The 57,671-nt window shown below is 44.7% G+C and carries 56 protein-coding genes and 1 riboswitch; of the genes, 19 read left to right on the top strand and 37 right to left on the bottom strand.

Annotated features, from left to right (window positions below; translation table 11 throughout):
- Positions 1-204: 204 nt before the first annotated feature.
- Positions 205-894: a DNA-3-methyladenine glycosylase I gene (locus AB4135_RS14975; RefSeq protein ID WP_371994117.1), complete on the bottom strand. Its 690-nt coding sequence runs from the start codon at positions 892-894 to the stop codon at positions 205-207.
- Positions 895-1,214: 320 nt separating this feature from the next.
- Between AB4135_RS14975 and AB4135_RS14980 the strand changes: the two genes are divergently transcribed.
- Positions 1,215-1,853: a glutathione S-transferase family protein gene (locus AB4135_RS14980; RefSeq protein WP_371994118.1), complete on the top strand. Its 639-nt coding sequence runs from the start codon at positions 1,215-1,217 to the stop codon at positions 1,851-1,853.
- On the opposite strand, the gene AB4135_RS14985 is transcribed toward AB4135_RS14980, so the two are convergent.
- Positions 1,850-2,380 (bottom strand): thioesterase family protein, encoded by a 531-nt coding sequence (locus tag AB4135_RS14985; RefSeq protein WP_371994119.1) that lies wholly within the window; start codon positions 2,378-2,380, stop codon positions 1,850-1,852. The two genes, AB4135_RS14980 and AB4135_RS14985, sit on opposite strands and share 4 nt — an antisense overlap.
- Before the next feature lie 195 nt (positions 2,381-2,575).
- Positions 2,576-4,615 (bottom strand): oligopeptidase A, encoded by a 2,040-nt coding sequence (prlC, locus tag AB4135_RS14990; RefSeq protein ID WP_371994120.1) that lies wholly within the window; start codon positions 4,613-4,615, stop codon positions 2,576-2,578.
- 274 nt (positions 4,616-4,889) lie between these two features.
- Between prlC and AB4135_RS14995 the strand changes: the two genes are divergently transcribed.
- The 3 genes from AB4135_RS14995 to gorA all read left to right on the top strand — a co-directional run bounded on the left by AB4135_RS14995 (position 4,890) and on the right by gorA (position 7,965).
- Positions 4,890-5,675 carry a hypothetical protein gene (locus tag AB4135_RS14995; protein ID WP_371994121.1) on the top strand — a complete coding sequence of 262 codons (786 nt, stop codon included), beginning with the start codon at positions 4,890-4,892 and terminating at the stop codon, positions 5,673-5,675.
- Between the two features lie 129 nt (positions 5,676-5,804).
- Positions 5,805-6,269: a hypothetical protein gene (locus tag AB4135_RS15000; protein WP_371994122.1), complete on the top strand. Its 465-nt coding sequence runs from the start codon at positions 5,805-5,807 to the stop codon at positions 6,267-6,269.
- A gap of 340 nt (positions 6,270-6,609) precedes the next feature.
- Positions 6,610-7,965, top strand: coding sequence for a glutathione-disulfide reductase (gene gorA / locus AB4135_RS15005; RefSeq protein WP_371994123.1), 1,356 nt, complete (start codon positions 6,610-6,612; stop codon positions 7,963-7,965).
- Between the two features lie 78 nt (positions 7,966-8,043).
- Here gorA and AB4135_RS15010 read toward each other — a convergent pair whose 3' ends face one another.
- Positions 8,044-8,352 (bottom strand): hypothetical protein, encoded by a 309-nt coding sequence (locus AB4135_RS15010; protein WP_371994124.1) that lies wholly within the window; start codon positions 8,350-8,352, stop codon positions 8,044-8,046.
- Positions 8,353-8,746: 394 nt separating this feature from the next.
- Here AB4135_RS15010 and AB4135_RS15015 point away from each other — a divergent pair, with 394 nt between their 5' ends.
- Complete coding sequence (locus AB4135_RS15015; RefSeq protein ID WP_371994125.1) at positions 8,747-9,670, top strand: YeiH family protein; 924 nt, start codon at positions 8,747-8,749, stop codon at positions 9,668-9,670.
- A 14-nt stretch (positions 9,671-9,684) separates the two neighbouring features.
- Here the strand turns inward: AB4135_RS15015 and AB4135_RS15020 are convergent, their stop codons facing one another.
- The 8 genes from AB4135_RS15020 to AB4135_RS15055 all read right to left on the bottom strand — a co-directional run bounded on the left by AB4135_RS15020 (position 9,685) and on the right by AB4135_RS15055 (position 18,049).
- Positions 9,685-9,834 (bottom strand): hypothetical protein, encoded by a 150-nt coding sequence (locus tag AB4135_RS15020; RefSeq protein ID WP_371994126.1) that lies wholly within the window; start codon positions 9,832-9,834, stop codon positions 9,685-9,687.
- Positions 9,835-9,950: 116 nt separating this feature from the next.
- The gene (locus AB4135_RS15025) at positions 9,951-10,658 is read right to left on the bottom strand and encodes a DJ-1/PfpI family protein (RefSeq protein WP_371994127.1); all 708 of its coding nucleotides are present in this window, start codon (positions 10,656-10,658) and stop codon (positions 9,951-9,953) included.
- Between the two features lie 175 nt (positions 10,659-10,833).
- Positions 10,834-12,018, bottom strand: a complete 1,185-nt coding sequence (locus AB4135_RS15030) for an HD-GYP domain-containing protein (protein ID WP_371994128.1) — start codon at positions 12,016-12,018, stop codon at positions 10,834-10,836.
- A gap of 493 nt (positions 12,019-12,511) precedes the next feature.
- Entirely contained in the window at positions 12,512-13,267 is a 756-nt protein-coding gene (locus AB4135_RS15035) for a DNA-binding protein (protein ID WP_371994129.1), read from the bottom strand.
- Between the two features lie 31 nt (positions 13,268-13,298).
- Positions 13,299-13,844 (bottom strand): core component of ECF transporter, encoded by a 546-nt coding sequence (locus AB4135_RS15040; protein ID WP_371994130.1) that lies wholly within the window; start codon positions 13,842-13,844, stop codon positions 13,299-13,301.
- Positions 13,841-14,479 (bottom strand): energy-coupling factor transporter transmembrane component T, encoded by a 639-nt coding sequence (locus tag AB4135_RS15045; protein WP_371994131.1) that lies wholly within the window; start codon positions 14,477-14,479, stop codon positions 13,841-13,843. Before AB4135_RS15045 ends, AB4135_RS15040 begins: the two co-directional genes overlap by 4 nt.
- Positions 14,480-14,525: 46 nt before the next feature.
- Positions 14,526-15,890, bottom strand: a complete 1,365-nt coding sequence (locus AB4135_RS15050) for an ATP-binding cassette domain-containing protein (protein ID WP_371994132.1) — start codon at positions 15,888-15,890, stop codon at positions 14,526-14,528.
- 17 nt (positions 15,891-15,907) lie between these two features.
- Entirely contained in the window at positions 15,908-18,049 is a 2,142-nt protein-coding gene (locus AB4135_RS15055; protein WP_371994133.1) for a TonB-dependent receptor plug domain-containing protein, read from the bottom strand.
- A gap of 407 nt (positions 18,050-18,456) precedes the next feature.
- Here AB4135_RS15055 and AB4135_RS15060 point away from each other — a divergent pair, with 407 nt between their 5' ends.
- The 3 genes from AB4135_RS15060 to AB4135_RS15070 all read left to right on the top strand — a co-directional run bounded on the left by AB4135_RS15060 (position 18,457) and on the right by AB4135_RS15070 (position 21,269).
- Positions 18,457-19,815 carry an isochorismate synthase MenF gene (locus AB4135_RS15060; RefSeq protein WP_371994134.1) on the top strand — a complete coding sequence of 453 codons (1,359 nt, stop codon included), beginning with the start codon at positions 18,457-18,459 and terminating at the stop codon, positions 19,813-19,815.
- A 214-nt stretch (positions 19,816-20,029) separates the two neighbouring features.
- The gene (locus AB4135_RS15065; RefSeq protein ID WP_371994135.1) at positions 20,030-20,689 is read left to right on the top strand and encodes a 7-cyano-7-deazaguanine/7-aminomethyl-7-deazaguanine transporter; all 660 of its coding nucleotides are present in this window, start codon (positions 20,030-20,032) and stop codon (positions 20,687-20,689) included.
- Positions 20,690-20,810: 121 nt separating this feature from the next.
- Positions 20,811-21,269, top strand: coding sequence for a GNAT family N-acetyltransferase (locus tag AB4135_RS15070; RefSeq protein WP_371994136.1), 459 nt, complete (start codon positions 20,811-20,813; stop codon positions 21,267-21,269).
- A gap of 636 nt (positions 21,270-21,905) precedes the next feature.
- Here the strand turns inward: AB4135_RS15070 and AB4135_RS15075 are convergent.
- The gene (locus tag AB4135_RS15075) at positions 21,906-24,041 is read right to left on the bottom strand and encodes a cache domain-containing protein (protein ID WP_371994137.1); all 2,136 of its coding nucleotides are present in this window, start codon (positions 24,039-24,041) and stop codon (positions 21,906-21,908) included.
- A gap of 22 nt (positions 24,042-24,063) precedes the next feature.
- On the bottom strand, positions 24,064-25,446 hold the full coding sequence (locus AB4135_RS15080) for a sigma-54 dependent transcriptional regulator (protein WP_220737140.1): 1,383 nt from the start codon (positions 25,444-25,446) through the stop codon (positions 24,064-24,066).
- Positions 25,447-25,725: 279 nt separating this feature from the next.
- Here AB4135_RS15080 and AB4135_RS15085 point away from each other — a divergent pair, with 279 nt between their 5' ends.
- From AB4135_RS15085 to mutM, 8 genes are all read left to right on the top strand, one after another.
- Positions 25,726-26,538, top strand: coding sequence for a substrate-binding domain-containing protein (locus AB4135_RS15085; protein WP_371994138.1), 813 nt, complete (start codon positions 25,726-25,728; stop codon positions 26,536-26,538).
- Positions 26,535-27,242, top strand: a complete 708-nt coding sequence (locus AB4135_RS15090; RefSeq protein WP_371994139.1) for an ABC transporter permease — start codon at positions 26,535-26,537, stop codon at positions 27,240-27,242. The genes AB4135_RS15085 and AB4135_RS15090 overlap by 4 nt, the downstream gene beginning before the upstream one ends.
- Positions 27,242-27,967, top strand: a complete 726-nt coding sequence (locus AB4135_RS15095; protein ID WP_371994299.1) for an ATP-binding cassette domain-containing protein — start codon at positions 27,242-27,244, stop codon at positions 27,965-27,967. The genes AB4135_RS15090 and AB4135_RS15095 overlap by 1 nt, the downstream gene beginning before the upstream one ends.
- A 97-nt stretch (positions 27,968-28,064) precedes the next feature.
- On the top strand, positions 28,065-28,679 hold the full coding sequence (mobA, locus tag AB4135_RS15100; protein ID WP_371994140.1) for a molybdenum cofactor guanylyltransferase MobA: 615 nt from the start codon (positions 28,065-28,067) through the stop codon (positions 28,677-28,679).
- Positions 28,676-30,472, top strand: a complete 1,797-nt coding sequence (locus AB4135_RS15105) for a bifunctional molybdopterin-guanine dinucleotide biosynthesis adaptor protein MobB/molybdopterin molybdotransferase MoeA (protein WP_371994141.1) — start codon at positions 28,676-28,678, stop codon at positions 30,470-30,472. Before mobA ends, AB4135_RS15105 begins: the two co-directional genes overlap by 4 nt.
- A 20-nt stretch (positions 30,473-30,492) precedes the next feature.
- Positions 30,493-31,479, top strand: coding sequence for a GTP 3',8-cyclase MoaA (gene moaA, locus AB4135_RS15110; RefSeq protein WP_371994142.1), 987 nt, complete (start codon positions 30,493-30,495; stop codon positions 31,477-31,479).
- Between the two features lie 869 nt (positions 31,480-32,348).
- The gene (locus AB4135_RS15115) at positions 32,349-32,747 is read left to right on the top strand and encodes a hypothetical protein (protein ID WP_371994144.1); all 399 of its coding nucleotides are present in this window, start codon (positions 32,349-32,351) and stop codon (positions 32,745-32,747) included.
- A 43-nt stretch (positions 32,748-32,790) separates the two neighbouring features.
- Entirely contained in the window at positions 32,791-33,606 is an 816-nt protein-coding gene (mutM, locus tag AB4135_RS15120; RefSeq protein ID WP_220737150.1) for a bifunctional DNA-formamidopyrimidine glycosylase/DNA-(apurinic or apyrimidinic site) lyase, read from the top strand.
- Here the strand turns inward: mutM and AB4135_RS15125 are convergent.
- The 16 genes from AB4135_RS15125 to moaA (AB4135_RS15200) all read right to left on the bottom strand — a co-directional run bounded on the left by AB4135_RS15125 (position 33,603) and on the right by moaA (AB4135_RS15200) (position 45,696).
- Positions 33,603-34,268, bottom strand: a complete 666-nt coding sequence (locus AB4135_RS15125; protein WP_371994146.1) for a TVP38/TMEM64 family protein — start codon at positions 34,266-34,268, stop codon at positions 33,603-33,605. The two genes, mutM and AB4135_RS15125, sit on opposite strands and share 4 nt — an antisense overlap.
- Before the next feature lie 31 nt (positions 34,269-34,299).
- Entirely contained in the window at positions 34,300-35,796 is a 1,497-nt protein-coding gene (locus AB4135_RS15130; protein WP_371994148.1) for a capsule assembly Wzi family protein, read from the bottom strand.
- Between the two features lie 10 nt (positions 35,797-35,806).
- Complete coding sequence (coaD, locus tag AB4135_RS15135; RefSeq protein ID WP_371994150.1) at positions 35,807-36,289, bottom strand: pantetheine-phosphate adenylyltransferase; 483 nt, start codon at positions 36,287-36,289, stop codon at positions 35,807-35,809.
- 159 nt (positions 36,290-36,448) lie between these two features.
- Entirely contained in the window at positions 36,449-37,123 is a 675-nt protein-coding gene (locus AB4135_RS15140) for a TIGR01621 family pseudouridine synthase (RefSeq protein WP_371994151.1), read from the bottom strand.
- 51 nt (positions 37,124-37,174) lie between these two features.
- A complete protein-coding gene (locus tag AB4135_RS15145; protein ID WP_371994301.1) occupies positions 37,175-38,431 on the bottom strand; it encodes a sensor histidine kinase in 1,257 nt (418 codons plus the stop codon).
- A 49-nt stretch (positions 38,432-38,480) separates the two neighbouring features.
- Positions 38,481-39,158, bottom strand: coding sequence for a response regulator transcription factor (locus tag AB4135_RS15150; RefSeq protein ID WP_371994153.1), 678 nt, complete (start codon positions 39,156-39,158; stop codon positions 38,481-38,483).
- Between the two features lie 3 nt (positions 39,159-39,161).
- Positions 39,162-39,683: a hypothetical protein gene (locus AB4135_RS15155; RefSeq protein ID WP_371994155.1), complete on the bottom strand. Its 522-nt coding sequence runs from the start codon at positions 39,681-39,683 to the stop codon at positions 39,162-39,164.
- A gap of 44 nt (positions 39,684-39,727) precedes the next feature.
- Positions 39,728-40,078 carry a YgiW/YdeI family stress tolerance OB fold protein gene (locus tag AB4135_RS15160; protein WP_371994157.1) on the bottom strand — a complete coding sequence of 117 codons (351 nt, stop codon included), beginning with the start codon at positions 40,076-40,078 and terminating at the stop codon, positions 39,728-39,730.
- A gap of 100 nt (positions 40,079-40,178) precedes the next feature.
- Positions 40,179-41,303: an ABC transporter ATP-binding protein gene (locus AB4135_RS15165; protein WP_371994159.1), complete on the bottom strand. Its 1,125-nt coding sequence runs from the start codon at positions 41,301-41,303 to the stop codon at positions 40,179-40,181.
- On the bottom strand, positions 41,284-41,964 hold the full coding sequence (modB, locus tag AB4135_RS15170) for a molybdate ABC transporter permease subunit (RefSeq protein ID WP_371994161.1): 681 nt from the start codon (positions 41,962-41,964) through the stop codon (positions 41,284-41,286). The genes AB4135_RS15165 and modB overlap by 20 nt, the downstream gene beginning before the upstream one ends.
- On the bottom strand, positions 41,964-42,740 hold the full coding sequence (modA, locus tag AB4135_RS15175) for a molybdate ABC transporter substrate-binding protein (RefSeq protein ID WP_371994163.1): 777 nt from the start codon (positions 42,738-42,740) through the stop codon (positions 41,964-41,966). The genes modB and modA overlap by 1 nt, the downstream gene beginning before the upstream one ends.
- Positions 42,741-42,824: 84 nt before the next feature.
- Positions 42,825-43,274 carry a molybdopterin synthase catalytic subunit MoaE gene (gene moaE, locus AB4135_RS15180; RefSeq protein ID WP_371994165.1) on the bottom strand — a complete coding sequence of 150 codons (450 nt, stop codon included), beginning with the start codon at positions 43,272-43,274 and terminating at the stop codon, positions 42,825-42,827.
- A 1-nt stretch (position 43,275) separates the two neighbouring features.
- Positions 43,276-43,527, bottom strand: coding sequence for a molybdopterin synthase sulfur carrier subunit (gene moaD, locus AB4135_RS15185; RefSeq protein ID WP_020914949.1), 252 nt, complete (start codon positions 43,525-43,527; stop codon positions 43,276-43,278).
- Between the two features lie 4 nt (positions 43,528-43,531).
- Positions 43,532-44,008, bottom strand: a complete 477-nt coding sequence (moaC, locus tag AB4135_RS15190; protein WP_202287363.1) for a cyclic pyranopterin monophosphate synthase MoaC — start codon at positions 44,006-44,008, stop codon at positions 43,532-43,534.
- 99 nt (positions 44,009-44,107) lie between these two features.
- Complete coding sequence (gene moaB / locus AB4135_RS15195) at positions 44,108-44,632, bottom strand: molybdenum cofactor biosynthesis protein B (RefSeq protein ID WP_371994167.1); 525 nt, start codon at positions 44,630-44,632, stop codon at positions 44,108-44,110.
- Between the two features lie 83 nt (positions 44,633-44,715).
- Complete coding sequence (gene moaA, locus AB4135_RS15200) at positions 44,716-45,696, bottom strand: GTP 3',8-cyclase MoaA (RefSeq protein ID WP_220737163.1); 981 nt, start codon at positions 45,694-45,696, stop codon at positions 44,716-44,718.
- Positions 45,684-45,820, bottom strand: a riboswitch (molybdenum cofactor riboswitch). (Overlaps the previous gene by 13 nt.)
- 252 nt (positions 45,821-46,072) lie before the next feature.
- Here moaA (AB4135_RS15200) and AB4135_RS15205 point away from each other — a divergent pair.
- Positions 46,073-47,722, top strand: coding sequence for an electron transfer flavoprotein-ubiquinone oxidoreductase (locus tag AB4135_RS15205; protein WP_371994169.1), 1,650 nt, complete (start codon positions 46,073-46,075; stop codon positions 47,720-47,722).
- 323 nt (positions 47,723-48,045) lie between these two features.
- Positions 48,046-49,962: a methyl-accepting chemotaxis protein gene (locus AB4135_RS15210; RefSeq protein WP_371994171.1), complete on the top strand. Its 1,917-nt coding sequence runs from the start codon at positions 48,046-48,048 to the stop codon at positions 49,960-49,962.
- Positions 49,963-50,011: 49 nt separating this feature from the next.
- On the opposite strand, the gene AB4135_RS15215 is transcribed toward AB4135_RS15210, so the two are convergent.
- The 5 genes from AB4135_RS15215 to AB4135_RS15235 all read right to left on the bottom strand — a co-directional run bounded on the left by AB4135_RS15215 (position 50,012) and on the right by AB4135_RS15235 (position 54,445).
- Positions 50,012-50,314 (bottom strand): DUF4870 domain-containing protein, encoded by a 303-nt coding sequence (locus AB4135_RS15215; protein WP_371994173.1) that lies wholly within the window; start codon positions 50,312-50,314, stop codon positions 50,012-50,014.
- Between the two features lie 340 nt (positions 50,315-50,654).
- The gene (locus tag AB4135_RS15220; protein WP_371994175.1) at positions 50,655-51,353 is read right to left on the bottom strand and encodes an MOSC domain-containing protein; all 699 of its coding nucleotides are present in this window, start codon (positions 51,351-51,353) and stop codon (positions 50,655-50,657) included.
- A gap of 21 nt (positions 51,354-51,374) precedes the next feature.
- On the bottom strand, positions 51,375-51,935 hold the full coding sequence (locus AB4135_RS15225) for a GNAT family N-acetyltransferase (protein WP_371994177.1): 561 nt from the start codon (positions 51,933-51,935) through the stop codon (positions 51,375-51,377).
- Entirely contained in the window at positions 51,910-53,367 is a 1,458-nt protein-coding gene (locus tag AB4135_RS15230) for a diguanylate cyclase domain-containing protein (protein ID WP_371994179.1), read from the bottom strand. The genes AB4135_RS15225 and AB4135_RS15230 overlap by 26 nt, the downstream gene beginning before the upstream one ends.
- A 238-nt stretch (positions 53,368-53,605) precedes the next feature.
- A complete protein-coding gene (locus AB4135_RS15235; RefSeq protein WP_371994181.1) occupies positions 53,606-54,445 on the bottom strand; it encodes a PfkB family carbohydrate kinase in 840 nt (279 codons plus the stop codon).
- 350 nt (positions 54,446-54,795) lie between these two features.
- On the opposite strand from AB4135_RS15235, the gene AB4135_RS15240 reads away from it, so the two are divergent.
- The gene (locus AB4135_RS15240) at positions 54,796-54,975 is read left to right on the top strand and encodes a hypothetical protein (protein ID WP_371994183.1); all 180 of its coding nucleotides are present in this window, start codon (positions 54,796-54,798) and stop codon (positions 54,973-54,975) included.
- A gap of 89 nt (positions 54,976-55,064) precedes the next feature.
- On the opposite strand, the gene AB4135_RS15245 is transcribed toward AB4135_RS15240, so the two are convergent.
- On the bottom strand, positions 55,065-56,393 hold the full coding sequence (locus tag AB4135_RS15245) for a coproporphyrinogen III oxidase family protein (RefSeq protein WP_371994184.1): 1,329 nt from the start codon (positions 56,391-56,393) through the stop codon (positions 55,065-55,067).
- Positions 56,394-56,671: 278 nt separating this feature from the next.
- Complete coding sequence (locus AB4135_RS15250; protein WP_248975615.1) at positions 56,672-57,655, bottom strand: formate dehydrogenase subunit gamma; 984 nt, start codon at positions 57,653-57,655, stop codon at positions 56,672-56,674.
- Positions 57,656-57,671 lie beyond the last annotated feature (16 nt).

Genomic DNA, 57,671 nt, shown 5'->3' on the forward strand with positions numbered 1-57,671 from the left:
AATAAAAGAATTGAAACGAACCCAAAGGGCCGCGTTTCTTGGCTATTTTTACTGTGTTGTAGACTATTTGTGGAGAATAACTAAACGGCATAGCCTCCGCCTTGTCAAAATAGCCAATAAACTGCGGCAAAAACAACCGTGAAAGATCAACAGCCCCTAGTCAGCAAAAAGAAAACATCCCATGATTTGTTAGATTTAGAGAAGTTAAATACGGTTATCACCAACACTACAAGCCAGGATTCGGCTAATATCTGCCAAGCTACGACCCGATTCTTGCTGCCATTGATTAAACACGGTTTGCACCTGCTTTAGTCCCGCTTTTGAGCTAAAACCATAATCGACTAAATGATGCGCTTTGAGGTATCCCTGCACATCACTCGTCAGTAAAAATGTGTCTTTACCGATTGCACGTAAAAAGTAGGGGCCAGTGTTACCACCAAGGCGGTTGCCTTTACGCTTAAGCTCAGCCCATAACCCGGTAATATTTTCACTTGGCCAGCTAGCTAAATACTCGGCAAAACTACCATGTTCACGAGCAATATCGTTCACCATATGGGCATTGTCGTAAATCGCCATGGTTTTCTTCAGATGTCTGATAAGTGTAGCGTCACTCGCTCTATCTTGCAGTTGCTCAGGAGATAGCATCAGCACTTTAAAAGGCTCAAAGTCAAAAAAAGCTTTTTCATAAGCTGGCCACTTCGCCTCGACTATTCGCCAGACAAAGCCACTTTGAAATACCTTTTTACTCATCTCAGACAACAACTGAGCATCCTTGTATTGGCCGATCTCATCCTCTTCAAGGCTAGTTGACATCAACTGCTCAAGCCCTGTTTGACCACCTTTTCGCTCTGCTGCTCGCTCATAGATCGATGCAAATGTCTCAATACGACTCATTACAACTCCTTTAATTATTACTAACCCGCTGAACGGCATTGCTTTATCAAGATAACGCTAGTGTATGGCACTTATATCAATCGTAGTAAGTAATTGCTCATCCTAGCTCGTTAAAACACCCTATAACGTCGTTAACAATTATAATTGTAGAATAACTACTTATCGAAAATTCCCGCTTTGTTCTCAAGTGTTTTCCCTACGCTAATTCTGAACACTTACTTACTGTGACTGGTAATAGACGATAAAGACATCACATTGTAGGTAACCCCTTTAGCAACTAGAGTTAAGCTTATTACCATTGATTGGAGCCAGTAACTCGTATGGATCTTTATTACCATCCATTGTCACGGCAATCACAAAAAGTACTCATCGCCCTTTATGAAAAACAGGCACATTTCTATCCGCATATTATTGACCTCTCTGATCCCTATGCGAGGCGTGAATTCCAGCGAATAGATTTGACTGGCTACCTACCAACATTAAGGGTAGAGACAGGGGAAATAATTCCTGATGCGAGCGTTATCATAGAGTACCTTGATGCTACTCTCGCTCAGGGCACGCGGCTAATCCCACAACCCTTAGAGGATGCTCTGCAAGTCCGTCTCTATGACCGACTCAGTGATGCTCGGCTAGACAAAGTGATCGACAATTGGCAAATAGCACAGAATCCAAACTTGCATAACCAATTAAAAATAAAACAGTTAGAGAATGAATTACTGACCACTTTAGATTCCTTTGATCGGCGCCTTGCCAATAACCACTGGCTATGCGGCGACAGCTTTAGTCTTGCCGATTGCGCCACAATCCCTTGCTTACTATCACTAGACACAACATTTAACCTACTGGACTATGAACACTTAGGACGCTATTGGATGCAAGCCACACTGCGAGGTGCGGTTAACCAAGTACAAGAGGAGGTTGCACTGACGCTTGCACGTCAGGCGTCAACACCAAGCTAGATATTTTGTTGTTTTTTCAATTGTAAAAAGCTTTTCCACTTTTGCACTTCTGCGGGTAGTTCTGGCTGAGCACCATCAAACTTTATCTCTTCCAACATGGCTGAGATAGGGACTTGCTTGCGCTTGCAAACAAATACGCCGCGAACATGGGCAATACAGTGTAAGCCCCGCTCACTGACAAAGCGCTGCTCTACATAGAAGTATTTTTCATCCCAACCGACCATCTTGCTTTCAATATCAAACTTAGCAAAAGGTTTAATGTCACGAATATAGGTAAATTCTGCCGCATTAATAATCGGCATCCACCCAAGCTTTAAGAAGCGTTTTAGCAGCCCCATTTCAGACAGCATGTAAGTTCGAGCCAGATCCATAAATGCTGGATAACGCGAATTTGTCAGGTGAAAGTTAATGTCGCAGTCGCTTGGAAGCGCACGGTAACTCAGGGTACTTTTACCTAAAAAATCGATTTTGTTGCAATGACGTACGCGCCAAGCAAATAACCAAAAAAGCCTAAAATAGAGATTCATTTACAGCTAAACCTACGTCCTTGATAAATAACAGCGGGCAGGCTACCAAAGGTCATACCAGATCACAAGCCGCTGAGCCATATAAGATCTCCGCCCTATTCCCCTTAAGAACAGGGCTTATATAGCTATTCCTATGGGATTGGTAAAATTAAAAAAAGGCGCTCAAAGCGCCTTTTTACTCAATGATTATGTGGCTTAGCCATTAATACCACTATGCCTTAGTAAGGCATCCGTTTTCGGCTCACGCCCGCGGAAGCGTTTAAATAGCTCCATCGGCTCTTCACTGCCACCCATTTCCAGAATGTTCTCAAGAAAACGTTTGCCTGTTGCAGCATTAAAGATCCCTTGCTCTTCAAATAGCGAGAAAGCATCAGCAGATAGCACCTCTGCCCACTTATAGCTGTAATAGCCTGCTGCGTAACCACCTGCAAAAATATGCGCAAAGCCATGTTGGAAACGATTAAACTCAGGCGCTTTCACTACCGCAACCAAATCTCTAATTTCATTAAGCTTGTCTTGAATATGCGCACCTGCAGCTGGGTCAAATTCTAAATGCATCTTAAAATCAAACAACGAGAACTCAAGCTGGCGCAGCATCATCATGCCCGACTGGAAGTTTTTCGCTGCCAGCATTTTGTCTAGCATCTCTTTGGGTAATGGCTCACCCGTTTCGAAATGGCCAGAGATCTCAGCCAACGCTTCTTCCTCATAACACCAGTTTTCCATAAACTGACTCGGTAATTCAACGGCATCCCAAGGCACACCGCTAATACCCGATACCCCACCGACATCAATTTTGGTCAACATATGGTGAATGCCATGGCCAAACTCGTGGAACAAGGTAGTCACTTCATCATGAGTAAACAATGCAGGTTTATCCGCAACTGGTGCGTTAAAATTACACGTTAGATAAGCCACTGGGTCTTGAAGCCCAGTAGATGTGGCACGACGCGCACGACAGTCATCCATCCATGCACCGCCACGTTTGCCTTCACGGGCATAAAGGTCTAAATAAAAGCTACCTCGATGCTCGCCATTACTATCACTAATATGGAAGAAACGCACATCGTCATGCCAGCTATCGAACTGCTTTTGCTCTTCGACTTTAAGACCGAATAGGCGCGAAACGGTATAGAAAAGTCCAGACAGCACTTTGTCTTCTGGGAAATATGGGCGGAGTAATTCTTGAGAGATCTCATAGCGATGTTGTTTTAGCTTTTCAGCGTAAAAACTCAAGTCCCAAGCAGCTAGATCTGTCGCGCCATATTCACTCGCTGCAAACTGTTTTAGCTCTTTAAGTTCGGTCTCACCTTGGGTCTTTGAGCGAGCAGCAAGCTCAGTCAGAAATGCCAAGACTTGCGCAGGCGTTTCTGCCATTTTAGTGGCAAGAGACTTATCGGCAAAACTGTCGAATCCTAACAGGTTGGCAAGTTCATGGCGTAACGCCAAGATCTCATCCATCAATGGACCATTGTCAAACTCACCCGCATTAGGGCCTTGGTCTGATGCACGAGTCACAAATGCGCGGTAGCACTCTTCACGTAGCTCACGGTTTTCACTGTAGGTCATTACTGGTAGGTAAGATGGGAAGTCCAGAGTAAATAGCCAGCCTTGTTGCTCTTTAGCTTCAGCCATCGCAGCCGCTGCAGCTATGGCTGATTCAGGTAAACCTTTAAGCTCGGTCTCATCGGTGATCAACTTGCTCCACGCTTGGGTTGCATCGAGTAGTTGATTGGAGAAACCACTAGTGAGTTCCGACATCCGCTTAACGAGCTCGCCATAACGCAATTTGTCGCTATCACTTAGTCCAATACCTGATAACTCAAAATCACGCAGACTGTTTTCAATCATCTTCTTTTGCGCTTGTGAGTAGCTCGTAAACTCAGCTGATGCGGCAAGCGACTTATAAGCTTGATACAGCCCTTGATGCTGGCCAACAAAAGTACCGTACTCCGATAACAATGGTAGGCATGCATCGTGCGCCGCACGCCATTCATCATTACTAACCACTGAATTCATATGTGAAATCGGCGACCAAATCTTGCCAAGTTCATCATCAACATCGTCAAGTGGAGCGACTAAGTTGTCCCAAGTGAAACCTGCTGTATTTTGCAGAACTTCATCAATCTTGGCTCGGCAATTGGCAATCCCCTGCTCAACAGCAGGCTGAATATGTTCAGGCTTGATACTAGAAAAAGGAGGAAGCTTAGCGCTTTTTAACAAGGGGTTGCTCATGGTTGAGTCCTTAACATTCTATGTTGATAGATAAAGAGATGAGGGTAAGTAACCCAATATTCAATCGTATAAGTAAGAATAGTTACGTTTTGCTTGTCACCTATCAGCTAAAAATCGGTTTTACATTGATTAAAGTCAAATTTTTCAGCACCGATAATACCCAGTATTAGTATTGCAAAGCGCTTCGCAAATACAAGCTATTATCATTTACATTCATCAACCAAAAATTATGATGTACGGGATGCTAACTTTCGCCTAAATACTGAGCTCTTCCATGAAAAATGCTAACAAAATTGCTATCGCTGTTCCGCTATTAATGAGTGCTTCATTAGCGTTTGCTGACCAATCAGTAAATATTGATGACTCCCATAGCACCAAGATAATGGAAAAGCTGCCGCTAGATAATAGCGGTGAGATTCAAACACTGTTTGACTTAGGCTGGGACTCCAACTACATATCTGAAGGCCGTAACAACCTTGATAAAGGCGGCATTTACTGGGCGACGGCATCAGTTCAGAAAAATAACCTAAACGCTTATGTCACAGTTGGTCGTGGGGACAGCCAGCACTATATAGAGTACAACTTCGGCCTAGAATATGGTTTCGAATTATCAGAAAATATAAGCGGTAGCGTCGGCTACCAACGTCTTGAATTCTATGGTGATGAACGTGCCCATGACAACGAATTTTTCAGTTCACTTGAGTACAGTAAGTACGACTGGTTAGTACCTTCTGTTAGCTATACCTATTCAACTGAAGCTGCGGGTTACTTTGTAGAGGTCAGCTTACACAGCAATTGGGCACTGACTGAAAATTTGAGTGTGACCCCTTATGTGACTCAAGGCTTCGACTTTCAATACGTGACAGAGCAACACGACGGCGCTAACCACTTCCAGTTGGGTGTAGAGGCAGAGTACCAGCTGCCTAACCAATGGGTATTGTCAGGTCATATTAGTCACAGCATTGCCCAAGAAGATATTAAGCTTGAAGCGAGAGAAAACGGCAACACCAGTGGTTTAGACGAAACCTACGCGGGTGTTCACTTGAGCTGGAGCTTTTAAATAATCTCCCGCTCCGAATAGTTAGGCTATAGTTGAGCTATCGTTGTTTTGCAGCGTTAATACGCTAAAAAACAGCTACGCCGTCATTTGCAAAGGATTGCAAATGCAATACCACTCAGAGGACAAGGAATGTTACCTACCTTTTATCGCTCCATCATTTGTTTGCTGTTATTTTGCCCTAACTCCATAGCCAGTGACTCCCCGGTACTCCCCTTAGGTGTGGTGCTGGACGATCAAGGCCAACCGCTTACAATACCGACCCAAGACAAAACGGCATTGAGTTACTCATCTATCCCGCCTGCCAGTAACAGCAAAAGCAAAAAAAAGCCGCCAGCTAAACTTAAAGCCAGAAACAAAAGCAACAGTCGAAAGCAGCAATTATCTAGCCGAAAAAGCATCGCTAATGACGCTGGGTGTCGTTGGCTAAATGGCCGAATGAAGCAGTTAGAGAAACAGCTCACTGCGGGTGTAAACCACCGCAATCGACACCAGCAGCAAGAACTTAGCGTGAGGCAAGATGAGTGGGAGTGTTTAAAATGTGGTGTCGAAGGCCCTAACCCGAGTGATCACCATAGCTGCCAATATCGACGCTAATCTGGAAAAAGGGATCTGAAAGTTCTCAGACGAGTATCAGGTCTAAACTAATACTCGTCTGAGTTAAGGTTGCTAGTCGAAGATTGAAATAGACAATATTCACCCCAATATCAGTTAGCACGCTCACAGTCTATCGCTGAAATATTTGCGCTGGTTCAAATAAATATTTCACTCTACAATGGCTGCATATCGATTCGACGAGCCATAAAAATGTGCCACGATGTGAATCTTTTCGATTCTAAATTCGTCATATATTTATTGGCATCAGTCGTACACAGGAACAAAAGCCTCAGTCTTATTCGCTTTTGCTCCTCAATAAGTTACTTTTTTGGAGATACAAATGGCTCAACATTTTGATTATATCTGTCTTGGCGCGGGTAGCGGCGGTATCGCTTCAGGTAATCGTGCAGCAATGCGCGGCGCAAAAGTATTGGTAATTGAAGCAAAACACGTTGGCGGCACTTGCGTAAATGTGGGCTGTGTACCTAAAAAAGTGATGTGGTATGGCGCGCATGTCGCCGAATCTATGCATTTATTCGCGAAAGATTATGGTTTTGACGTAACAGTTAATAATTTTAACTGGAACACATTAGTGGATAACCGTGAAGCCTATATCAGCCGCATCCACGACGCATACGGCCGTGGCTTTGCCAGCAATAACGTTACCTTGCTAAATGGTTACGGTAAGTTCGTCAATAGCAATACTATTGAAGTCGATGGCGAGCATTACACTGCCGATCATATCCTTATCGCGACAGGCGGGGCACCAACGATCCCTAATATTCCAGGCGCTGAGTACGGTATCGATTCTGACGGTTTCTTCGCCCTACGTGAACAGCCGAAACGTGTTGCCGTTGTAGGCGCAGGTTATATTGCGGTTGAACTTGCCGGCGTATTACATGCATTAGGTAGCGAAACTCACCTATTAGTGCGCAAGCATGCTCCTCTGCGTAACTTCGACCCAATTTTAACTGACACCTTAGTTGAAGCCATGGAGATCAATGGCCCGACATTGCATACCCACAGCATTCCAAAAGCGGTAGTTAAAAATGCCGATAACAGCCTGACGTTAGCGCTTGAAAATGGCGAAAGCATTACCGTAGACAGCTTGATTTGGGCCATTGGCCGTTCACCTTCTACCGGCAACATTGGTCTTGAAAACACCGATGTGAAGCTTAATGCAAAAGGTTATGTGGTCACCGACGAGCAGCAAAATACCACCGCAAAAGGTATTTACTGTGTTGGCGACATTATGGAAGGTGGCGTAGAGCTAACTCCTGTTGCAGTGAAAGCAGGCCGCCTGTTATCAGAGCGCCTATTTGGCAACATGCCAAATGCCAAGATGGACTACAGCGTTATTCCAACCGTGGTATTCAGCCACCCGCCTATTGGCACCATGGGACTAACTGAGCCAGAAGCTGAAGAGCAATATGGCAAAGATAACATTAAGGTTTACACCTCTGGCTTTACCTCAATGTACACCGCCATTACTGCACATCGCGAAGCCTGCAAAATGAAGTTAATATGCGCCGGCGAAGATGAAGTGGTTGTGGGTATTCACGGCATCGGTTTTGGTATGGATGAGATCCTGCAAGGCTTTGGCGTAGCAATGAAGATGGGCGCCACTAAAGCAGACTTTGATGCCGTTGTAGCGATACACCCGACTGGCGCTGAAGAATTCGTTACCATGCGCTAGATAGTTATTTTAAATACTTTATGAAAACCCTAAGTTGTTATTAAATTAGGGTTTTTTATTGGCAAAAATCGACGGTAACTAAAACTTACATTTATAAATTACAGCAACCACTTTTGCAACTTCGCCTTGAACGATATGGAGCCAGACAATGTGGGTTCCATGCAGCTTTTCGGCGTACTTCATCGCTTGGTTTTTAGCTTCTTGCAGCGCAAACTCTCCTCGGCCTTTACCACGTGCCATTGCAAAACTGTCGCAATGGGTCACCTCAAAGTCATAAGCTTCATTAATGCGATGATATAACTGCTGCTCATTCACATCTTGTGCGCCCCACCAAGACGAGCAACCGCTGAAAAAACAGCAAACAAAAATAACAATGAATTTCAGCACTGAATAAACCCTATTGAACACTGGGAGACTCTGATGGACTGAGTGAAGCTATAGGCAGCAGGAGCGATATCTACATCGAAATGTATCATTTACCTACCATTACAAGTCGCTATAGTTTCACTTTAGTTAGTGAGGTTTATTTTCTGTGAAAAATAAGCAACATACAGTCAAGCTATGTAAATAAGTGAAAGTTATCTGCGACATAGAGTAAATATGAGATCTGACTTGCGTTTAAAAGCTTAATAACCGCTCAAGCTGTAATTTGATTGCGAACACCAAGATTAAATTTTTCTGAATTTATAAGTAAGTAGTATTTAATTTATCAGAATCAAACTACGCGCTATACTCTGCTGCTCGATAGCAGCCGGTAATCCAACTCCTCTTAATGCACACATTGAATCAACCAAGAGCACAACTCGCCCTTTTTATCATCATTGCTCTGTTGTGCTTGTTACCAGTGGTTTCATCACCTATTGCACTCATTCTAGGCTTTACTCTTGCCAGTATTGGCTGGGCACCGGATCAATTGATGCTGGCGAAACTAACCAAAAAGCTACTGGCGTTTTCCATTGTCGGTTTGGGCTTTGGCATTCAGCTCGATAATGCGATTACCGTGAGCTTAGAAAACCTGCCGCTGATTATCGGCTCAATTATTTTCACTTTAATCTTGGGTGTCGCGCTGACCCGTCTACTCAAGTTTGATCGCAAAACGGGTTACCTGATTGCCTCGGGTACCGCTATTTGCGGTGGTAGCGCGATTGCGGCTGTATCGCCGGCAATCAAGGCAAACAGCGAGCAAGCTGCTGTCGCTTTAGCGACAGTATTTATACTTAACTCCATTGCACTCTTTCTATTCCCAGCCATTGGTCATGCACTATCGATGACGCAACATGAATTTGGCGTATGGAGCGCTATTGCAATACACGATACATCATCGGTTGTTGGAGCGGCTTCCGCTTATGGTAATGAAGCACTCACAACAGCAACCACGATTAAACTGGCACGCGCCTTATGGATTATTCCCATTGCTTTAATTAGTGCGATGCTCTTTAGTGGTGATAAGAAGAAAATTACTATCCCCTACTTTATTGGCTTTTACTGCTTAACTATCGCAATTGCTTATTGGTTCCCCCAAGGAGCGCCATTTTATGAGGTCGCATTTAGTGTATCTAAACGCTTATTAGTGGTGTGTTTATTCTTAATTGGTGCAGGTATAACGCTAAAAAAGATGAAAGCGACAGGTGCTAAACCCTTGGTACTTGGACTGCTATTGTGGCTAGCAATAGGAATGAGTTCGCTAGCTTATATTCTTTACTAAGCTTCACTGTATCGTTAATCTTCAGCACGATTTTGCTGACGTAGTACAATCCAAAGCAACGCACTAAAAGCGGCGAGATCGATGAGCGCTCGTGTCAAACCGGTCGTCATCAGCGAGGCGCTAATAAAGACAATACAGCAGAGTATAATTAACCATTTGTGCATGCGCTCCTCCCAATTAGCGATTTATATGAAACGCAATTATTGAGGAGCTTTGATATTCCCGCCAATATCCTTTATTACTAATTAATAGCAATTTCAGCTAAGGCTATACTTTTTGTTTATAAAGAGACGGCATAAGGGTCGTTACTGCTGTCATCCAGCCAGTGGTACTCGGTAAGCGTTTCAATACGCCTCGCCTCTGCTTCACCATGCAACTGCTTTATCCAATACAATGCAGCGTCAGTACCTGCAGAGACACCAGAAGAGGTTAAGAACTTGCCGTCATCAACCCAACGTGCTTTAGGCTGCCAATTAACGTTTTCTGCCAGCGACGTCACCCAGTGATAAGCCATTTTATTGGTGGTTGCTTTCACGCCGTCTAACTTGGCTGTTTTGGCTAGTAACGCTGAGCCGGTACAGATAGAGAATACCTTTTCGCTGCGCTCAATCTGAGCAGCAAGCCACTGTAGCATTTGCTCATTATCGACTAATGTTCGAGTACCTAGCCCACCAGGAATGAGCAGCAGGTCGCAAGCATAAGTACTGTCTGTTAATGCATCTGCTACCACCCTCGGGCCTTGGTAACTTTTTATAAACTCAGAGGGCCCCACCAGCTTTATCTCAACGTTTGGTATATGACCTAACATTTCAACGGGACCGTGCAGATCTAAGGTTTCATAGTCATCAAACACCAAAGCCAACACTCGATAACGACTGTGTTGAAATAGTGTGGTTGTGGTATTTGTAGCCGCTACCACAGGGAGTGTGAGCAAGCTCGACGCAACTGCCGCAGAGCCCATTTTCAAAAATTGCCGACGCTTAAACATAAGTCACCTGTTGTAATTTATTCTCGTTTTAGAGCGAATTCTAGCGACTTAATTCAATGATAATAAAGTAAAAACAGGATAGTAGAGCTAGATCAAACAAACAGAATAACATGTGTAATAGAGGTCACAAAAAAGCGCCTTATTGGCGCTTTTTAATAGCTAAACTTGAATAAACTTAGTAGAAAGGCGTGGGATCAATCTCTAAACTACTTGGTGAGATCCCTTTTTCAATATTAAGGTCTGACTTAAGCAGATCAACCATAGACACTTCAGTGTAGAGTTTATGTCGATTTGAATAGAAGCACTTAACCTTAGGATGCAGAGCGTCACGATTTTTAGCTTCCCAAACGATACCGACTCGTCCATCAGATAATTCGACTAATGAACCAACGGGGTATACTCCGACACAGCGAATAAACTCATAAACTAACGCTTGGTCTAAATGAAATGGCGTTAGGCTCAGCAAAATTTTAAAGGCAGCTGCAGGACTCATGGCCTCTTTGTAGCAACGAGTGGCTGTTAAGGCATCAAAAATATCGACAATACAGCTCATTCGCCCATGGATTGGGATCTCATCACCCTTTAAACCACGCGGATAACCATTGCCATCCAGCTTTTCATGATGCATTAAGCTAATATCTTTACTGACTTGCGATAAACCAGCGGTATTATTCATGATCTCAACCGCAAAAGTTTGGTGTAGCTTTACATGCTCAAACTCTTCAGCAGTTAACTTACCCGGCTTATTAAGAATCGCGCTATCGACTTTAATCTTGCCAATATCGTGCAAAATTCCCCCGACGGCTAACTTTCTTAGCATGTCAGTATCGAACTTCAAATAGCGACCAAAGGTAACCAGCAGAAATGCGACGTTGATGGAGTGTTCTAACAGGTAAGCATCTTTTGAACGCAGAGCCGATACACACTTTAATGCATCTGCATCAAGTAGCACCGACTCAATCATGTTGTCAGCAAGTGCCTCAAACGGTTCAACTTCTACCGCTTTGCCTTCAAAAGTTTCAGACAGCACTTTTTGGATGAGATCTTTCGCCTCAACCATTAATTCTTTGGCTTTCTTTTGAGTGTTAACTCGATCTGTGCTGACTCTTTTAACCACAGGAGCTGGCTTCAGATTCGGCTTATTTAGGCCACAATCAGGCGATGAACGATCAGCATTAACCCACACGTGGGTAATGCCGCTTTTCAACAATTTTGCAATTGCCTCTTTGCTGCGGATCTGCCCAGCGTTTGCAATACTCACTTGGCCCTTGGTATTGTCGATAGATTCGACGAACATACCCACACCTAATTTTGCGACCGAGACTTTTATCAAGCCTTTTGATTCAATTGAATCACCCATTATCTCTTTTATCCCCGGATGATAAATCTTGCTAAGCGCTACTGAAAGCAGCACTGCCTCTACAAACTGTTGGTTTTATGTTGCTGAATATGTCTTCAGCTTATGGTTATTATTTTACGTAGAGGCAGACATTCTATTCCGAGTAAAAAAAAATCACCATAGCTAAAGCCAACTAAAACACTTGGTTAATGTAGAGTAAGATCAGAAAACAAAAAGATAACTCGCGACAATTGTTAAATATCAAATACTAATGTGAGAAACCCTTCTTAGGATGTGCCTACTTTTTTATAACAATCGAAACAATTTAAACGCCAACGTCTGTAAAGACAGTTATAACATGACTGTAAATGGTCATCGATCTGCTCATCTTCATCGTCTTCAGCGAAAAATTGACAAGCTGTAGCAGCTTCTCGCGCCGCCGTATAGGAGTCTGTACCGAATTTGAATCGCCACACCCCGTCCACATAGGTAAACCATTTATCCATATCAGCCTCTAATACGCCTTGAGTGTTTGCTTAGAAGCATTCACCCAGCCTGAACCATGACGACTGACTAAGAGCGCAAACATGTGCTGACGATAAACAGCCTTCACCTTGCCAGTTAATAATATTCGTTCATCATCTGCTAATACTTCTCCGCTATCACTTAGCACTATCTGCAGGGGGCTTGTGAGTAAAATATCAGCCACTGTGAACTCAATGTCGGCGCTTTGATTATAATCTCCCAAACAGAACTGACCTTTAACCCGACCATCTTGACCACTTAAACGCAAACCTAGACCCGCTAAAGCACCGATGACTCCTTGACCTGTGCCACCGTGTTCACTCAGATCAATACCTAGTTCAGTAGCCAGTTCGTAGGCTTGCTCTTTGGTTTTAACCGTCTTTTTAGCTGCGCGACCAAAGGCGATTAATGCACTGATATCGTAGGATGAACTCATATCAAGTATCGCCAACCCGGGGTCGGAAGCTGCTGCAGACTCCTGCAACAGATGAGTGACACATATTTGCTTTATGTCAGCAAAGTCGAGATGACTTTCAAGCTGAAAGCACATGGCACTGTTATGAGAGGTATAGGGGATATCGGGATGAACATATAACTGATGCCGAGTCACTAAGCACCTTGCGACATACTCAGTTCTATTCGCCTGTTGTTGCTGTAAAAGGTGGGCAATCTCTTCAGCAATTTCCCCGGTACCTTTAGTGCCTATGTCGTCGGTATCATCAATGCATATTAGCCAGTTTTTCATTCTTAATCCTATAGATGTAAATTGCTAACGGTTACTCAGGGTTTTGATGCCGGTCTTGCAGCAAGTCATGTGATTGCAAGCGCTTTAGTACGCTAGGTACAAGTAGTGCGGCACCGATGGCAAATAGTCCGCCCTGCAGGAAGTTAATCGCAAACTTGGTCAAGGCAATCTGCTGACTCATACCCGCAAGCATATTCTCAATCCAACCTTTACTAGCCCATGCTAGGCAACCAGCTAAAGCCAGCAATACGCACTGCCAACGTAGTTTGAATACACCAGCAATAACCAGTAACGCGATATCCATGGCGATGGCTGGCAAGCCAAATTTTAGCAAGATCAACGGCCCACCTTTGCCAACACTCAACATCATAGCCACCATTCCGGCTAGCAGACCGCACGCAGTAATACAGCCCACCCGGCCAACGGCGCCATAGCAAAGTAGATAGAAAAAAGTCATTAGAAACATTGAGTGACCACTGAGCCCCAGCTTAAGCCGCAACATGCTTTTTAAAATCACCAATAAGGTCGCACAAAAGCCTATAAACAACGCATCCTGCAGTTCAAAGTTAAGTTTCATTTGTCATCTCTCGTTGAAGGCCAATGCGTTACATGATCGCGACTGCCAAAATGGCGTAACCTTGCCGATAGTGCCATCTGCTTTGATAGCTTTAATAGTTGGATCAACAGCGGCAGTAACACGCAATAAATAAATTCAGGCCAATTCTTTGGGTTTCGAAGTGCTTTAGGTGTGATTCTCGCACCGCGCATACATTGGATCTGGTAGATCTCTTTTAGCTCTTGCGACATAAATGGTAATAGGCTCAATGAAGCCGCCATTACAAATGCCCATTTGTGCGGTAACAACCAACTTAAAACCTCTCCAAGTCGCTCTGGACTTTGAGTACTTGAAAGCCACCAGCCAGGTAGCATTGCCAATAGCACTCTAAGTACGACTACTGCGCCATCTAAGAGCTGGCTTTCACCATAAAATAGATAGTAGAGCCCCATAGTGGTAATAAATTGCACTGCAGCTAAGCGCAGCAACATGGTAATTTTTTTCTTTAGCACAAGTCCGTGAGCGATTAACCCCGCATTAATGCTCACTAATATCCACAATGCACTACTCGGTACAAAAAAAGCGCAGCTTGCCAACAGCAAGCTCAGGATAAGAGCGAAAGCGCAGCGGTGGCTCTGACGTATCCCAATTGTCACTGGCTTTGCCTTATGCTTAACATTTTCCCCCACAGGTCTTGGTAACTTAGCCTGCATCAGCCTGCACTGCAGGCGCGGTTCTGTCTGACAAGTATCCCGACTCGATAAGCCAGACTCTATCAACATCACCGTAAGGCATCTCTCTATGAGAAGTGAGTAAAATTGCACAACCTCGGTGACGCAACTCCAGTAAAAGCTGCCACACCTTGTCACAATGCAGGCTGTCTAGGCCGGCAAAAGGATCATCAAGCAACAGCACTTTCGGTTGCAAACAGGCTAGTGATGCCAGCGCAATAATATGTTGTTGCCCGTAGGATAATTTATGGGGTGATGCCATCGACAAATGGCTTAACGACAGCTGTTGTAACATCCGCTCAGCTCGAGACAATGGCAACCTGAAACGACGTAAACTAAATTGCATTTCCGTTAATACTGTCGGCTCAAAAAGTTGCCGATTTGGCCTTTGTAACAACAGACACAAATTTGCACCAAAAATGCCTAACTTAGGTCGTTTACCAAGCACCGCCAATGGTAACTGCCCGATATCAGCCTGCATCCCTGCCAGCGCTTTTAGTAAACTGCTTTTGCCTGTGCCATTGTCTCCAACTAAGGCAACGATCTCTCCTGCTGCGACGCTTAATGATGCTGTACAGCGAAATAAAGGCGAACCTGTAGAGAACTGAAAGCGGTGCGGTGATATCAGTACTCTTTGCTCTGCTGCCCTGCCACCATTTGCACCTAACCTGGGTAACCGTTGCTTATGCGGCCGCGAAGGTTGGAATAGTCCCGCGACTAACTTGCCGTTCTCTAGCTGCCATAGGTGGGAAACAAGCTGGCCAAATGCTTGTGGCTGATGCTCCACCATCACAATAGCAACACCGTCACGGAGTAGCTCTTTAAGTACAAAGTACAGCTCTTGCACCCCATGATTATCAAGCTGAGTCCAAGGTTCGTCGAGCAGCAACAGATTGGGCTCAAACACCAGTTGAGCGGCCAACATTAGGCGGTACTTTTGCCCAAGTGACAGCACATCAATAGGCATGTCTAAACTGACATATAGTCCAACCCGTCGCAGCGCTTGCTGCACTTTATCTAACATTTCATTAGAGGGAACACCGAGGTTCTCTAGGGCGAAGGCAATCTCAGCCCCAACGCTTTGGCGTAGAACTTGTACATTGGGATCTTGCATCACCAGCCCAACCATTAACGCCGAATGACGAGTCATATCCCCCTCAAAAGGACGACATAACTCTCCAGCGATAAGGTGCAGTAAGCTCGACTTCCCGCAGCCAGTTGCACCGCTGATGCAGTGACACTCGCCATGATTGACCACCAAGTTAAGATCATCCAAAATCTCTGCTTGGTATGTGTCATAGCCAAAATGAATCCCTTTTAGCGAGATTAGTTGCATCAGCGACCTCCGGTTGACTATATCTGCCAGTTCAAACCAATAAACACTTGGCGACCTGCTTGAGGTAATGACTCACTTTGATAGTAATTTTCATCCAATAAATTGGTGGCTCTTAGATACAGCTCTAACTTGTCATCAAGCAACGGCTGCACCAAATTAACATCAACCAAGGTGTAGTCATCTAGCGACTGTTCAAGCAGAACTTTTTCTCCTGCGACCTTGTGCTGGGCGTAGTAGATTTGATCCATGATCCGTTCAACATTTAGGTTGATACGCATTGCAAATGGCAGTTGGTATTGCGCTTGAAAGCGCAGTTGATGACGAGGGCGATATTCTAGAGTTTGAAATGTCTCTGCCGCTGATTTGTCTTCAGTATCCAAAAAGCTATACATAAAAGTCATCGATAGGTCATCGATACTATTATTTTGCAGCTGCAGATCGACCCCTTTAAAAGCATAGTCGCCCATGTTTTGATAAGTACCCGCTAAGTCTTTGGCAATGTAATCTTCAGCATCGGTATAAAAACCTGCGATATTCAACTCTGTTGAGTAACCAATATCCTGCAATAAGCCCAGCTCAAAATGCTGTGATACTTCCGCCTGTAAATCAGCATTACCTGTAGATTGTGCATAGAGATTGCGCATAGAAGGGAATCGGACTTTACGCGCCACTCCCATATTAATGCGGGTATGCTCTAGTGCTTGCCAGTAGAGCGATAACTGCCCAGAGTAATCTTGTTCTGACCCCGATACTCTGTCTTGATCATGAAAAGCGCCTCCGAGTGTTACACCATAGTCATCTGCTTGATATTGATACTCTAGCGCCGCAGTATATAACCATGCTGAGTCATCAAAACTGTCGCTGCTACCACTTCCATTGCCACCGCCGTTACCGCCGCCACTATTACTACCGCTATTGCTTCCGCCGCCGTTACCGCCACTGTTACCACCGCCACTGTTACCACCGCCACTATTACTACCGCTATTGCTTCCGCCGCCATTGCCGCCGCCGTTACCAGTTCCACCACCATTACCTGAGCCACTTTTGCTATTTTGGCTACTTGCAAGAGCCTGCGACTGCCAGCTTTGCTTTTCAGCAATAATTGCCGTTGTGACAATACCCGCTTGGTCAAAGTTGGAAATCAACTGTAGGTTGCCACCCTCGACCGTAGAGCGACCATCTTGCTGCGCTTTTATCGCTTGGTATGCGTCATCTTTATACTGAGTCTCCAACACATCACTCTGGTTGTAGTAACCAAAACCACGCAAGGTAAACATGTCATTGAACTTATGAGCCAATCCCAGTTGAAAGGTTTTTGCTTGGTAATCGTCAACTCTCTCAAACTTCGCGATCCCTGAACCGGTGCCATCTCGACTTGGCTTACCCCATTCGCCCTGTTTGAAGCTCATGTTAGCCATTAGTTGGGTGTTATCATTCAGCAGATAACTACCTTGTGCATAAATATTATCCAAGGTTTTATCGGCGTTATCACGCACATCACCCTGCTGATATTCAGTGTCGTTATAGTCACTCGACATTGGCCAACCATCGGTTTGCTGACGGCTGTAATTAATCAACCCCTGCCAGTTATCACCGCTTCCAGCAGCGCTAATATCACCATTAAAGGTGTTATCTTGGGCAGCTTCAAGGCGTCCAGATAAACGCGGCGCATCCTCGCCCTGCTTAGTAATAATGTTAATCACACCACCTGCTCCGCCTGGACCATAAAGCACAGATGTTGGCCCAACAGAGACCTCAACTGAACCTATCTGGCTGGCAGGTATTAAGCTTGGGTCGAACTGGCCATCTTCAGCGCCATTAGCGGGGACACCATTAATTAAATAGATAACATGACGTGCTTTAAAGCCTCGAACATCAACCCTTGGGGTGCCTTGCCCGCCCACTCTGACATAAAGCCCTGGTACGTTTTTAAGTAACTGATCTAAGCTTTGAGCTCCAGTAGCTTTGATCTCTTGTTCGTTAAGACTCCAATGAGTGGTTGCAGACTCAGTGACTGAAGCTTGCTTGCCATGAACGACTATCACCTCAGTAACATCTAAAATGGGATCTCTCTCCATATCATCTGCTTGCACTTGGTAGCTCATACTTAAAGCCAAAGCAATTGCAGACAGCTTTAAGGTGTTGTTTCTATTTCTCATTGGTTTTCATCATCCTAACGACATTATTAGCGCCTATTGTTAGAAAGAGAGTAGCAACGCACAAGCTATCAACTTACAAATACAAACTTAGATCAACTAATTAAAACAAAGGGAGTAAAGGGGCAACACCCATGAGGACAATATGTCCATCACAGACTTGTCGACAGACAAAAAGACACAGCAAAAGCTTTAAAATGAATCCGCTACACTTAAAGATAAAGAAAAACGAAAGCGTGAACATAAAATAGTCAGTGACAGCTCACAGCAGCAGAGCAACCGACTTGACACTCTGTTCGGTGGATATTACTTTGTGGTAAAGATTCTTATTACCAGTTTGAAAATGGGTCAACTGCAAGTAGAGGTCAGCGCCTCACATAACCCATAAGAAATACGATTTGGAGTATTTATTGACCGCCCCTTTGCTGTCTCACGCGATTAAGTCTTTAACCGACAAGCTCACATCCTTTACTCTGCAACCACACAGCGATCCTATTATCCAGCTGTCGGTGACGATTTCGGCGATCCCGGTAATTGCTTGGTTAGCAGCGCAGTCCACTTATCCAAGAATCTATTGGAAAGGTCGTGATACCGAAGAGGAGGTCGCGGCTATTGGTTGCTGCAAAGATTTCTTTTTTGGTGATGATGTTGACGATATAGAGATGTCGGCTGAATACCAAAAGCAAAGAGCACTCACCAGTAATCAAGACGTCCGCTATTATGGTGGAGTTGCTTTTGACCGCAAAAATGAAAGCTGGCCAGAGTTTGGCAAGGCACACTTTGTATTGCCTCGTATTGAATTACGCCGCAGTGGTGATGAATTTAAACTGCTGGTAAATCTTAACTTTACCGACAGTACTCTAGAGGAAGAGATTGCCATTGCAATGCAGGCAATCGCGGCATTAGATAAACCTAAGCCGCTTACACCGCCCAATAAGGTCGCATTAATGGGCCGCAGCGATAAACCCGATCGTTACCGCTGGACCGAACTGGTCAACCAGGTTACCCATCCAAAGTTTATTAAAGAAACACCAAAAGTGGTGCTATCTCGCCAAACTCAACTGGAAATAAATGAGCAAGTTGATCCTTGGACACTGCTCGCTTGTTGGCAAGGAAGAAACCCTAATAGCTTTCAGTTTGGTTTTCAGTTTAGCCCCGATAGTGCCTTTATCTCTTGCACTCCTGAGCGGTTATATCGCCGCAGACAGCGTGAGTTATTTACTGAGGCCTTAGCGGGTACTACGGTTAGAGGCATCAACCAAGAGCAAGACAAAGCCTTAGCACAAGAGCTTTTGGATGACACTAAGAACAGTCACGAGAATCAGCTAGTTAGACAGCAAATCGTTGATGTACTAAACCCTCTAAGCCATTACGTTGGCGCCGAGGAGTTTCCAACGGTATTTAAGTTAAGCCATATTCAACATCTACATCGCTCTATAAGAGCCGAACTAAAAGCGGGGGTGAATGATTTTCAGCTCATTCAAGCGCTACATCCTACACCCGCAGTTGGTGGTTTACCTAAAGAACCTGCGATGAACTTTATTCGCCAGCAGGAAGGTTACGTCAGAGGCTGGTATGCTGGTGCTTGTGGTTACTTCAATAAGCATGAAAGTGAATTTGCAGTCGCTATTCGCAGTGCCCGTATTGAACCTGGTCGCATCAACCTATTTGCTGGTGCTGGGATTGTCGCAGGATCAGAGCCGGATAAAGAGTGGAGCGAACTTGAAAACAAGTTAACCACTATCCTGTCAATATTGACCGAACTTTAACGCCGCAAAAAAAATCAATCAGTTACATCATGATGTAGTGGTTAATCAACTGCTACATCATTTTTATGCTTGCTCTGAAAAAATTCTGCTCTATAATTTGCCGCCCCGATTATGGGTTCACACTACTTTGATTAACCAAAAATTGTAAAATTATAGCGATGTTTGCTATTGCGGGTTCCCTCACCCCGCCCGATTTATTAAAAAAGGCCACAAGATGTTGATGTTATCTCAAACGCAGGTTCGCCGTGCGTTGCTGCTTTTAGCAGGCTTTCATATTGTTATTATTTGTGCCAGTAACTACTTGGTGCAACTTCCATTTCAGATCTTCGAACTGCATACCACATGGGGCGCTTTTAGCTTTCCTTTTGTTTATCTTGCAACCGATCTTACCGTTAGAATTTTTGGCCAACAGGCTGCGCGAAAAATCATCTTTGTCGCCATGCTCCCAGCCTTAATCATCTCTTACCTGATGGGCGTGGTGTTTCATCAAGGTAGCTTTCAAGGTGCTGCAGCCTTACTAGAGTTCAACAGTTTTGTCTTTAGAATTGCCTTTGCCAGCTTTGCAGCCTATTTGATAGGTCAATTGATGGACATCTTTGTTTTTGCCAAATTAAGACAAACAAAATCTTGGTGGGTTGCACCATCAGCATCAACCATTATTGGTAACCTCGTCGATACTCTGGTGTTCTTCTCTCTCGCTTTTTACGCCTCAACAGATAGCTTTATGGCTGCTAACTGGCCGGAAATAGCAACGGTTGACTACGGCTTCAAACTTATCGTTAGTCTAGGCTTGTTCTTACCCGCCTACGGTCTATTACTTAAGGTGTTACAAGATAAGATTTTGCAAGAGACAGCTCGCAAAACCGCACTGTAGTGCCAATCTACTCTTAACAACAACTGGCCAGACCTGTTATAATTTCGCCAATTCGTTCACCTTTGCCTCGTTTATTTAAGAGACATTTATGGTGAACTGGCGAAAATTATGAGAGTAGAAAATGTACACCATTGAAATTGAAGCAATTACCGAGTTTACACCTGAAGTATTAGCACGCTTAGATCAAGCTTATGACGCTATCCCTGAATTTGAGCAGCCTTATTCAAGCCAAGAGATCAGCACTCGGTTGCTGTCGACTTCTGCACTATTGCTTATCGCTAAGATTGAAGGTGAAGTCGCTGGTTTTAAGCTTGGTTATCAAAATGCAGATGATACATTCTACAGCTGGTTAGGCGGTATAGTGCCTGACTATCGCGGCTTAGGCTTAGCTAAAAGTCTGCTTGAATACCAAGAACGTTGGGCAAAGCAACAAGGCTATAGACTGATGGAAGTGAAAACCCAAAACTGCTTCCCTGTAATGCTGAACATGTTGATCAACAATCAATACCAGATCACAGCCATGACTGCAGATAGCCAGCGCTTAAGTCAAAACAAACTGCACCTGCAAAAGCAGCTATAAAAGTTTATCGAGTTCTTTACATAATAAAACTTGCAAACACAAATGAGAATGATTACTATTAACTTGCGTTCCAGAACTCAGGTTAATGGTTAAAGTTCTCATCATCTTTAATGGTTAACGAGTTTTATTAAGCACGACATTGCTCACACACTCTTAAGTGGCCGGGATTTTTCCCCGGCTTTTTTTTGCCTGTAATTTGCCTCTATGACAATTACTCTCTTTACCGCAAAAAACAATTCCATCTAAGTATTTGTAAATAAATGAATTATCTCAATAACACACCATTTCAGTCAACTAATTACAGAATTATTTAAATAAAGCTTGCACAACCAAATGATAATGATTATTATTTGCATGCGTTCCAAAACTCATCAAAACTTAAAGGCATCTCATCTCCTGAAAGTTTGAGTTTTTTACCAAGAGCACTAGGTAACTGCTTATTTAGCATTAATTTATTGCGACGGGTTTTGCACGACATTGCTCACACACACTCTTTATAGCCAGAATTTTATTCTGGCTTTTTTTTGCCTAAAATTCCTAACGCTATCGAGTTAATGCCTCTGCAACCAATATCTTCAGCTAGACGGTATAAAAAAGCCAGAAGGTAAGTTCTGGCTTGTTATGTTGAGCTTTCTTTTAATCGTCCTTATCTGATGCACTGCCATGGAACTGCAGCCCTTCGTATGGAGTATCGGTTTGCGCTTCAACAGCGGTATGGTACAGACCAATCGTAAACATACTGCCTTTACCCACTGTAGAGGTCACCTCTATGGTGCCACCAATACGTTTGATGATACCGTAGCTTAATGACAAGCCCAGGCCGGTGCCATCTTTGCGAGTGGTGTAGAATGGGTCGAAAATACGGTTAAGTTCCTCTTCTGGGATCCCTTTGCCTTCATCCTCAATTTCAATTTTAACGCCTACTGGATCACCTCTTTGCACCCAGTCATAGGTACGGATCCAGATCTGCCCCTTATCATTAATCGCATGAGCAGCATTAACAACAATGTTAATAAGCACCTGCAATAACTGGGGTCGGTTAACTTGAATTGGATAACTTGCGTTGAGCTCTTGATGCAGTACCACTTCTTGTTTTTGTATTGAGTGACGAACAAGCACCAACATCTCTTCAATAATCGGTGTGATCTGATGCATCTCTAGCGGCGCATTAAACTCGCCTGGGCGGCTATACTGCAATAAACTGCGAATAATAGTACTGATACGACCGACCTGTTGAATAACCAGTTCAATCTCCTCTTCAACAACATCAGCATTATCACCAAGTTCGTATTTCAGTAGCTCCATATTGCCAAGAATAACCGCAGTGGGGTTATTAATCTCATGAGCGATACCAGCAGTCAGCTCACCAAGTGCTGTTAGCTTTTCATTGATAACCAGTTGCTGGCGAGTCTCATTAAGCAAGGCGACGTTGGCTTGTAGTTCTTCGGTTTTTTCTTGCAAGCTGCGAGTGCGCTCTTCAACTTTAACCTCGAGTTGCTCTGCCGCGGCTTGAATTTGAGTATTACGTCGCTGCAGCAGATCAAGCATGCGATCGAACTGCTCTGCCAAGTTAGACAACTCGTTACCGCTATCAAGCCCTAAGGAGCCGATGCGAAGATTTCGGCCTGATTGCACCGCTTTTACTACGTGATGAATACGCTCAATAGGTTGCAATAGACTATAAGCACCGCGGTAAACCAACCAACCTGAAACCAGTAATACCAGCATCAAGATGGTACCCAGTTCAATAATATTCAGTAGATAATTATGAATAAAGGGTGATTCAGAGAAACCGGTATAGATCATCCCGATACGTCTACCTTGCACATCCTCTAAGGGTGCATAGGCGGAGATAAACCAATCGTTAAATACAAAGGCACGATCAACCCACAATAGCCCTTGATTCAAGACTTTCTCACGCACCTCGGATGACACTAAACTACCGAGCGCTCGACCACGTTCATCGTCGCCTTTAGGGAAAAAATGCAGCGGTACGTTAGTACTGACACGAATATTATCGAGGAAGATAGTCACCGTACCAATAGAGCGCTCCGGCAGAGTGCCTTTGTCATAAACCAGATCGCGAATATGGTCGACAATACGAGTATCTCTATTGAGTAGAATTCCGCCATCTAAATACCAGGCTACATGTCCATCAGCATCAGGAATAGGCAATAAACTGCGGCTTAATAAGCCTCGCTTTTCCTCAACTTTACTCGGCTCCTGCGCCCGCTGAGTTTTCATCACCGTCACTTTTGCTCGTTCAGTCAGTGCAGGATCGATACGCGACAATCGACTGGGCGATAACACCATTAAACCTGAAAATGGTTGGTCACCCTCTATATGCGGTAACATCTGGCGTAAATCGGGATCGGCTGCGGCTTCAGCGACCGTGATCAACCGAAGGAAATCGAGATCCAACTCGATTTTGGTTTGCGCCAACTGCTGTTGCAAATCAGCCCTCAGAATACGCTCATTAGGCTCTAGTTGCCTAAATTCATTCTGAAACCTCCACGACTGCATCACTAGCTCAAGTCTTTTTTCTTGAGTCGTCTGCACCGACACTAAGGTATTATTGGCAACAGTTAAGTCTGCCTTTACTTTCATAAACAGTTGTTTACCGGTGTAACTGATATTCCAATAGATGGTAATAAACACTAGGCTGACAAGTGTTAATAAAATCGGTAGCAAGGTGAGAATAAGAATGCGATAACGCACCTTAGCCTGCATCTGCTGCCAACTAACACCAAATATATTGGAAAAAAATGACACCTAAACTCTCCTGCCCAATGGCTTATTCTTCAATATTCTTTTCACCGCCAAACCACTCTTTATACTTGCGGTCTAGCGTTTTACGCGATACACCAAGATCTCTTGCTGCCGCTGATTTATTACCACCGTGTATATCGACAACTCGGGTCACATGGTCACGTTCAACATCCTTTAACGCCCATTGCAGCGGGTAACCAGATTCTGCCACCATCTCTGCTTTAGGCTGGGCTTTCCAGTACTCTGCAGGTGGCTTGCCGAGCAATATACAGCGTTCAATCATATTTCGCAGCTCACGGATATTACCTGGCCATTCATGTTGCTGCAGTTTAAGCATATCTTCATGACTCCACACCACCTCTTTAACGCCAAGCTCCGAGGCTAACTGGCAGGTAAAGTGATGGGTCAGCTCTACAATATCTTCCGGTCTATCACGCAGTGGTGGGATCACAATATCAAGCACGTTGAGGCGGTAATAGAGATCGCGCCTAAAGTTACCCTCTTCAACCTCCTCAGATAACTTGCGGTTAGTTGCCGCTAGCACCCGGACATCAATATTGATCTCTTTCTCACTGCCTACTGGGCGAATAGTGCGTTGCTCTAACACTCGTAGTAACGCTGTCTGCATTTTTAGCGGCATCTCACCAATTTCATCGAGGAAAATAGTGCCGCCTGAAGCAAAACTAAACAAACCTTCGCGATTACCTTTTGCGCCAGTAAAAGAACCTGCGGAGTGACCAAATAACTCACTTTCTAATAACTCTGGGGCAATGGCACCACAGTTAACCGCCACAAATGGCCCTTGACGACCACTCAATGTATGCAACTGTCTGGCAACCAGTTCTTTACCTGTACCCGACTCACCTTCAATCAATACCACGGCATTGGTTGGTGCCACACGCGCAATCACATCCTTGACCTCAGTCATCGCATCGCTTTGGCCAATAATGGTAGAAGATTGATTGAAAGAAACTTCGCGGCGCAACATTAAGTTTTCACGCTTGAGTAAACGTCGCTCAATACAGCGATCGACGGCTTTCATCATCTGCTCTAGATGGAACGGTTTCATAATAAAGTCAGATGCACCGGCGCGTAGTGCTTTTATTGCCACGTCCATATCGGCATAACCTGTCATAAAGATGATGTCAGAACGCCGCTCTTGATCATTGAGTGCTTCGTGCCATTCAATACCTGAACGCCCAGGTAAGCGAATATCGACAATAAGCAGGTCAAAGTGACAACGAGAGCGCAACTGTTCTGCATCCTCAACACTAGAAGCGGTCTCCACCAGCGCAAACTTCTTTGCCAGCGCCTTTTTCAAAAAGCTGCGCATACCAGGTTCATCATCAACTATTAGTACTGATACGGCGGAAGGAATTGGCTTCATAGTATTTACTCTCTGGCTCATCTTGTCTTAAACAGGACATTTTGACTCATAATGAACAAAGTCTACCACCTAACGGCCGCAAATAGGTCACTATGAACCACGGTTTAGCTACATTGGGACATATTGTCTGAATGCTTTTTGATGAGCATGGGATCAAGCTCACACTTAAGCGACTGATGTGATACAAAATCCTCGAATATATAAATGGCATCAAACTTGCTCTTGTTTGCACAAGTGATTTCACTTTTCAGTGGGTACTCAGGTATAGAGCAACCCATAAATATTTGCCAAGGAGTAAAAATGTTAAACCTTAAACGCGTTATTGGTCTTGCTGTGACTGCTGCATTGTTTGTTGGAATGCCTGTTCAAGCCAATGAAGTTATTAAGCTAGCAACCACTACTAGTACTGAAAACTCAGGCTTGTTGAAGAATCTACTACCGACTTTCGAAGCCGAATCAGGTTATAAAGTACAAGTGATTGCAACTGGAACAGGTAAAGCCCTTAAACTTGCTCGCCAAGGTGATGTTGATGTTGTAATGACACATGCACCAGCAGCTGAAGCTAAGTTTGTTTCAGAAGGTTATGGCAGACTTCCACGTGGGATAATGGAAAACGATTTTGTTATCTTAGGCCCAAAAAATGACCCTGCTAAAATTCGCCCGAGTGATTCAGCTGAAGCGGCATTTGCCAAAATAGCTAAATCAGGTGCGCCTTTCATTTCACGTGGTGACAACTCAGGCACCAATATGAAAGAGCTTATTCTTTGGAATAAAGCTGATGTTAAGCCAGACTTTGCTGGCTATACTTCTGTTGGCCAAGGCATGGGTAAAACACTGTTAATGGCAAACGAATTACAAGGTTATACACTTTCTGACCGTGGCACTTTTGTTGCTTACTCAGGTAAGATTGACCTAGCAGTAGATTTTGACGGTGGCAAAGCACTGGCGAACCCGTATCAAATTATGCTGATCAGTGCTGAAAAATACCCAGATTTGAACCACAAAGGGGCTAAAGCATTAAGTGATTGGTTGATCAGCGCAGAGGCGCAAGGGATGATCAATAACTACAAAGTTCAGGGAGAACAATTGTTCAAGGCAACTTATAGCGAATGAATGAAGGCTGGTTAGCCCTAACACAGCAGGCGTTAAGCCTGCTGTTTTCATTGGATCCAGAGGTCTGGTCCATTATATCGGTATCTTTTTCAGTATCATTTGCAGCATTAGCTATCACCTTGCTGCCCTCTATGGTACTCGGCTTTCTGCTGGCTTTTTCTCGCTTTCGCGGCCGCTGGCTTATCACTAATCTGATTCAAACCCTGCAATCTGTTCCCACTGTTGTCATCGGCCTATTAGTCTACCTACTGCTCACTCGTATGGGACCACTTGGCGATCTTAAATGGTTATTCACCCAAAAAGGCATGATTTTAGGGCAGATGATGATTTGTGCACCGGTACTTGTCGCCATGAGCCAAGCCGCATTCACCAGTGTTGACCGCCGAGCATGGGAAACCTCTCGCACGCTAGGTGCGCCATGGTATAGCGCAATTTGGGCGGTCTGCCGCGAGTTAAAAGTGCCACTATTACTCGCTATCATCGCTGCATTTAGCCGTATCCTGACAGAAGTGGGTTGTTCGATGATGGTTGGCGGCAACATTGCCGGTGTGACTCGAAATATCCCAACTGCTATCGCCCTAGAAACCAGTAAAGGTGACTTTGCTCAAGCCATTGCGCTTGGCCTAGTCCTGCTAGTGTTAGCACTAGTGCTAAACTTTGCCTTAGGTACCCTAAGAGGCAAAGCTGAGCCGAGGAGTCATTAATCAGCATGGCAAAAATTATTGCACAAGATCTTGAGATGCGATTTGGTGATAAACATCTGTTTAGCGCCGCTGAACTGATATTTTCGCAAAACCAAGTCATCCACTTACAAGGTGATAATGGCTGTGGCAAGACCACATTAATGAAATTACTGGCGGGATTGATTAAACCGACGCAAGGGCAAGTGCAAGCCATTGGTTACGCATTAGCTCCTTGGTGGCGTAGCAACTCTATTGTCGGTAAAGCGCTTTATCTGCACCAACATCCATACCTATTTGATGGCAGCGTGCTTTACAATCTCACCTACCCAAAAGTCTTTTCAGATAACGATAAAACCAGGCTTAACGCTCGCACAGAGCAAGCGATTGAGATGGCGCAGTTAGGCCACTTGCTCACCCAATCAGCATCGAGCTTATCCGGTGGCGAACGACAAAGGTTGGCAATTGCTCGCGCATGGATTGTCGAACCTAAATTAATAATGCTCGATGAGCCGACCTCAAACATGGATAAGCACTCGCAGCAACTGGTACTGCAGATGGTCGCCGACCTTAAAAAACAGGGTACAGGCATGATCATTAGTAGCCATCAGTCGTGTATGCTGACCCAAATATGCGACCATGTATGGCTAATCGATAACAATAAAATAAGCAATAATGATAAGGTGCCTGAAGCACCACCTACATTAGCAGTTCATATTAATCCCAATATGCTAAACAATATGGCCTAATTGCCGTACTAAAATTGCTACCTCGCCAGCATTAAGTTGCTTCGCGTCGGAGTATGATTGCTATTGTTAAGTAAGCCCCTAATAACAGGAAGAAGTGATGACGATAACGATCGATGCAGTGATCCTCGCCGGCGGTATGGCCAGACGCATGGGCGGCAACGATAAAGGCTTAGTTGAATTAGAAAGCCAGCCGATGATAAAACATGCAATTGACAGGATAAATCCTCAAGTTAAGGAGATCCTGATCAACGCAAACCGTAATCAAAAGGTGTATTCTGAATTCGGCTTTGAGGTCATCAGTGATCAAGACAGCGGCTATCTTGGCCCGTTAGCAGGCATGATCACTGCCATGAGTCACACACAAGCAGACTATTTAATGGTCGTGCCTTGCGATTGTCCGTTGTTACCGAGTGATTTAGTCAGCAGAATGCTGGCGCAGTTAACCGCGGAAGATGCAGAGCTTGCAGTTGCAAGCGATGGTAAACGCGAACAACCCGTAGTGATGTTATTAAAGCCGAGTTTACGTGCATCAATGAAAGCATTTTTAGATGCTGGTGAACGAAAAATTGATTTTTGGTACGCCAAGCACAATTACGTAGTGACTGATTTCAGCGACCAGCCGAATGCCTTTATTAACGTCAATACGCCAGAACAAAAACAGCAACTTAGCGAAGCTATCGCCAACGAAAAGAATAACCTGAGGTGTAAATGAGCATACCTTTTACTAATCCGTTACCTATTCCCGTTCTCGGATTTTGTGCCTACAGCGGCACCGGCAAAACCACTTTATTAAAGCAATTGATCCCAGAGCTTAACCGCCGTGGTGTTCGCCTCGCTGTTATCAAGCACGCTCATCATAATTTTGATGTCGATATTCCAGGCAAAGACAGTTTTGAGATGCGTAAAGCTGGCGCCAAGCAGATGCTAGTTGCCTCCCATGTTCGTTGGGCATTAATGACTGAAGATGCACGTGACTCTGATCCAGAGCTGCCTCATCTATTAAACCAAATTGAAGCTGACAAAGTCGATATCGTTTTGGTTGAAGGTTTTAAAAAGCTCGAACTGCCAAAAATTGAATTGCACCGCGCCGCACATGGTAAACCGTTCATCCATACCCATGACGACAATATTCAAGCGATTGCTTGTTGCGATGATACCGAGCTGCCTGCTGAGCTAAAACGTTTAGATATTAATAATGTGGCGCAGATAGCCGATTATGTCTGTGACTACATTGCCAGCTGGAAGCCATGCCCTATCGATCTGCCAATGGCGCCAAGCTGTGGTTGTGAACTCGATAACAGCACCACGCTGTCGGTACGCCAAGGCATAGATAAAATCCTCTCTTACGTTAACCCAGTAACAACGACTGAAACCGTTGCACTCGATGAGCTGGAAAATAGAGTACTCGCTAGTGATGCGATCTCGCCCGTTAACGTGCCGCAGCATACCAACTCAGCGATGGATGGCTACGCCTTTAAACTCGCTGCAGACGACCAAGCTTATAAGATGGTTGGCGAAGTCATGGCAGGCCACGCTTATGCTGGCACCATTCAAGCCGGTGAAGCAGTCCGCATTATGACAGGCGCTCCAGTGCCTGCAGGCGCAGATACCGTGCAATTGCGCGAATTGGCTAACGAACAAGATGGCCAAGTGAGCTTTGAAGGCGAAATGGCTTTAGGCCAACACGTCAGACAGGCGGGTGAAGATATTGCCCAAGGCGCAACCGCGCTTGCTGCCAATACTCGACTGCAGGCTGCTGAGCAAGGTCTAGTGGCATCCCTTGGTTTTGGTGAACTGCCGGTCTTTAAACGTCCAACTGTTGCAGTGTTCTCTACGGGTGATGAAGTTTGCCAACCGGGTGAACCATTACAACCAAACTGTATCTTTGACTCCAACCGCTACACCATCAAGTCGATGGCCAAGAAACTCGGTTGCGAAGTGATTGATTTAGGCATTATTCAAGACTCTGAAGCTGCGCTAGCTGATGCGCTGAAAAGCGCCGCCAAGCAAGCTGATATCGTTATCAGTTCAGGTGGTGTATCGGTCGGCGATGCCGATTACATTAAAACGGTACTCGAGCAGGTTGGCCAGATTAACTTCTGGCGGATTAACATGCGTCCGGGTCGCCCACTGGCCTTTGGTCAAATCGATAACAGCTTGTTCTTCGGTTTGCCGGGGAACCCCGTTGCAGTGATGGTGTCGTTCCTGCAATTTGTACAACCCGCCATTCGCAAGCTTGCGGGTGAGCAAGACTGGACACCGACTATGGTGCCAGCAACCACAGATAAACCACTGCGCAGTAGAGTCGGTCGTACCGAATTTATGCGCGGGATCTACCATCTAGCCGCTGATGGTAAGTTACATGTAACCACAACAGGTGCTCAAGGCTCAGGGATGCTTAGCTCTATGGTAAAAGGAAACTGTCTCATCGTGATAGGTGAAAAAGATGACCAGTTACAACCAGGTGACACAGTTTATATCCAACCTTTTGCCGACCTGTTATAGAGGTCATGTAGGTAAGTAGTATGAGTTTGATCGTTGATAACTTTGGCCGCACAGTCGAATACCTGCGACTGTCGGTCACCGACCGCTGTGATTTTCGCTGTGTTTACTGCATGAGCGAAGACCCGTGCTTTTTAAGCAAGGAGCATGTACTTAGTCTTGAAGAACTCGCATGGGTTGGCCAAGCCTTTACTGAGCTAGGCGTGAAGAAAATCCGTTTAACTGGTGGTGAGCCACTAGTGCGCACCGACTGTGACCAATTAGTAAAACTACTCGGCAAGCTCCCTGGGCTTGAAGAGCTGTCGATGACCACTAATGGCTCGCGCTTAACCCGCTTTGCCCAAGAGATGCATGACTCAGGGCTTAACAGGCTCAATATCAGCTTAGATACACTTAAGCCAGACCTGTTTACTAGCTTAACCCGTAACGGCAAGGTTGACCGTGTTATTGCAGGTATTGACGCAGCATGTGCAGCAGGCTTTAAGAAAATTAAAGTTAACGCAGTCATTTTACGTGGTCAGAATGATGATGAAGTTTTGGATCTTATCGAATTTTGCCGTGAACGCGAACTGGATATCGCTTTTATCGAAGAGATGCCGCTAGGTGTTATTGATGAGCGTAAACGCAGCCGCCATTGCAGCAGTGAAGAGATTAAAGCGCTAATTCGTGAGCGTTACCAGTTAAACATATCTAACCGCCGCACCGGTGGCCCAGCGCGTTATTACACTATGCCTGGCAGCGATATTCACGTTGGCTTTATCTCGCCTCACAGCAATAACTTCTGTCACGAATGTAACCGCGTGCGCGTGACTGTTGAAGGGCGTTTACTGTTATGTCTCGGTAACGAGAACTCCGTCGACTTAAAAGCGATTGTGCGCGAGTTTCCTGGTGACATAGAAAAGCTGAAAACCGCGATTTTAGACGGTATCAAGCACAAACCCAAAGAACACCATTTTGATCCCAACGGCGAAACCCAGATCCTTAGGTTTATGAATGCCACAGGTGGTTAACCATTCTTGAACGGTGAGATCGCTGACGGTGGTTACAGCCACCACAGTTTTTGACTGTTAGCTCAAGAGTCATAAACATAAAACCCGATGTCAAAAGCGTCGGGTTTTGTTTATCTGGCAGATAGATATCCCATGGTTGATTGAGCACGAATCTAAAAGTTAGGCGAAAGTCGTTTTTGGAAACGAATGAGTTATTTCTGATAACAGTGGTTCCAATGACCTGCGGTCGGCGTATGTGCAGACGCTACTGAGACTCACCGCAACTCTTTATAAAAGAAAGGGTCCCTGTAAGCTCAACGAAAACGTCTGACCTCCAGGGATGGAGGGAATGCCAAATTCTGTATGGAATAGAATTGGCCCTGTTTTCGACGGCCTCAGCCGCATCTACACTGGGTTATAAAGCGCAAACACTCAGCATTAGAGTTACCAATAAAAGCTTCTAATTAAGAAAAACCTCCACATCAGTGAATATCAGCATTTACATTTAAGTAGCCAAACTTACAGACACTAATCTTCCCCGTTGGAAATTTGCTGTTTAAATTTCGCCGGGGCGCTGAGGGATTGCCAAGGGGCGCAAGCGCTTTGCCCCTTGGCTCTGGTGTGGGCGAAGCGCCACGACCTTTATCAAGCGGAGCTTGATTCGCTGTAATGGTGGGATTGAATCCCACAACTTTGGTCAGGTGCAGCCTGATGCACACATCAAACGAAGTTTGATTGGAAAAGTGTCCAACGGTCACCCACCGTGTGCCAAATTTGTGGTAATCCCAACTTACAGATACACTTAATACTTAAGTAACCTTTTGAATTATATCCCTATGGCCTTTTCCCGAAAAAAGTGGAATACCATTATCATACTGGCATCGATCTTAATGATCTCAGTACTCACGGTGATTGAAGACAATCGCAATCAACCAACCATGCAGACACAGGCTCTTTTTGATCAATCAGCGCCGCTGTCACAACTGCAACTTGGTGACTTTTGGCTGCAAAAACGTCAGTCCGGTTGGCAATGTAGCGAAGAGGTGCTTAACTGTCTCGAATGGGCTAATGCATGGGAGCAGCTGCATATTTCGGCCTTAACCGAACAACCACAAACTGAAGGCGAACCACAAGAAGTGGTGATCCAGATTGCCGATATTGATACCGCGCTACTTTGGGTCCTGTTTGATAGCCAAGGATTATTAAAATCACCAACAGGTAACTGGTACCAAATTCCTACTAGTTTGCGTGAGTCTTTGATCCCGATTGTTCGAGCCCAAATTAACTAAACCATTTTTGTAGCCAACAGCATAAATTAATAAGAGATAAAGAATGCCGGAACTCCCCGAAGTTGAAGTCACCAAGCAAGGAGTTTCTCCTTATTTAATTGATAATACCGTAACAGATTTAATTATCCGCAATCCCTCTTTGCGCTGGCCTGTACCTGACATAGCCAAACAAATTATCGGCCAAACGATTCGAGCAGTACGTCGCCGTGCCAAATACCTGCTGATAGATACTGATGCAGGAACAACGATTGTCCATTTAGGCATGTCAGGTAGTTTGCGGATCTTGCCAGTGAACAGTCCAGTTGAGAAACATGACCACATCGATTTGGTGCTCGCCAGCGGCAAAATTCTACGCTACAACGATCCACGACGTTTTGGCGCTTGGCTATGGAATGAATTGCCTGAGCAAGCCCACCCATTGTTGTCAAAACTGGGTCCTGAACCGTTAGAAGACTCATTCAATAGCAGTTATTTATTAGATGCTTTGGCCAATAAGAAAAAAGCGATAAAGCTGTGCTTGATGGACAATCACATCGTGGTTGGGGTCGGTAATATCTATGCTAATGAGGCACTATTTGCCGCGGGTATTCATCCACAAGCAGAGGCGGGTAAAGTCGATGCGGAGCGCATTACCATTTTAGTTGCTGAGGTGAAACAAATCCTTGCCCGAGCGATTAAACAAGGCGGTACCACCTTAAAAGATTTTACCAACGCTGAGGGTAAACCCGGTTACTTTGCGCAAAAACTGCATGTCTACGGTAGAGGAGGTGAAACCTGTACCCATTGTGGTCAATTACTCAGTGAAATAAAGCTGGGTCAACGGGCGACCGTGTTTTGCAGCATCTGCCAACCGCGCTAATCGTCTGTCCTTGTAAGCTGTTTGCCTAATCGGGTGCGGTAAAGATAGATCCCTATCGCTAACGCGATGGCAAATAGCACAATGCTCACCTGTAGGTGATGCTCGTCGCTCAAGCTCACGCCTGCACCCGCAAAACTAAAAATAAACATCTGCGGCAGAAAGCCCACACCACTACCAACAAAGAACTGCCATGGGCTGACACAGGTAGTTCCCGCAAGCAGATTGGTAATGTAGTTGCTACCTAGAGGCAATAGACGGATCATCAAGGCTTTAAGCCAAGTTTTGTGAATAATCAGCGCTTCGAGCCGCGCCAGCTTTTGTGCAAAGCGACGTTTAATCTGTTCGCGAAATACAAAGCGGGAAAAGAAAAATAGGATAATGCAGCCAAGAAGTGCGGCCACTGTAGCAAAAATAGCCCCTTGAACTCCACCAAGAGCGTAACCAAATACAAAGGCTAATACTTGCCTTGGACCACCAATGCAGGAAAAGAAAGCCCCCATCAATACCAGCTCTGCTACCGCCCGAGAGCCATTATCGGCGACATAGTCAGCCACCCACTGACTATCACTCAAACGCTGAAAGAAACCTTGCTGAACTGCCACCGCCACTAATATAGCGATCAATAACAGCCCAACGACTCTGACGAACAGTTTAATGTTCACTTTTTATCTCTGTGAAGCGAAAAAAGAGCTGTTAGAAGCGGTATTCATAAGTACCAAACACTGTCGCATCGGTATCATTTTCTTCGGTTTCAAACTCAGATTGCGACACTGTGCCGCCGACGCTCATCATCCCTTGCCAAATAGGCATCCGATAACTCAGCTCTAACATCAACAGATCTTCTTTAGGTGGCTGTGGTGCCCAGCCATGAGTCGGACTCTTGCCATCTTTATTAAGCTGAGCATAACGTAGTAGCGAAGTAAAACCCTTGCTATCAGCAAACTGGCCAATCAGCCCTAGCACATACACTTTAGCGTCACTATCATAGGTACTACCAAGCGAGCGACCATAGTAGCGTGAGCCACTTTGGTAAGTTGAGTGCTCGTAAAAACAGTTAAAAGCATTTTCGTCTTCACCACAGAAAACCATGGTGTCGGTGTACTCGAAAAACAATTTATATTGCTGGCCATCGAAGTTAAATCGGCTATCGGCGCCAAACATTGAAGCACAGTCAACAATATCCCATGGCATGCTGCCTTTAGAGTCTTCACAGGTTCTTTCGTAATATAAGCCGAATGGCACGTTATACCAGGTATCGCTAAAGCGGATATCATAGCCCGCCATCTGATTACCATAATTGGTACAACCACCTAGCTCACCTTCATTGCGGCAATCTTTCTGTCCGGTAATTGATTTAAAGGCACTTTCAAATGAACACTCTTGGCCATCACCACAAAATTGGGTGGTCCAGGAGACGCCAATCTCTAACTGCCTAAATGGACGGATAGAACCCCGTAAATTCCACAATAGTGTATTCGGAACCGCGCGCTCCTCCTCCATCATGCTAACGCCGGCAGTAAAGTTCCACGGACCAATCCAAGACAACCAAGGTGTCTCGAACGCTTGGGCATTATTGCGGCTTAACATTAGTGATGGCATAGGTCTGGCGTTGTTTGATTTATGTAGTGCAGAGTCAAACCCTGGCCCCCACCACTGCTCAACAGCACCCAGCGTCACCATCCAATTGCCCATCGCCATGGCGAGATAAGAATCGTCGAAGCGAAATTCTTCATCATCTGCAGGATCGTAATTAGCCGAAGCCGATACCTTGTAGGCAAATCGATCACCTAAATACTCATAAGAAGCGTTAGCCTCTCCTTGCTCGCGGTAATCGGAGCCAAAATGCTGGAATCTTGCTGCATCACTTGCTGCAGCGAGCTTAATACGGGTATTACCGCGATTCTCAACGGCATTACGATAGTTAAAATTAACGCGAGAATAAGCATCAACTAATGCCGGTGACAGTGTTGAAGGTTCCGCTTTGGCTAAATCAGCACCAATTCCTGACCACATTAACGGATAGGTATTGACTGGCACGGTTATCACACCCGCATCGGCCAATGCTTGAATATCGGCTCTTAAGTATATATCCGAGGTATCGACCCACGGCGCTGCACTTAACATTGCTGAACTGCATACACTCAATAGTGCCAACAGCTTAATGCTGAGTGATAAAGCTAATTTTTTCATGTTCTACTGCTTATCCCTGTTCTTTCTTCATTAGTGCATTAGCGACTTTAATATGGACAAATTGGCTGACGTCACCACCGTGGTGCGCCACTTCCTTCACTAAGGTTGAGGAGATAAAGGAGTTTTCTTCTGCTGGCGTTAAAAATACGCTTTCTAAATCAGGGCTAAGGCGACGATTCATATTGGCTAATTGAAACTCATATTCAAAATCAGAAACAGCTCGTAGGCCTCGCACTAACACGCTAGCTTGCTGATCTTTGGCAAAATCCACCAGCAACCCACTAAAACCGACCACTTCAACATTGTCTAAATGCGCGGTGACCGTCTTAAGCAGTTCAACCCGTTCATCTAGGCTAAAACGTGGCTTTTTAGACGGGTTAAGTGCAATGCCAATAACCACATGCTTAAATAATTTAGCCGCACGCTCAATCAGATCAGCATGACCATTCGTAACGGGATCAAATGTTCCTGGATATATGGCTCGTGTATGCACAATTATTCACTCATGTGTTAATAAAAAAAGTTGTTAGTTATACGCCTTTTAGACGCAATAACAGTCGCATTTTGAGGACACTATCTTACTCGTTATCCATAAGATTGTGAATGCACATGCTTAGATAATCCTTAAGCGAGATTATCAGTAAACTTGAAACTACTTTGCCTTAGGCCAAGTTAGCTGTTCGGGGGATTGCCACTGCTGTAGCTGCTCAATCACCGCTTGGCAGTTAAAGGCAACACCTGAAGGTGGAGCAACGCTGTATTGATAAGCTTGAGCTTTATAGCTGAAGTTTAAGCTATAGGCATGCAGGTAGCCTCTGTCAGAGGTTTCGCCACCATATAGCTCATCGCCCAAGATAGGCACGCCGATACTGGCTAACGCCACCCTAAGCTGATGAGTTTTACCGGTTAATGGTTTGAGCAGATAGAGGCGTATGCCATCGCCGACTGAATGAGAGAAAAATTGCGTTTTAGCGGGGTTATCCATGCTGCGCAGTAACTTATGCATACTGCGGCGCGCTTTGGCCATATCACCAACTACCCAACCTTGTTTCTTTTTAGGTTTGCCTTTCGCCAGCGCTAAATAGTACTTTTGAATCTTATGCTGGCTAAATTGACGAGTAAATTCCGCCGCGGCAGCCGATGATTTTGCAAGGATCAGTAAACCTGAGGTCATAGTATCTAACCTGTGCACTGAATATAACTTAATCCCGAGATCAAGCTCTGCTTGGGCAACCACACCCGCTGAGCCATCTTGACTGTGAAAATGAATATTGGCCGACTTACAAATAACAATAAAATCGGTTTCATCGGCAATGACTTGGTACATAAGGATTCCACAAGCAGGCATGAGCAATTTAACAACCAAGATGCACGGGTATCAAAAAGTAATCAGTACTTTTAGCCCCGGTTGGTTGTCCATTAAAGCTATTTTAGCATTATGCCGTGACAGAATCGCCTTCACCATCGATAAACCTAAGCCTGTACCTTTGTGGTGTCTGCTTGGGTCTAAGCGCACTAGCCGCTCAAATACTTTATCACGAGAACCAGCTGGGATCCCTGGACCATTGTCTTGAATTGATATCACATTTCGATTTTGCGAAATAACAATCTCAGCACCTTCACCGGAGTATTTAATAGCATTATCCACCAAATTAAATAGCGCCTGAAACAACAGGTACTTGTCGCCACTCACTTTAAACTCTTCGCCGGTCATCAGCTTAAGTGACTGACCGTTAAACTCTGCCATCGCCTCGGCCATCTCAAACAGATCTCGGCTGATATTCTGCAAGCTTAATGATTGCAGTTCTAAGGTCTGCTGTCCCTCCTCAATACGCGTCAATGACAGCATAGCGTCGAACGTTGCCAAACAGTGATCTAGCTCTTCGGTAATGATGGCGCACCCCTCGGCCAGCTCCTCTTGTGGCTTGTCTGGCAGCTGCTCCAAACCAATACGCAGATGCGACAGTGGCGTACGCAGATCATGGGCAATATTATCGGTAACTCCACGCACAGCGGCGAGATTTTTTTCTAGTGTATCGAGTACACGGTTAAATTGCTGCGCCAGCATATCGAATTCATCTTGACGCCAACTGACTGGTAGCCGGGTTGAGTATTGCCCTTGTTCAATCTGTTCGCTTAAACGGTTGTACTGCACCAACCTGCGTAAAATGGCCTTCGAAAACAGATAACCCAGCGCTAGCGTCAGCACAACGGTTAGCATGAGTGCGGTAATGGCAGCATTGGTAAACTTATCGATTAAGGTGCCGAGCTGATCCACTCGGGTCGCGATTAACACCGGTCCATAGCGAGTCATCACCATGCCACCAGTCAGAATATGTAGCTTGTCAGGTCCGCCAGTAAATACCGGAAACTCCCGCTTAGCAGGTAGCATTGGCATGTCATTAGGGATCATGCTCAAGGAGCCAATAAGATCGAAGGAGTTGCGCCACACGATAAGGGCGACTTTAGGGTCAGCGCTGCGCACTTGAGTCGCAAAGCTGCGTCTATCAAGTGTTAGTGCCATCTGTTGATAGCGGGTTTTCTCTGCATCAAGGTGAAGATCGAGTTGATACTCTTGCTCATTAATCAACTGGCGATACATGCCTAGTAGCAAGGTGCCAATAATCAAGGTCACCAATGCAGAGAAAATAATAGTAATGCGCCACGCACTACTCTGATAGGGCTTAATGCCCTTGGCGTAAGCGATAACCTGCCCCTCGGACAGTTTCAATCAGCTCGCCATGGCCTAGCTCTTCAAACTTGCGTCTCAGCTTAGCAATATGCACATCTATCACATTGGTGCGCGGATCAAAGTGGTAATCCCATACTGCTTCAAATAGCAGTGTACGGCTAATCACTTGATTCTCATGCTCCATAAGATATTTCAATAGCTGAAACTCTTTTGGTTGCAGTAAGATCTCTTGCCCATCAAGGGTCACCTTACGAGTTAACAGTTCAATCGACAATGGGCCAACACTTAAGTCCGTCATCATTGGCTGAGATTCGCCGCGCTGCATCAGTTTTTCAGCACGTACTAATAGCTCTGAAAATGCAAATGGCTTAGTCATGTAGTCATCGCCACCTGCACGTAAGCCTTTGACACGCTCATCAACATGACTTAATGCCGATAAGATTAGTACTGGAGTTTGGCTACCAGTGGCGCGCAGTGCAGCGAGTAACTTAAGGCCATCGAGCTGCGGTAACATACGGTCTAAAATAATCAAGTCATACTTCATGCTAGTTGCTAGCAGTAAGCCTTGGTGACCATCAGTCGCCGTTTCAATATTATGCCCCTGCTCTATAAATCCTTTTACAACATATTCAACTGTCGTCGCGTCGTCTTCGACCATGAGTATTTTCATGCTTTAATCCCATTTGAGCAGTGGTAGTAATTGCTTATTTTCCATGTCGAAGGCTAACTTACGCTTACCATCAACCTCTAAAATTTCTAACTCTATGTAGCTTATACCGAGGTCGTTATCGACCTCTGCTTTAACTAAGTGACCACCGCTGTCTTTACAAACAATGGTAATCATCTCTGAAAATGTTATGCCATTCTCTTTCAGCATCATAATGCCAGCAAGCTCGTCGTTGTCGCCATTTTTGAGGCGTTCAACATCACGCTCCTTGAGGCTGCCATCTATCGTACGGTATTCATATTCAATTTTCGTTTTTGCTTCTGGATCGATAACTTTAAACTCATAAACCAGCTCGCCATTGTCGAGGTCGGCTTCAAATTCAGAGATCACGCCGGGGTGCAACTGTTCGAGCTTCTGCATCATCGCTATCGGTGATGGATAATCACCGGTCGACATCAGTGGATACAAGCCTTGTCCAGCAAATGCACTACCTGATACTAATAACAATCCAACTAGCCAACGAGCCATGGCTCCTCCGAAAACTAAAACGCTAAACCACTTTCTATAAAGAATTATTGAGAAACCAGACGCATACTGTCAATTTCTATTTCAATGCCTTGCCATTCATCGTCAACTTCACCAATCAAAGTAACCTTAGTGTCACTTGAGACGTCCATTTCACGCCACAACGCATTATCAATTTCAACTTCTACATCACCACTTGCATCGCGAAATAGATATTTTTCATCACCTAAATTTTGGACTAGATAACCTGTTAATTCAACGGGAGTGTCATCTTTAGCATTGGCAGCATCAGCGGCGATCGAGGCATGACGAGTAACACTTGGGCCATTATAAGCAGCCATTGCAGGCATGGTTAATACCGCAGATAAAATAATTGAACCGCTTAATACTTTCTTCATTCAATAAACACCCCATCAAGATTAGGAGTTCATAGTATTAAATGACACATAACAGCAAGGTGACGTAAAGATTAAACTTTGATCATACGTTCTGCCAAAACTAGCTTTCTGTTTCAGTTTGAAGTTCCAAGATATGGATCAATTCAGACTTCAGCGCTACCGTCGTCTCGCAGCCTTCAACGAGTTGCAGTTTTTTCGCTAGATGCAGTGGCACCTCAGCATTAATTTTATGTTTTACGCCGACCACACTGGCTAACACCCTTACCGTCTCACCCATTACTAACATCGAGTCGACGGTAATATCGAGTTTGTTAAAACTACGACACAGCCTGCCCTGCTTAATTGAATTAAATCTAACGCCTTGGTTAGGGATAACCCAACGTACTTTAGTGCCGATATCTAAACTTTCAAAATAGGTGCTGGCAATTAGATGCTCGCCAAATTTTAGCCAAGTGATCTGCCGCTCTTCCTCTTGCGCTATCACCCGAGCATCAAAAATATTACGTAGCCCCATCTGCTTGGCAACCGCTTCATCACGCGGCCTGGTCAACACCTCTCTTGGCGAGCCTTGTTGAAGCATTTTTCCTTGGCTGATCAAAATCATGCTGTCTGCTAATAGCAGCGCTTCATTAAGATCGTGAGTCACCATAATCACCGGGATAGCCAGTTGCTCTTTTAAGCGAGCTAACTCTAAGTACAAGCGTTCTCGGGTTTCTCTATCGACCGCAGAGAAAGGTTCATCAAGCAGCAGGACTGAAGGCTCTCTTGCCAAGGCACGGGCTAAAGCTACACGTTGCCGCTGACCACCAGAAAGGTTCGCAGGCAGTCTATCGGGCAAGCCATGTAGGTTTACGCGCTCAAGCCAATCTTTGGCTCTTGCTGCACGCTCAGACTTAGGAATATGGTCTAGTGCGGCTATCACATTCTCTAAAGCGGTGAGATTCGGAAACAGGCCAAAATGTTGTGGCACATAACCTAAATGCCTTTGTTGTGGGGTGAGCTGAATAGACTTATCGCTGCAGAACCAACTCTCATTGCCGTAACGAATTTCACCGGACTGCGGCTTATTAAGGCCCGCTATCATTCGCAGCAAGGTTGATTTGCCACCACCCGATGGACCAACAACCGCAAGCACCTCACCCGCTTTACAAGTGAATTCAGCATCGAGATTAATATGTTCTGTTTGTTTAATCCGGCAATAGAGATCAGCGACGGCTTGAGACATGTTGCCCTCCCACTCGTCGTGACAAACTCGTGGTAAGTGCCAACACAGTAATCGCAAATAGCAGCAGTACTAGCGACATATTGCCGGCACTGGCAAAATCAAAGGCTTGCACACTATCGTATATCGAAATTGCGATGGTCTTGGTTTCACCGGCAATATTACCGCCCATCATCAGCACCACGCCAAACTCGCCTAAAACATGAGAGAAACACAGTACCATTGCCGTCAAAACACCTGGCCACACCATAGGTAATTCAATTTTGAATAACACCTTTAGACGACTCATACCACAACAGGCTGCAGCATCACGTACATCTTCAGGCACTGCTTCAAAGGCACGTTGAATAGGTTGGATTGCAAAGGGAATATTAACCAAGATGGAGGCGACGACTAACCCGGAAAAATGGAATACCAATTGATGCCCCAGCAGCTGCTCTAACATCTGCCCTAACCAGGACTCACTGCCTAGCCCGACTAATAAGTAATAGCCAATCACTGTCGGCGGCAACACGAGCGGCACCATCACCAAAGCTTCAACCCATGATTTTCCGCGAAATTGGCGGTAAGCCAAAAACCGTCCAGCCAATATCGCCATCGGCACCAAAATAACCACGGTCACGGTACTGAGTTTAATCGATAGCCACAGTGCTTCCCAATCCATTAGTTATCCGCTTTGCCAAAACCGTACTCAGCAAAGATATGCTGCGCTTTATCGGTTTGAATATAGTTGTAGAAATCTTCTGCTGTTTGACCAGCCTTAAGCGTCAACACCATACGCTGTTTAAGCGGTGTGTATAGAGATTGCGGAATAACAACGTAATTGGCGCGGCTTTTAAAGCGTTCGGCAGATGCTAACGACAGTGCGACTAACCCCCCTTGGGTCGAACCACTTAGCGCAAATTGTGCCGCTTGGGAGACGTTCTCGCCAAAAATAAGCTGTGGCTGAATAGTTTGCCATAGATTTAGGTTTTTCAGTACCTCTTCGGCGCGTTCACCGTAGGGTGCATGATCAGGATTGGCGATGGCAAAGCGTTTAAGCTGCTGGTTTTTGAGCAACTGTTTCACGCCATTGAGTTGCTCATCTAACTCAAGCGGCGAGCTCTTAGGAGCCGCTAATGCCAGCTTGCCAACGGCATAAACAGCACCGTCTCCTTGAGTTTGACCAGCATGGCTCAATTGATTGGTGTAGCGCTCATCGGCAGATAGAAATAGCTCAAACGGTGCACCGTGTTTTATCTGTGCCACGAAATTACCCGATGAGCCATAGGTGATACGCACTCTAGCCCCAGTATCTTGCTGGAACTGCTTGGCGACATCATCTAAGGCAAACTTAATACTTGATGCAGCCGCGATAGCCGGTACGTCTGCCGCCAAAGCTTGTTTACTCAGTAACATCAACGGCAATAATGCCGATAGCAAAAAAATCCTAAGCTTCATCAGACAACGCCCTCAAATTTGATCTGTACCCATCCGACTTTACATACTTGTTGAAGCCGTATTTAGCCTGATGGGTATACACTGCTATTTCTTATTCCACACATCCGCAGCTTGTTCGTCGCTGTCACGCGCTTCAACCCAGCTTGCACCTTCTTCACCCGCTTCAAGCTTCCAAAATGGTGCTTTGGTTTTCAAAAAGTCGATTAAAAACTCACAGGCGGCAAACGCAGCTTTTCGGTGCGCACTGGTCACGCCAATAAATACTATCTGCTCACCTAATGCCATCTTGCCAACACGGTGAATGATGCTGACGTGGTTTAGCGGCCAACGCTCACGTGCTTGTGCTTCAATTTGGTTAAGTACCGCTTCGGTCATGCCAGGGTAATGCTCAAGCGTTAAGTCGGTAACCGCGCTGCCGTCGTTAAAGTCACGCACTTTACCAACAAAAGTCACTACAGCGCCATCGCCATTATCTTGGCTAATCAGTTGATATTCATCAGGAACACTAAAATCTGCTGTTTGTACGCGGATCATCTTAACCTCCAGTCACTGGTGGGAAAAATGCCACTTCATCACCATCTTCAACGGCGGTGTCCCATTGACTAATGGTTTGGTTAACTGCAACCAGTAGCTTGTCTGATGCCATCACTTTGGCCCACTTGTCATCGGTAGCTGCCAATGTCGCTCGCAGCCCTTCGGCTGTTTGGGTATGCTCGCCCGCTTCGACTTTAACGCTTGCAGTGCCGAGTAGTTCTCTTACTTGTGCAAAAAATAGTACGTTTATCATTTGTCTATACCTTAAAGTGACCTGATTTACCGCCACGCTTCTCAAGTAGACGCACTTGAGAAATCACCATATCTTTCTGTACCGCTTTGCACATATCGTAAATAGTCAGTGCGGCAGTAGAGGCTGCAGTTAATGCTTCCATTTCCACACCCGTTTTACCAGACAGTTTACACAAGCTGCGGATCCACACTCGGTTATGCTCTGGTTGAGCTTCAAGCTCAACCTCTACTTTGGTTAGCATCAATGGATGGCAAAGTGGAATCAGATCTGAGGTTTTCTTGGCAGCTTGAATGCCTGCAATGCGCGCAGTAGCAAACACATCGCCTTTATGATGGCTACCACTCATGATCATTTCGAGTGTTTCACTCGCCATCTCGATATAAGCTTCTGCTCTCGCTTCACGTTCTGTCACTGATTTATCAGTCACGTCAACCATGTGTGCATTACCGTCTGCATTTATATGGGTAAAAGCATTTGTCATTAGCGTAAAACCTTCTTAATCAATATGTTTCAAAACTCGGTATAGATAGCTTGCGTACTCAGCATTTAGATAATGCGAGCGCAGAGTATTATCTATAAATTAGTCTGTTATTTTCTTAACGTGCATCACAAAATTACATGGACGATGCGTGGCATCAAGCTGCTCTTTTAGTACTTTATTCCAACCCGTTTTGCAGGCGCCAGTAGAACCCGGCAAGCAAAATATGGCTGTTTTGTTGGCGATACCGCCTAATGCACGCGACTGCACGGTAGAAGTGCCAAGTTCGGTATAAGTAATATAACGGAACAATTCACCGAAACCTTCAATATCTCTATCGAATAGTGGCTTAACGGCATCTGGAGTATTATCTCTTTCGGTAAAACCAGTGCCGCCAGTAGTAATAATCACCTGCACGTTTTCAGAAGCAACCCATTGTGAGATCACCGAACGAATTTGGTATTTATCATCTTTGATAATTTGACGGTCAGCTAAGTTATGCCCAGCTTCAAGCAGTGCATTTTCTAAAAACTGTCCAGAGGTGTCAGTTTCAATATTGCGGCTATCTGACAGGGTTAATATAGCGATATTGAGTGGCAAAAATTGGCTCTGAGTACAATGTCCCATAACGGTCTCTTTAAATAACTAATTTAGTCAATGCAGCGATTATAGCGGCGAACTGACGCAAGGTATTTGCGTCAGATCAGAATCTAACCACCAATAGATGCAAGGTGTTGGGTCACGCCAGTGATCCCATCGTGCAAGAAGTGAGTCTCTTTTTTCTGTGCGAGTTGACCATGTAAGCGTTCGATTAACTCAGCTTGCTGATCGGGAGTTTGCAACAAGTCACGCAGGTCGACACCGTTTTCGGTAAACAAACACAGGTGCAACTTGCCCTTTGCCGATACTCGCAGGCGATTACAGCTGGCACAGAAATTTTTGGCGTAAGGCATGATTAGCCCGATACGGCCTTGATAGTCTTGATGACTAAAGTTTTGCGCTGGCCCATCATCAACCGCTGGAACATCGAACTGCCAACCGGCTTGTTCAAGCTGAGTTTTAATATCGGCACCGGCTAAATGATGCGCTTTAAAGTAATCGTGGCCTAAACCCGTTTCCATCAGCTCAATAAAACGCAGATCGATTGGTGTGCTTTTTATCCAATGTAAAAAACGTGGCAAGTCTTTATCATTAAGGCCTTTGAGTAAAACCGCATTGATTTTAACTCGCTCAAAGCCTGCCTCAAGCGCAGCATCAACACCACGCATCACCTCATCGAATTTGTTCTCACCAGTAATCTGGTAAAACATCTTAGGATCGAGACTATCGACAGAGATATTGATACGTCTAAGCCCTGCGTCATACCACTCTTGAGCATGCTTAGCTAAGCGATAACCATTGGTAGTAGTCGCAATCGTATTGATTCTATCGTTATCTTTAATGATACGAATAATATCAGTGAAGTCTTTACGCAGCGATGGCTCACCACCAGTGATGCGGATCTTTTGCGTTCCGACTTGCGAGAATGCCGATACTAAATGCTCAATCTCATTAAGATCGAGAAACTTAGGTTTACCGTCTGGACGATATCCATCAGGTAGGCAATAGGTGCATTTGAAGTTACATACGTCAGTCACTGACATACGCAGATAATGAAACCGTCGACCAAAATTGTCTTGTAGTTGGGACATGATCACCTTTCCAAGTAAGGGGAGGTGAGATCATTTCTTTTCTCACCCCGGTGGCGTTATTGCCACGGCTAAAAACCCGTATCTGTCTCGACGTAGGATTAGAAGCTCGGAGAACCGTCAGACTTGATTATAGGCGTATTTTGCTGACAAACCATAGTCAATTCAGTCCAAATAGCGCTAAAAAGCAGCGCATGTGGAATATTTGTGACACCTATCACCCCAAAAAATGCTTAAATTTACTGCACTGTAGCTGTTTAAACTCTGTGCCATAGACCTATTTTGAGGTAAGGTGGGCTATATATTAAAACACCCGTTTATAGTGAGCTCAGCTGAAATCACTGTAAATTATCGGGGGAAAAAGAAGGAAGGTGAACTGATGGAACGCGAATCGATGGAATTCGACGTTGTAATCGTGGGAGCGGGGCCCTCAGGATTAGCAGCAGCATGTCGTTTAATGCAAATATCTAAAGACAGTGGTCAAGAACTCACTGTTTGTGTGGTAGAAAAAGGCTCAGAAGTTGGCGCTCATATTCTCTCAGGCGCAGTGTTTGAGCCCAAAGTCTTGGGCGAGCTATTTGATGACTGGAAAACCACTGGTGCACCGTTAAATACTGCCGTCACTCAAGATGAAATTCACATGCTGAGCTCGGCCACTGATGCTCGCACCATGCCAAACGCTTTAGTGCCTAAGACCATGCACAACGAAGGCAACTACATTATCAGTGTTGGCAACCTGTGCCGTTGGTTAGCAGAGAGAGCCGAAGAGCTGGGCGTTGAAGTATTCCCAGGTTTTCCCGCCAGCGAACTGCTATTTAATGAAGATGGCAGCGTTAAAGGAATTCAAATCGGTGATATGGGCGTTGGCGAAGATGGCCAACCTAAAGATGCTTATGAACCAGGTATGGAACTACATGCCAAATATACCGTATTTGGAGAAGGTTGCCGTGGCCACTTAGGCAAGCAACTGATAGAGAAATTCCAATTAGATAACGGTAAAACACCACAACATTATGGCTTAGGTTTTAAAGAAATCTGGACTGTCCCACCTGAGCAGCATGAGCTAGGTAAAGTGGTACATACTGGCGGCTGGCCTTTAACTGAAGGCGCATCGGGTGGCGGGTTTATGTATCACCTCGAAGACAATCAAATTGCGGTAGGCTTAATTGTTGATCTCAATTATGCCAATCCGCACCTGAGCCCATTCGATGAGTTCCAGCGCTATAAAACCCACCCAGTAATTGCTAAAACGCTTAGCGGTGGTGAACGTATCTCTTATGGTGCCCGAGCGATCACCAAAGGTGGCCTGAACTCTTTGCCAAAATTGACCTTCCCAGGTGGCATGATTATCGGTTGTGATGCTGGTACCTTGAACTTTGCCAAAATTAAAGGCACTCATACCGCAATGAAGAGCGGTATGTTGGCTGCTGAAACACTGGCACAAGCGATGCTTGCAGGAGTTGATGCAGGTAAAGATCTTGATTGCTTACAAGACCGCTTTGATGAAAGTTGGTTAAAAGAGGAGTTATACTGCTCGCGTAACTTTGGCCCTGCGATGCATAAGTTTGGCACCTACCTGGGTGGCGCTTTTAACTTTATCGACCAAAATTGGTTTGGCGGTAAATTTCCGGTCACCCTTAGAGATGAGAAACCAGACTACGCGCAGATGGCAGAATCAAGCGCCTACAGTAAAATTGATTACCCTAAGCCCGATGGAAAATTAAGTTTCGATAAACTGTCTTCGGTTTATCTATCCAATACTTTCCATGAAGAAGACCAGCTTTGTCATCTACGCTTAAAAGATATGCGTATCCCAATTGATGTGAACTTAGTCAAGTTTGACGAGCCAGCACAACGCTATTGTCCAGCGGGTGTCTATGAGATTGTCGAAGAAGCGGGTGAAAAGAAGTTTGTCATCAATGGTCAGAACTGCATCCACTGTAAAACTTGCGATATTAAAGATCCAAGCCAGAACATTACTTGGGTAACCCCTGAAGGCGGCGGTGGACCCAACTATCCCAACATGTAAACGAAACCTGAATTTATTCATAAAATGTAACTTCTTAATGAATTGATATTTTTATGAATTGTTCGATTTAGACAAAATGCACACCAAATGGTGTGCATTTTTAGTTGCGGACATAACAAAAAATAGACATAATCCGCCGCGCTAATATAAGAGTAATAATTTCAAACTGAAATTCAGATACCTGCCTCAAATCCTACACGTTACAAAACAGATCCATCTTCATTAAGCTAATCCCAATGGGTTTCGCTAGTCTGGCGACGAGTCTGCTACCAACTTTTTATTTTCAGCCATCAATCAGGGCTGTTTTAGGCGATCGAATTTTTATGAAATTAAACATGCTCACCATCAAACAGAAAATCCTACTCACTGTTACGTTAACGGTATTACTCTCCACCGTCCTTGTTGGCATGCTTAGCCAGCAAAGCGCTAAACAAGTGGTAGAGCAGAGAATGTTAACCTCAGAAATGCCCAATATGTTAGCGCAAATTCGCAACAAAGTTGAACTTAATATATCAACCTTGATGAATGCTGCTGAGCAACTCGCTAACAACCGAATGTTGCTGCGTTGGCTGGAGAATGATCGTCCAGAAGTTGACGAAACAGTAGTGGTCAACCAGCTAAATGATGTCAGCCGTCAATACGGCTTAGCTCAAGCCTCGTTTGCCGATAGAGAAACGGCAGCCTACTACACCCAAGACGGTTTTTTGAGAGTTCTCACTCCAGCACAAGACGCTTGGTTCTTTGATTACAAGAACAGCGGCCAAGAGAAGATGCTTAACGTTTTCACCGAAGCCAACGGTGATGTGAAATTGTTTATTAATTATCAGCAACCCAATGGCCGTGGCCTTGTAGGCTTAGGTAAGTCACTTGACGATATGGTGCAACTATTAAGATCATTCAAAATTGAGCAATCAGGTTTTGTTTACTTAATCGATAGCCAAGGACAGGTAAAACTGCATCAAGATACTAGCCAAATTGGCAAGATGAGCCTTAATAATCTATACCGTGATACTGACACCTCTAGCTTAATGCAACGCACTGATTTCAATCTATTGAAAACCAGTGTCAACGGCGAAGATATGCTTATAGCCAGCAGCTATATCCCATCAATGGACTGGTACTTGGTGGCACAAGTACCCGAAATCGAGATTTTCTCACTGCTTGAAGAGTCTGCTTATAAAATCCTAATCTGGACTGCGCTGATTGCAGCAGTGTTTATTGCACTATCTAGCTTAGTTGCCAGCTCTGTCAGCCGCCCAATCGCAAAAGTAGCAGACATGCTGCACAACATTGGTGCAGGTGAAGGCGATCTTCGTCAACGCTTACCTGTAGATGGCAATGACGAACTTGCGCAATTGGCACAAGGCTTTAATAGCTTCATCAGCAAAATTCAAGCCTCGGTGATTGAAGTTGCCGATACCAGCAAATTACTTGGCGCTTCAGCAATTGACGTCTCTCATCAAGCTCAGCGTACACTAGAGGATAGCCAGCAACAGAAAGATCAAACCATCATGGTTGTTACGGCAATTAACGAGATGGGGGCGACGGTTAACGAAATTGCCAGCAACGCTGCCCAAGCAGCCGATACCGCCAGAGCGGCTGATACCGATTCAAATAATGGTCAAGTAGTGGTCACTCGAGCTCGAGAGACTATTAGCCAACTTTCTAATGATGTTGAGCAGGTGGGTGAAGTTATTGAATCACTGGCAACTCATACTAAGTCTATCGAAAGTATTCTTGACGTGATTAGAGCAGTTTCGGAGCAAACTAACCTACTAGCACTGAATGCAGCGATTGAAGCAGCTCGAGCGGGTGAAGCTGGTCGTGGTTTTGCCGTAGTGGCAGATGAAGTGCGCAACCTTGCTTCACGCACAGCAACATCAACCAACGAAGTACAAGTGATGATCGATAAGCTACAAGCGGAAGCTAGCCGTGCGGTTGAAGCGATGGAGAAGAGTCGTTCTCGCTCAATTGAAGGGGTGAATGCTGTTGATGAAGCTAGCCAGTCGCTCACTGGCATTAGCGAACGCATTGGTTCTATTAGTGATATGAATATTCAAGTTGCAGCCGCCACTGAAGAACAGTCTACGGTCGTGGAAGATATTAACCGTAACGTCAGTGATATTAATGATATCACTCAGCGCACTGCCGATACTGCTGAAGATGCTGCGCAGGCGAGTCAATCATTGACCCAACTAGCACATAGACTCGACTCATTAGTGGCTAATTTTAAAGTATAGCGCTAAGACCGTTATTGCCTATCGAACCCTATCGATAGGCAATGGCTATCTATGAGCGAGGCTTAATAAAGTTAATCGACATTGGGTACTTATAACTCTCACCTTCACTAGCTTTCATCGCTGCAATAATGGTGAACACAATATCTACAATCGCGATAATGCCCAGCAAAATAAAGCCGATACCCACCAACATTAGCACGGCGCTGATCATCGCGTAGATTGCGATGCTAATTTTAAAGTTTAAGCAGTTGCGACCGCAGCTATCAACAAATGGCAGCTCATCTCGCTTCATTAACCAAACGATTAATGGCCAGATACCCAAACGACTTGAAAATGATCGTTTCAGAGGCATTGTGCGAGTTCAATTCTAGGCGCTCTAGCGTATGAATAGTGCCTCTATTTCAAGCTGGTGCAACAACGAAGTGTACTTGCACAAAGCCTTCTTCGATGGGTTTTAATGCGCATTATCCTGTGTTATTGATTTTGCCAAGGGAACAACCATTACCTACAATCAATGCCTTGTCTAATGCGTATTAAACTCCCACTGAACCCGACATTTCCATGTCGCTTGGGTATCAACTGCCAAACGGGATCAAATAGCCGGAGAAACTCGCTAAATGAACCACGATCCCCATGTTCTTCTCGTCTTGTGTCACAATTCTACTCCTTGAAATAATGGATAAAAAACGAAACTAAGCTTGTTGTACGCCATATAAGCGCATTTGCCAATCTTCAATGGCATTATTAGCGATGCGGCGCTGTAAACTGCCCACCCAAGAAACTGCTAATCCCGGACAATCTGCTAAACGTTGATACTGAACCGCATCAAACTCGGGTAAAAAATAGATATGCATCGCTTCAGCAACACTGATGTCAGAACAACGCTCTAGCAGTGTAATCGTATCACTCGCATGTATCGTTCCAGGCTCAAGCACACGGTAGAACCAACCGCAACGACCACTTTGTTGCATTGCCAAGGCAAACTCTTGATGATCAAACTGCAAATTTAGCTTAAAGCAAGGTGAGCGCGGTTGAGTTACCTGCAGTTTCACTTCGCCTATTTGAATGATGTCACCGATGTTTACTTGGTGTTCGTCGAGCCCAACAGTGCTTATATTCTCGCCCATTGCTGGTGCATCTTTAAAACCTGATATAAGGTCCCAACGACGATACTGACCGTAATGTTCACGTGGGAAATGGTGCAGCACTCTGTCAAGACCGCCATGATGCTTAGGGTCAGCTTGTGCATCCCCTTCCACATGTTCAGAATCTACAAACAATTGACTCACTGCTGACTTTTGATTAATAGCCGACTGTACAACACCCAAATCAACAATACTTGAACCGCGATACAAACCGGAAATCTGCTTTACCAATACTTGAGATGTCATCAATATTAACCCTAGAAAAACTTAAACTATGCTAACACTACCACTATCTACAATATCTTCGATATTTAAACAGAAATGCTCCCAGGCATCCTTGTTACCAACATTTGCGGTAGCAATAAAACCAAGCTTTTCCAGGGTAGAGATTGAAGCGAGATTATCAAGCTTGGCTCGCGCAATCAAACGGCTTAAGCCATAGCGCTTTTGAGCTAACAAAATTGCCGCTTGCGCCGCCTCAGTAGCATAACCTTGACGCCAATGGTGACGTGCAATCCTAAAGCCGAGATCAACCTCTGCCAGTGCATGTTGTCGACTCAGGCCACAAAAACCTATGTACTCTTGCGTATCAGTTAAGTAGAGCGACCAACGGCCAAAACCATGCAATCTGTACTGGTCATAATCTCGAATAAAACGAGCGGCATCAACTATACCTGCAAACGCATGATCACCGGTATATTGCATTACTAGAGGGTCACTATTTAGCAGATAAAAACCTTCGGCGTCAGCCAGTGAAAACAGCCGCAATTCAAGTCTCGCCGTGGTGGCAACGACTATTGTATCAATAAGACAAAACCACTCGGTCACGACCCTGCTCTTTAGCTTGATACAGTGCGATATCAACTCGGTTAATTAACTCTTCAGCTTTTTCTGATGCACGGTGCTCAGCAACACCGCTACTGATCGTCACATTAATTTCGCAGCCATTAACATGAATACGTCGCTCAGCTACCGATTTTCTAATCCGCTCGGCAATATCACTACCGTGGCTTAAATCGATATTAGGCAACAAGATCAAGAACTCTTCTCCACCCCAACGACAGAGTAGATCTTCCTCTCTAAGTTCGGCTTTAAGCATGTTCGACACCGTTTTAATCACCAGATCACCAATATTATGCCCATGCTGATCATTGACTGCTTTAAAGTGATCGATATCCATTAACAATACCGACATTGGCGTGCTGTCCAATACTGAACGCGCTAGCGAGCGACTAAAATACTCTTCAAATGCCTGCCTATTTGCAGCCCCTGTAAGCTTATCGGTAGATGCCATCAACTCTAATTTGCGCTGATATTTACCTAAGGTTAGATTGGCAATCAATAAAATAGCCAGCGTAACAAAAATACTCACGCCCAAGTTGGCCCAGAAGGTAGTCAGCAGCTTCTGCTTACCCATGGTTTCATCCTGCTCTACCAACAGATACCATTTAAAATCAGAGACCAAACGACTATTTAAGTAGATCGTTTTACCGTCTCGCTGATAAGAAAAAGAAGCACTTGGACTGGTTAACACCCGAGTCGCTAACATCTCTAGCCCTGGCGTACTCTGCAACGTATCTCCACCAGCATAACCTTTACTGTGCAGAGTTATATTGCCCTGCCTATCAGTGAAGTATACGCTGCGGTTATAACGCGTTTGATACAGCTCAATCATCTTTTTAACGCTTTCCACCGCCAAGCCTACGCCGGTAATACCGATAAAGTTACCATCAAAGTCGAACACCTTATAATTGACATAAATAACGGTACGATTACGATTGGCAGTGTCTTGGTCAATGTTAACTTCGTAACTCTCAGATTTTGGTAGTGAGCGTACCCTGAAGTACCAAGCGTCATTGGGATCGATATCATCAATCTTTTTCAGCACACCACTGGAGTGGTAATAATTACGGGTTGATTCGGATACAAAAAAGCTCGTTACTGTGCCATATTTTTCTTGGATCTCTTTGAGGTAGCGCACCAGCTTTTCCGGTGTTTTTTCTTGATCTAAGGTCCAATCACGCACAAAGGTATCTTGGGCCATTAATGATGAAATGAAGATGGGTTTAAGCAAGTCATGCTGAATTTCTGAGTAGATGTTATCGCTGGTCAGCGGCAATGTATTCTCTTCGATCTGTTCACTTAGCGAATCATGTGCAACTTGATAGCTGATGCCACTGGTCACGACAAAAGCGGCTAATAGCAACACAGTTAAGATCCAGATAAATCGCTTTTTATCGTTCCATACCTTATGACCCATACTACACTCACTTCACACATTAATAATTAAAGCCGTTCAAACAAGCAGCACTTGTTAATTAACTGTAAATATTAACTGAAAAGTACTTTGACCGCATTGATTATTACCAATAAGCTAAGTTGAATTTTTTGATGATTGCTCGCCCTTTAAACCGTTAACAAAGATCTCAAAGCCGCAAAATGCGCTCGAATAGGTTAAACCACTAACTCAATATCGATGACAAAGACATTGCTGATTATTAAGGTGTTAGATAAGACTTTAATCCCTTACCGGGTATCGAACTTTCACAGGCAACGGCATGACTAGACCAAATCGAAGCCTCCTGCATAGACTCTACGATGTTCAATTTATTGACCAAGCCATTGATAAGCCCAGCTGCGTAAGCATCTCCAGCCCCTGTTGTATCAACAACACAGCTTGGTACTGCCGCTACAACAACTTGCTCTTTTTCGCTGTAAAGCGTGGCACCATTTTCACCATCAGTGACGATAAAATACTGTAAGTTTTCCCCAGCAATTGATCGCGCAAACTGCCACGGTGGCACTTCGCAGCGTCCCTGCATGTCACTGAGTGACGCCAATAAAATATGACAAGGTCTGGCTCGTTCATCTTTAGCAAGCTGCGCCACTACCCAACAATGCTCAATCGCCGTTTTAGCCCAACTGGCCGCCCCTTCTGAGGATGAATTAATATAAAACGCATCCACCGTATCCCATTTAGGTGGGATCGGTAGTTCAAAGATAGGACGTTCAGGACGAATAATGGTGCGTTCCCCATCAGGAGTCATCATCAACAACATCTCATTGGTTGCCCCCGCTCGGCGCTGGATCAAACTACAATTTATCCCTTGAGTACTCGCCTCGGCCAACAACCAATCTCCAACATCATCGCGACCAACCTCAGTCACTAAGGTCACTTGATGCCCAGCCCAAACAAGGCCAATACCCGTATTCGCACCGCCACCGCCTAACCGTTGACCACCATCTTTATAATGAAAGCGGCCACCCGTTTTTAACGGTTTATTGAGGTTAAAAATACGATCACAGTTTAAGTTTGCGACAAGTAAAATGTTGGCCATGACAACTCAGTAATAGCATGCGATAAAACGATAGTAAGAGATTTATACAATCGATCCAAGTGGTAAGCGTCTTTGATGAACTATTTAGCTATTTGCATTGCTACTACCAGACAAACCAGGAGCAACTTAACCTTTAACTTGTAAGAGATATCTCAATACCATGTAGGCCACAGTGACATTTTCAATTAGCAAAACAAACCGCTGCAGTACTAAGCACTGGAAAGCCCTAGTATTTATGAACTATTAATCTTCCATACTAACTCAGCCATTTGGACTATACTTATCTTTAATGACCTCATCACAGCATCGCTGTGTATGATGGTGCCATCCCCACGTAATAGGATAGTTGAATGGACTCAATTATTAGTATGGATGAACTCACGGAGTTCCATGAACCACTCGAAGTGCGACTCGAACGCTATAAAGCATGTCTTTATGAATTTGAAAAGCTAGAGTATACCGATACTTATATTGTGCAGATCAGAGAAGATATCGCCAAGCTAGAGCAACTCATCGCTCAGCAGTACTAATGCTCAATAAGAAGCGGTAAATACATCGCTGTATTTACCGCAAAAAGTCACTCAAGCAAAGCATAAAGCCTTTCAGCGTAACCGACTCACTACATGTCGCAATCTTGTAGTGGTTTACGTAGCTGAGCGCGGACGTTGTCCATACCCGAGTAAAACTCTTTCATCATCAACAAGCCCATCATCTTACCGTTATCGGTAACAATAAGGTTGTCAGGATCCATCGGATCATTCTTGATCGCACCAATTGCTTTCATTGAGGTCATCTCTTTAAACAGTGCAGTATCAAGATTAACGCCAAAGGTTTCGCGGAAATACTTACGTGAAAGTCTGCCAGAGAACATACCGAGTAAGAAACGATATTGCATCACCTCTTTACGACCATAATTCTTCTGCTGCTCAACACCCATATGACCACTAGCAACCCGCTCTTGGTACTTTTTCAAAGAGAAAGTATTAACATAAAGCGTGTCATCCAAGAAACTAAATGAACCAGAGCCTACACCTAAGTATTCATCATAATCAATTACATACTCATCAAAGCCTTCGTCATTGGTTTTACCAAAAGCCCAAGCTGAAAGTTGGTTGTACTGCCCATTCAAGCTATTTAGAATTTGACGATATTGACGCACCATATCACCATGAGGAGCAGCAAGTTTGCCCTTCACGCTCTTACGAGTCTGGTGAGTAATCATCAGTGGGTAAGTGGTAATTTGACGTGGATCGAGCCTAGATGCCATATCGAGGTCTTGCTGGATCACTTCGTCAGTCTGGCCTCTAAAGCCAAAAATAAGATCGACGTTGATAATTGGAAACAGCTCTTTAGCTGCCATGATTTTATCAAATGTCTGTTGTCCTGAACCAAACTTTTCGATTCGGTCAGTCATGGTAAGAATGTCATCATTGAAGCTTTGTACGCCAATAGACATACGGTCAACTAAGCCTTCAAGCTGTTTAAAGCCATCACTGTCTAAGTGCTGTGGGTCTGACTCACAAGAAACCTCTTTAATACTTGGGAATAGTTTTTTAGCATGCTCAATGGTACGAGCTAACTCATCTTCCAATACCGTGGTGGTGCCACCACCGATATACATAGACTCAAAGTCATAACCTAAGGCTTTCACCATATCCATCTCTTTACGTAAAGAGATAAAGTAAGCACGCGCCTTATCTTCCTTAAATAGGAAGCGGTGGAAAGTACAAAATGAACACAAGGTATGACAGAAAGGAACATGGGCATACAGCATGTATTTCTTACCTTCTACTGGATTCGGCATCATCTCAGCAGAAATAGTATCCAGCCTTAGATTGCGGTCCACATAGAACTGCATCACCTTTTCCATACCACTAATCATCCAATCTGGCGTAGTGATATTGGCGTTATAAGGTTGAGCACTATCAGGCAAAATAATTGAAGACATAAAGTTTCCTATCAAAGATGGCTGTTCAAATTAAAATGAGGCAGAACGAATTGAACCAGCGGAGAGCAAAATTAACACTTTAAATCACCCCAAAACGTGATTTGGTTATAAGTTACCGTTTCCTATCAAGGAAATGTATAGCTTTTTGTTAAGTAAGTCATACTTTAGCAAAGGCTCATAAAATAGACAGTACTAATATTGATACGTCACATACAAAAACACCTCAGTGATTAAATCGACTGAGGTGTTTGCAGTTCAAGCCTTAAATACTAAAAAGATTACTCTTTATATTTAAGTGTACCGTTCTCTTTGATCTCGTCGAACCAAAGATTATGGTGTTGGCTTGCCCAAGTTTCATCACAGTAACCAGACACCATACACTCCATACCACCTTCAGACATAACCGTGGCCATAAAGATATGCACGATTGAGAAAGCAGTAATGATGATAGCGCTGACAGAGTGAAGGATCAGTGCAATCAGGCTTAATGTGCGGCTAGGCTCGAACAAGTTCGGGAATAGTAGCAGCATACCTGAAGCAGAGATCACTAGACCAAATACAGCAAAGGCCCAGAACCATAACTTCTCACCAGCGTTAGCAAAGCCAGCATCTGGATGCTTGCCTTTGAATGGACCGAAGTTGATGTAACCACCAACAACCATCATCCACTTGATGTCGTACATTTTAGGCAATTGGTTTTTAGCCCAAAGTACAGTCATCAACGCCCAACCAATCATGAACGGAATCGCCATGATGTCATGCACCTGCTTCGCAGCGTAGACTAGGTTAGACCAAAGACCTTCACCAATATAAGGCTGGAAGAAGAAACGTCCAGCAAGCAGTGTTAAACCGGTCAAAATCAATAGCAGACACGGAATAGCACCCAACCAGTGAATAGACACGTCAAACTTAGACCAACGATATACCAGTTTACCTGAGAAGCCACCGTGCAACTTAGAGATGCCGTTCACTTTGATAAACAGTACAAAGATAATGATCATGCCGAAAAGGGCAGCCATTAACGCTGGAGCAAGAATATCACTACGCAGCTCAAGAACACGTAAGTCATACGTGTTGATTGGCTGAGCGTGGAACTCACTTGTTGAAGTTGTACGACCTTCAGCACCGGCTTTTAACTGCGACCAAATTTGGCCTTCAGTTGCTTGTCCGTCATGCGTGTGCTCAGCACCATCATGGGCAAATGCAGTAACACTGAATAACAGTGCAATCGCAATACCTATCTGTTTAAACCATTTGTTCATAATACGTCCTCTGTTA

The organism is Shewanella sp. 10N.286.54.B9, from assembly GCF_041468565.1.
In the GTDB taxonomy this organism is placed as follows: domain Bacteria; phylum Pseudomonadota; class Gammaproteobacteria; order Enterobacterales; family Shewanellaceae; genus Shewanella.

Coding starts and splice junctions, on each gene's coding strand:
- prlC (WP_371994120.1), bottom strand. CDS start 4,615: ATGAGCAACCCCTTGTTAAAAAGCGCTAAGCTTCCTCCTTTTTCTAGT.
- AB4135_RS15035 (WP_371994129.1), bottom strand. CDS start 13,267: ATGAAAAACTGGCTAATATGCATTGATGATACCGACGACATAGGCACT.
- AB4135_RS15250 (WP_248975615.1), bottom strand. CDS start 57,655: ATGAACAAATGGTTTAAACAGATAGGTATTGCGATTGCACTGTTATTC.
- AB4135_RS14975 (WP_371994117.1), bottom strand. CDS start 894: ATGAGTCGTATTGAGACATTTGCATCGATCTATGAGCGAGCAGCAGAG.
- AB4135_RS15000 (WP_371994122.1), top strand. CDS start 5,805: ATGTTACCTACCTTTTATCGCTCCATCATTTGTTTGCTGTTATTTTGC.
- AB4135_RS15150 (WP_371994153.1), bottom strand. CDS start 39,158: ATGAAAATACTCATGGTCGAAGACGACGCGACGACAGTTGAATATGTT.
- AB4135_RS15240 (WP_371994183.1), top strand. CDS start 54,796: ATGGACTCAATTATTAGTATGGATGAACTCACGGAGTTCCATGAACCA.
- moaB (WP_371994167.1), bottom strand. CDS start 44,632: ATGGGACATTGTACTCAGAGCCAATTTTTGCCACTCAATATCGCTATA.
- AB4135_RS15025 (WP_371994127.1), bottom strand. CDS start 10,658: ATGTTTAAGCGTCGGCAATTTTTGAAAATGGGCTCTGCGGCAGTTGCG.
- moaC (WP_202287363.1), bottom strand. CDS start 44,008: ATGACAAATGCTTTTACCCATATAAATGCAGACGGTAATGCACACATG.
- AB4135_RS14985 (WP_371994119.1), bottom strand. CDS start 2,380: ATGAATCTCTATTTTAGGCTTTTTTGGTTATTTGCTTGGCGCGTACGT.
- mutM (WP_220737150.1), top strand. CDS start 32,791: ATGCCGGAACTCCCCGAAGTTGAAGTCACCAAGCAAGGAGTTTCTCCT.
- AB4135_RS15050 (WP_371994132.1), bottom strand. CDS start 15,890: ATGCAACTAATCTCGCTAAAAGGGATTCATTTTGGCTATGACACATAC.
- AB4135_RS15085 (WP_371994138.1), top strand. CDS start 25,726: ATGTTAAACCTTAAACGCGTTATTGGTCTTGCTGTGACTGCTGCATTG.
- AB4135_RS15210 (WP_371994171.1), top strand. CDS start 48,046: ATGAAATTAAACATGCTCACCATCAAACAGAAAATCCTACTCACTGTT.
- AB4135_RS15030 (WP_371994128.1), bottom strand. CDS start 12,018: ATGGGTGATTCAATTGAATCAAAAGGCTTGATAAAAGTCTCGGTCGCA.
- moaE (WP_371994165.1), bottom strand. CDS start 43,274: ATGATCCGCGTACAAACAGCAGATTTTAGTGTTCCTGATGAATATCAA.
- gorA (WP_371994123.1), top strand. CDS start 6,610: ATGGCTCAACATTTTGATTATATCTGTCTTGGCGCGGGTAGCGGCGGT.
- AB4135_RS15220 (WP_371994175.1), bottom strand. CDS start 51,353: ATGACATCTCAAGTATTGGTAAAGCAGATTTCCGGTTTGTATCGCGGT.
- AB4135_RS15070 (WP_371994136.1), top strand. CDS start 20,811: ATGTACACCATTGAAATTGAAGCAATTACCGAGTTTACACCTGAAGTA.
- AB4135_RS15065 (WP_371994135.1), top strand. CDS start 20,030: ATGTTGATGTTATCTCAAACGCAGGTTCGCCGTGCGTTGCTGCTTTTA.
- AB4135_RS15215 (WP_371994173.1), bottom strand. CDS start 50,314: ATGCCTCTGAAACGATCATTTTCAAGTCGTTTGGGTATCTGGCCATTA.
- AB4135_RS15165 (WP_371994159.1), bottom strand. CDS start 41,303: ATGTCTCAAGCCGTCGCTGATCTCTATTGCCGGATTAAACAAACAGAA.
- AB4135_RS14995 (WP_371994121.1), top strand. CDS start 4,890: ATGAAAAATGCTAACAAAATTGCTATCGCTGTTCCGCTATTAATGAGT.
- AB4135_RS15115 (WP_371994144.1), top strand. CDS start 32,349: ATGATCTCAGTACTCACGGTGATTGAAGACAATCGCAATCAACCAACC.
- AB4135_RS14980 (WP_371994118.1), top strand. CDS start 1,215: ATGGATCTTTATTACCATCCATTGTCACGGCAATCACAAAAAGTACTC.
- modB (WP_371994161.1), bottom strand. CDS start 41,964: ATGGATTGGGAAGCACTGTGGCTATCGATTAAACTCAGTACCGTGACC.
- AB4135_RS15130 (WP_371994148.1), bottom strand. CDS start 35,796: ATGAAAAAATTAGCTTTATCACTCAGCATTAAGCTGTTGGCACTATTG.
- moaA (WP_220737163.1), bottom strand. CDS start 45,696: ATGTCCCAACTACAAGACAATTTTGGTCGACGGTTTCATTATCTGCGT.
- AB4135_RS15140 (WP_371994151.1), bottom strand. CDS start 37,123: ATGTACCAAGTCATTGCCGATGAAACCGATTTTATTGTTATTTGTAAG.
- AB4135_RS15105 (WP_371994141.1), top strand. CDS start 28,676: ATGAGCATACCTTTTACTAATCCGTTACCTATTCCCGTTCTCGGATTT.
- mobA (WP_371994140.1), top strand. CDS start 28,065: ATGACGATAACGATCGATGCAGTGATCCTCGCCGGCGGTATGGCCAGA.
- AB4135_RS15080 (WP_220737140.1), bottom strand. CDS start 25,446: ATGAGCCAGAGAGTAAATACTATGAAGCCAATTCCTTCCGCCGTATCA.
- AB4135_RS15020 (WP_371994126.1), bottom strand. CDS start 9,834: ATGCACAAATGGTTAATTATACTCTGCTGTATTGTCTTTATTAGCGCC.
- moaD (WP_020914949.1), bottom strand. CDS start 43,527: ATGATAAACGTACTATTTTTTGCACAAGTAAGAGAACTACTCGGCACT.
- AB4135_RS15090 (WP_371994139.1), top strand. CDS start 26,535: ATGAATGAAGGCTGGTTAGCCCTAACACAGCAGGCGTTAAGCCTGCTG.
- AB4135_RS15230 (WP_371994179.1), bottom strand. CDS start 53,367: ATGGGTCATAAGGTATGGAACGATAAAAAGCGATTTATCTGGATCTTA.
- moaA (WP_371994142.1), top strand. CDS start 30,493: ATGAGTTTGATCGTTGATAACTTTGGCCGCACAGTCGAATACCTGCGA.
- AB4135_RS15160 (WP_371994157.1), bottom strand. CDS start 40,078: ATGAAGAAAGTATTAAGCGGTTCAATTATTTTATCTGCGGTATTAACC.
- AB4135_RS15245 (WP_371994184.1), bottom strand. CDS start 56,393: ATGTCTTCAATTATTTTGCCTGATAGTGCTCAACCTTATAACGCCAAT.
- AB4135_RS15235 (WP_371994181.1), bottom strand. CDS start 54,445: ATGGCCAACATTTTACTTGTCGCAAACTTAAACTGTGATCGTATTTTT.
- AB4135_RS15055 (WP_371994133.1), bottom strand. CDS start 18,049: ATGAGAAATAGAAACAACACCTTAAAGCTGTCTGCAATTGCTTTGGCT.
- modA (WP_371994163.1), bottom strand. CDS start 42,740: ATGAAGCTTAGGATTTTTTTGCTATCGGCATTATTGCCGTTGATGTTA.
- AB4135_RS15040 (WP_371994130.1), bottom strand. CDS start 13,844: ATGAAACTTAACTTTGAACTGCAGGATGCGTTGTTTATAGGCTTTTGT.
- AB4135_RS15155 (WP_371994155.1), bottom strand. CDS start 39,683: ATGGCTCGTTGGCTAGTTGGATTGTTATTAGTATCAGGTAGTGCATTT.
- AB4135_RS15205 (WP_371994169.1), top strand. CDS start 46,073: ATGGAACGCGAATCGATGGAATTCGACGTTGTAATCGTGGGAGCGGGG.